Raw genomic sequence first — 57,433 nt, 5'->3', positions numbered from 1 at the left:
CGGGTCATCGAAGATTTCATCCACCGAGCCATATTCCACGATTCGTCCCGCATACATCACCGCGACGTAATCGGCCACTTCGGCCACCACGCCAAGGTCGTGCGTGATCAACACCATTGCCGTGCCGGTTTCGGCTTGCAGGCTGCGCACCAGCAATAAAACCTGCGCCTGGATGGTGACATCGAGCGCGGTCGTGGGTTCGTCGGCGATCACCAACTGCGGGCGATTGGCCAGCGCCATCGCGATCATCACGCGCTGGCGCATGCCGCCGGACAGCTCGTGCGGATACGCGTCGAGCCGTGTTGCCGGCGCGGGAATGCGCACGAGGCGCAGCATATCCAGCGCTTCCTTGCGCGCCGCCGCACTGCTCAAACCGCGATGCCGCTGCACGCATTCCGCAATCTGATGCCCGACGGTGAACGCGGGATTGAGCGAGGTCATCGGCTCCTGGAAGATCATCGACATCCGGTTGCCGCGGATATCGGCGAGTTCGCGTTCGCTCAGCGTGAAGAGATCGCGGCCGTCGAAGATCGCCTTCCCCGCGACGATATTGGCCGGCGGGCTGGGCAGCAAACCCATCAACGCCAGCGACGTCACGCTTTTGCCGCACCCCGATTCCCCGACGATGCACAGCGTTTCGCCCGCATTCACGGAGAACGAGACGTCCTCGACGAGATTTGGAACATGCGCGGCGCGCGAGAATTTCAGCGAGAAACCGCTGACTTCGAGGACGGGATGCCTGGCAGGCGGACTGGCCTGATCGGGGAGATCAGGTTTGTTCAGAGGCAGCTTGCTTAACGTCGACAAATTCAATACTCCGCTGCGGGGAAAAACAGGCGGCTAGCCGGTGCCTTTAAGTCTGTGTCGGCGTCGGTGTCTACCACCCGGCGGTCGCCCGTCGCCAAAACTTTCAATGAAGTAATTATGTCGGCCTAAATGCATCAGGAAATATTAAACTTTCTTTTTGATGCTTAACTTTTCCTTGAATGACTCATGTCACTAATTTATGCCGACAATTCGAATGCTGAAGACGTTCCGGGCAGTGGCGCGGACGGGATCGTTCGCGGCCGCGGCAGACAAAGTCGCGCTCACCCAGGCCGCAGTCAGCTTGCAGATGCGTGGGCTGGAGCAAGCGCTTGGCAGGCAGCTTTTTGACCGCAGTGCGAGGCAGATTACGCTGAGCCGACAGGGGCATGAGATCCGGCCGAAGGTTGAGCAGATACTGGATCTGCTCGACGAACTTGAGGCTACGCCGGCCGGATCGATGCAAGGGCCGGTGGCGATTGGCGCCGTGGTATCAGTCATTCAAGCGCTCTCACTGGGCGTCGCCCGCCTAAAGACGGCTCACCCCGGATTGGACGTCAGACTCCTGTCCGCCCGTTCGGACGAGCTGACAGTCATGGTGGAGCAGGGAGAGGTCGACATTGCGGCGGTCGTGGCGCGTCCCGACCAGACCCTGCCTGAGACGCTCAAATGGACGCCGCTCTACACGGAGCCGCTGATGCTGATCGTCAGTCACGAGATCACCGATACGGACCCGCGCCGGATTTTGGCGTCGCATGGATTTTTACGTTTCGACCGGCGCGTGCGCACGGGCGTGGTCGTCGATCAGGCGCTGACGACGCTTGGGCTGGAGGTGATCGAGTATCTGGAGCTGAACTCCATCGAGACGATCGTGGCGCTGGTGAGGAAGAACGTTGGGGTGACGGTGCTGCCGCAGTTGCATCGGGCGGGATGGCAGACGGACCCCTCCCTGCGCTTGATTTCGATTGCGCAGCCCGCAATTGTTCGCACGGTAGGGATGGTCGAGAGGGCTTCGTACGGGCGGACGGGAATCACGGCGGCGATTATCGAGACCTTGCACGATTAGATTCCTCAGGCCAGATGGCCCCCAAAACCTCTATCTCATTATTAGCAGATTCCGAAAAGTTAATTGCATGCTATCGATACAATACTTCGATAGTAAGGGTATACACTGCATTTCATCGACGCAGTGAGCAGAAAAAACAAGCCGCTGCGCCCCTTAACACTCATGCAAATCGGAGCACATCATGAACAAGAATCTTATCGCCGCAGTATTGGTCGCCGCTTCCGCAGCTTTGGCTGCCCCCGCATTCGCCAGCAGCGGTTACGGCCCGGCACCGTCGTACAACCCGACGGTCGGCGCACCGGCATCGCAACGCGGCCAAAGCGCACAAACCGTTGCAGCGGAACAAGCGCAAGCTAACGCAAACTCAACGTCGTACGGCGGCGTGCAAGACACGCAATCGCAATCGGGCAGCCGCGTGAATCTGAGCAACGAAAAGTCGCTTTACTCGCACAACTAATTCCAAGGCTCTACGACCCGGAGCGATCAGTCATTCGATCAACATCCGCTCCGTCGTAACGCCGAAGAGTGCAAAAGCCGAAGCCCGGAAGAACGCGAGTTCTTCCGGGCTTCGGCTTTTGTACGTCTGCCGTCGCATGCAGAATAAGCTTGGCTGATATCACTATCGATTTATTATCGATTTGGCCTATCTGGGATCTGCCTGTATTTTCCATTACATCGCCCTCCGGCCCAATCCCCTGATGCCGTTGCGCGCTTCAATCGTAAAAACAGCCCCCAAAACAAGCCATGAATTCTTCCGTCATTACCGTCTGCGTCGATGCTGTGCGCGACGAAGCCCCCGGCATTCGCTCCTATGCCATCTCGCGCGTCGACGGCGCGCCGCTCGACGCTTACGAGCCCGGCGCTCACATCGACGTAACCAGTCCGTCCGGCGTCACGCGGCAATATTCGTTGTGCGGTGACCCGGATCTAAGAGAGCAGCATGTTTTCGCGGTCAAGCGCGAAAACGCGTCGCGTGGAGGATCGCGTTCGTTGCACGACCACGTGGCAGCCGGCACACGGCTGACGATAGGGCCGCCGCGCAATCTGTTTCGGCTCGACGCAACGGCCACCGAACATATCCTGATCGCAGCCGGGATCGGCATTACGCCGCTACTCAGCATGGCGTATCGCCTGGTTCACCAGAATGCGTCGTTCAAGCTGCACTATTTTGTTCGCGACCGGGCCAGTGCGGCATTCATCCCGTTGCTCTCGCAGCCGCCATTCGCCGATCACGTGGCGCTTCATTGTGGCGTCGAGCCGGATCGAGTGGATGCAGAAGTCGCGGCGTGTCTCGTAGGCATCGAAAGCAATGCCCACGTCTACACATGCGGCCCTGGCGCGTTCATGGATTGCGTGGTGAACGTGGCAGAACAACATGTCCCCGCTGAATCAATCCATCTCGAACGGTTCGCCGCCGATCCCGCTACGACCACCGCCGCAGCGTCCACTCTCGATTTCTTCGACGTGGAAATCGCCAGCACGGGGTCCAGGGTGCGAGTGAACAAGGGCACGTCGATAGTGGCAGCGCTCGCGTCCATCGACATCCTTGTCGATACATCGTGTGGCGAAGGTGTCTGCGGCACCTGCATGGTCGATGTCGTCAGCGGCGAGCCGGAACATCGTGATCATTGCCTGAGCAAATCGGAACGCGCGAGCGGCGCGGTCATTTGCTGCTGCGTATCGCGCTCGCGGTCTCCCGTGCTGGTCCTCGACCTCTAGGCGTCCGCCTGCGGAAACTGATCGAAGGTCTGCACGCGCTCGGTCAGCAGTTCACGAAGCCAGACGTTGCCTTCGTCGTTGTCGAAGTTTTCGTGCCAATGCATCGTGACGGTCGCGCCGGGCAACTGCACCGGCAGTTCGTAGATCTGGAAGCGGCCATCGCGGTTAAAGATCTGGGCCAGCCGGCGCGGCAGAGTCGCGTAGTAATCCGTGACGCCGAGCACGCTGGGCAACGCGACGAAGTGCGGCAACTCCAGCAGCGTATTGCGCCCAACGCCTTGCGAGCGGAACGCATCTTCCAGTGCGTGATGGCTGTGCTCGACCGACAAGACCTGCACGTGCGGCGCTTGGGTGAACGCGGCCAGATCGATTTGCGCGCCGCGCGGCAAGCCGGGGCGCTTACGCGTCATGCAGACATAAGTCTCATCGAATAAAAGCCGATGGCGCGTTCGCGCCGTGAGTTCCGGCAAATTGCCGATCGCGAAATCGAGCCGGCTTACTCTCAGCGCTTCTTCAATCTCCTGCACGGGCGTCGGCTCGATCCGCAGCTTCACGCGCGGCGCAAGCCGCTGCAATGCCGCGCAGATCGGCGGCAGATACGCCAATTCCCCCGCATCCGATAACGACAATCTGAAGGTCCGCGTACTGATGGCCGGATCGAACCGTTCCGCATAACGCAGTGCTTCGCGCACCGTATCCAGCGCCCGCGCCACGATAGCGGCCAGTTCGAGCGCGATGGGCGTCGGCTGCATGCCGACACGCGTGCGGATAAAAAGCGGGTCATCGAAAAGCGTACGCAGGCGGCCGAGCGAATAGCTGACCGCCGGCTGCGACAACGCCAGCCGCTGCCCCGCCCGCGTCAAGCTGCGCTCTTCAATGATCGCGTTGAAGACGCGCAGCAGGTTCAGGTCGACATGATCGATGGAGGTCATGATATTTGCCAGATTGATGAACCTACCGATTTTAGATGAATTTGACCTATGGACACCGGCGGCCGACACTTCAATCCATAACTAGCGGCACTGCCCTCCCCACTTTACTCAGGTCATCGATGAGCGATTTCCCCCCAACGGCCTATCAGGCCATCGACACGAGCGCGCTCTACAAACGCGCGGAAGCTGACCGCGTTTCGCCGTCGCTTTACAACGATCCGGCGATCTTCGAAGCGGAACTCGAACGCATCTTCTACAAGACGTGGGTCTGGGTCGCACATGAAAGCGAACTGCCGAAACAGGGCGACTTTCGGACGACGACGATCGGGCGCCAACCGGTGATCGTGGTCCGTGACAAGACCGGCGAAATCAATGTGCTCGAGAACCGTTGCCGCCATCGCGGCGCGACTGTCTGCGAGCAGCACAAAGGCAACGCGCGCGGCTTCACCTGCCCGTATCACAGCTGGACGTACGGACTCGACGGCGCACTGCGCGCGCTGCCGTATGGCGATGGTTACGAGGGTATTGTCGATAAGACCGAGCTGCCGCTGAGGAGCCTGCGCGTCGGTATCTACCAGGGCCTGATTTTCGCGAGCTTCGATCAGTCGATTGAACCGCTGGAGGATTTTCTCGGCGGAGCGAAACCGTGGATCGACTTGTTCATGAAACAGGGCGCGGGATTTCCGGTCAAGGCGAACGGCGAACACAAGTTCAAGTTCAAGGGCAACTGGAAGATCCAGCTCGAAAACACGACCGACCTGTATCACTTCCCCGTTGTCCACAAGTCGTGGATGAAGACCATCGACGACGAAACCGCTGCCGCCATCACCAGCTTCATGACCAGCGACAAAGCGTTTTGCCGCTCGTTGGGCAACGGCCATAGCCTTGCCGTTCTGGTCCCTGAGATTGTTGACCTGGACGAAGACAACGGTGCCCCGATTCCGGCGCGTTACGAAGCCCTGGCAGAGTCTTTGGCCAAGGACTATCCGCCGGATCAGGTGAGGCGAATCGTTCGCTCGCTGATGGGCGTCGGCTTCAACCTGAACCTGTTCCCGAACCTGGCGTTGTCGATGGCATTTTTCCGCGTGCTGCGACCCATTTCCGTCGAGGAAACCGAGATCCGTCATGTGGCGCTCGGCATGGACGGCGGTCCCGAGGAAGCCAACCGCGCCCGCTTGCGCGTGCATGAACATTTCCAGGGTCCATTCGGTTTTGGCAGCCCCGACGACGCCGAAGCGTGGGAGCGTGTGCAGCGCGGCTCGCATGCGGGGCCCGACGTACCGATCCTCGTCAATCGCGGATTGAACCGCGAAACCACGGCGGCGAACGGCGAGAAAACGGCCCACGCCACCGACGAAACCGGCATGCGCGCCGCCTACGCGAAATGGCGCGAGATGATGGAGCAGCAATAACATGGACGATACCAACGCCCTTCTCACGCAGCCCGTGTTCGCGAAAGCCGTGCAATTCATCTGGCGTGAAGCCGAGATTCTGGACCGAAAGGATTATCGTGCGTGGCTTGAGCTCTGGTCACCCAAGGGGTTCTACGTGGTGCCCATCGATCCGCTTGCGACCGACTTTGCCGCAACGCTGAACTACGCCTACGACGATGACGCGATGCGCACGTTGCGCGTGCAGCGGCTGAGTTCTGGCTACTCACCGAGCGTCACAGATGCAGCACGCACGGTACGCACCGTATCGCGCTTCACGATGTCAAGTGACTCGGCCGACACGGTCGACGTACGCAGCGCGCAAGTGATCGTCGCGTACAAGCGCGGCGTCAGTACGCTGTTCGCGGCCGACGTGGAGCATCGCATCGATCTGTCCGACGGTGAGCCGCGCATCGTGCAGAAAGTCGTGAGGCTGATCGATTCCACCGACGCGCTCAACGCGATCGGTTTCCTGCTCTAACTCACCATGCCAACGCTCGAAGTATTTCTTCCCGAAGGTCACACGCCGGCCGTCAAGGCTGGGTTGATCGCTGCGCTGACGACCGCGACCGTCGACTCCATCGGCGCGCCGGCTGAATCGGTTCGCCTGCTGATCAACGAGTTGCCCAGCACGAACTTCGGCATAGGCGGCAAGACAGCGGCGGACGGTGCCTCACCGTCGCTGCCCGTGATCCTCGCCATTCTGATTGCGGGGCGCACGGAGCAGCAGAAGGTGGCATTGATCGCCGCGTTAAGCCGCACATGTGCCGAAACACTGGACGCGCCGCTGGCAGCGATCCGCGTGATGATCAAGGACATACCGAACACCGACTTCGGCATTGCGGGCACGACAGCGAAGGCACTCGGGCGCTGACCGCGCTCGCTACACTGGCGGTCCGATAAAAATTTCAGGAGAGATCCACCATGGTGGACACCGTATCGTTGCCTCTGCGCGTCCTGTTTTGCTGCGGCGTGACGCAGAATTTCTTCGACCTTCCGCGCGAGCAGATCGGCACGGTCTGGCAAGCGTATGGCGTGATGCTGAAGAGCATCGAGGCTATGGAAGGCGTCAAGGTCCTTGGCATCATGGACGACGACCGCGTGGTTGTGGGTCAGGCTGACGGTGCGCCGTGGACCTTCTACATCATGGCCGATGTCGACAGCTTCGACACTGCCGCCGCCGTCTGCAACCTGTACCGAACCACCCCCGTGGGCGAATACAACCTGTGGCGCTACGGCAAGATCGAAGCCCGCATAGGCCGGGCACTGACCGTGCCGAACCCGACATGAACGAACCGTCGAACGAGCTGATAAACGAGACGCTCGCCGCTCTAACAGCGCGGCTCGCCGTGCTCGAAGCCGAGCGGGCGGTACGCCGGACCATGATGCGATACATGGCGCTCTGCGACGTTCCATCGGGTGGCCAACCGTCCGAGACGCTCGCCGAGCTGTTCAGCGACGATGCCATATGGCAAGGCATCGGCCCGGAGTACGCAGCGAAGTTCGGCGCACTCACCGGCCGAAAAGCGATCGTCGCGATGCTTGCGCGCTATCTGCCGCCCACGCCGCATTTCACTGTGAACACGCACTTCATGACATCGGAGACGATCGATGTCGATGCCGCCGCGATGCATGCCACAGGGCGCTGGATCATGTTGCAGGCATCGGGCTATGTGGAAGGCGGGGCCGAGCTGGTATCGGCGAAACTTGAAGTGGATTTCGTGCCGGCCGCCGATGGCGAGCGCTGGCTCATCAGGCATTTCCGTACGCAGCGCCTGTTCAATGCGCCCTGGCAGGTTCATCCCTCTTCGGCGCCTTCAGGCAATCTTAGGTCATGAACGAATTCATCAGTGAATTTACGCTTGGCGACGCCGACGGCCCGAGCATTGCGCTCAAGGACACGATCGACGTTGCGGGTTATCCGACTACGGCGGCAAGCCGCGCGCTGCTGGACGCACCGCCCGCGCAAAGTCATGCTGAGGTGGTGGACCGTCTGCTCGCGCAAGGATGGCGCGTGGTCGGCAAGACCAACATGCACGAGCTGGCGTTCGGCATGACCGGGATCAACGACTACACCGGCACGCCCGAGAATCCGCAGGACGAAACGCGTATTCCTGGCGGCTCGTCGAGCGGGTCAGCGGCGGCGGTCGGGCTGCATCTGTCGAACGCGGCGCTCGGCACCGACACCGGCGGCTCGGTGCGCGGTCCTGCTGCTTGCTGCGGCGTGATCGGTATGAAGCCGACGTTCGGTCGCGTATCGCGACGCGGCGTTGCGCCGGCACGGAGCACGCTCGATTGCGTTGGACCGTTCGCACGCGACATGCAGACGCTGATCGATGTGATGGCTGCCATCACACCTGGCTTCGATGAAGGCGTGGCGAATACGTTGCCGTCTTCGCTCAGGATCGGCGTGGTGTCAGCCGATGCAAGCCGCGAGATCAGCGACGCCGTGACGAATGCGCCCTCGCTTGCGGGCTTCGCATCGCAGAGCATCGAGTTACTTAACTTGCGCGCCGCGTTCGACGCGGGCCTGACCGTGATCAACGCCGAGACGTGGGCCGCGTTCGGGCATCTGCTCGAGACGGGCAAGCTCGGTGCGGATCTGGATGCACGCCTGCGGGTGGCGTCGAAGACAACAGCGGCTGATCTTGCCGTCGCGGAATCGGTACGCGCACGCTTTACCGCCGAGGTCGATCATGCATTGCAAAGCGTCGATGTCATCGTGCTGCCGACACTGCCGGCGCTACCGATCACGCTTGAGGCGGCGAGGAACGGTACGTCGGTGATCGCGATGTCGTCGTTGATCCGGCCGTTTAATCTCAGCGGTCATCCGGCGCTTAGCCTGCCCTTGCCGATTGCAGGTTCGCCTCTGCGAGCCGGTTTGCAGATCGTCGGACGCAAGGGCGCGGACGAACTCGTTTGCGCTATCGCTACGTGCTTTGAAGCTTGTTTTGAAGGAGCGTTCGCTCAATCATCGGAGACGGCATGACGGACAGGGTAGTGCTAGTGACTGGTGCGGCGCGAGGTCTCGGCGCAGTGATTGCGCGGCGCTTTCACGCTGCGGGATATCGCGTGGCGATCGGTGACATTGCGCTCAACGCCGCGCAGGAACTGGCAAGCGAACTCAGCGCCGATCGCTCGACGGCGTTTGCATTGAATCTCGACGTGACATCGAAGGATGATTTCACCGCCGCGCGCGATGCGATCCTCAACAAGTGGCAACGCATCGATGTTTTGGTCAACAACGCGGGCGCGTCGAAGGTCGTGCCGGTGATGGAAATCACGGCGGAGCAATTCGATCAGGTCATCCATGTGAATCTGCGCAGCGTGTTGTTCGGCTGCCAGGTTTTCGGCCAGCATTTCGCCGATGCAGGCGCCGGGCGCATCGTTAATATTGCATCGCTCGCGGGGCAGAATGGCGGCTCGGCAACGGGTGCGCACTACGCGGCATCTAAGGGTGGCGTCATTACGCTCACCAAGGTGTTCGCGCGTGACCTCGCCTCGCGCGGCGTCACGGTCAACGCCATTTCTCCCGGCCCGATAGACTTGCCCATCGTTCACGAAAGCGTGCCCGCTGACAAGTTGAACGCGGTCATCGCGAGCATTCCAGGCGGACGTCTTGGCTCGGCCGATTACGTCGCCGATGTCGCCGTCATGCTCGCCGCGGAGAATGCTTACTTCGCGAACGGAGCATGCTGGGATGTGAACGGCGGCTTGTTCATGCGCTGAGGGTTGTGCTTTTAAAAGGCGACGGAACCGCGTGATCCCATCGCCTTTGCCACATTAAACCGGCTTGCCTTCACTCGATGCCCAGTTCGGCATCAACGTATTTGTCGGCAAGGTTTCATCGACCATTTTCTTGGCCGTCTGAATGCCCGCGACCGGCAAGCCTGTGGGATCGAGCGCGCCGATCTGCACCAGCACTGAAGCCTGGTCCCAATAGATATGCTCGTTGTACAGCTTGTCGCCGCGAAAACAGATGACCGCGAGCATGGGCACTTCGAAGTATTTTCCTGTCGGCTTGAGCCCCGGCAACAACCAGTCGATTTCCCGATCATGCGTCGCGCAGAACACGAACTCGTCGACCACGCGATCCGAGCCAATCGTGCGTGACACTGGAATCAGGCGCGTGTCGGCAGGATTCGAATCGACGAAATGGTACTTGTAGAAACGCTTGAGCTGGTCATGGCCGACACCGCCGGTCATCGTCGGAACATGGTTGACGTAGGGCTGCGCCACCATGGTCGGCATGACGGCGTTGACGTCACGCGTGCCGAATTCGTAGTAGCAATGCATCTCCCAAAGCTGGTTCAGGTCGTACACGGGACCGAGCACTTTACGCAGCAACGTCATGGTCCGCGAGTACGCCATCATGGCTGCGGGCTTGTCAAAGTGTTCGCGCTCGGGCGTGGCGAATGCGTGATCGCAACCCGGATACACGTAGGTTTCAATCGACGGTTTTTCCTTCAGCGCCGCGATGATCTTTTCACGCGATGCCGTCGGCGTCATCACGTCGTTCTCGGCGAAGTGGAAGATCATCGGACAGTGAATCGCCGGGATCTTGCTCAGGTAGGCATCGAGTCCCACGCCGTAGTAACTCACCGCGCAATCCACGTCGGTGCGTGCGGCTGCGAGCATCGCAAGACGGCCGCCCAGGCAATAGCCGATCGTGCCGACCTTGCCAGCCTGCTCGGGCAATGCACGAATCGCGGCGATGGTCGCGGCAATATCGTTGACCGCGTTCTCTTCGTCGAGCCTTTCGTTATAGCCGAGGGCTTCCTTGAAATCTGCTTCGCCGTAGCCGAGTTCCACACCCGGCTTCATGCGCCAGAATAAATCGGGAACGAGCACGACGTAGCCTTCCTCGGCATAGCGGTCGGCCATCGATTTCATGTACCCGTTGATGCCAAAAATCTCCTGCAGCAACACGAGCCCAGGACCCGACCCTTGCGCCGGCTTCGCGAGATACGCCGAGAACTTGCCGCCGTCGTACGCTGTCACCTGTATTGTCTGACCGCTCATCATCTCTCCTCCGTCGATGTTCAAAGATAACCCGCGAACTGCTTCTGGACCGCATCGCGATCGGCCGCGAGACCCGCGCTGACGCCTTGCGCCATCGCGCCAACATACACCTCGTCGGGACCATTCGCGAGCGCGGCGAACACGGCGTCGACCACTTCGGTGACCGACAGTTTGGGCGGCGGAAAGTCGCGGCTCATGTCGGTATCGATCGCGCCGGGCAGCACGCCGAGCACACGCACATGATGTTCCGCGAGTTCGGCACGCAGGCATTCCGTCATGCGCAACGCCGCCGCCTTCGACGCACACAACGAGCCCATCATCGGTAACCCGACGCGCGCGAGAATCGACAGCATGTTCACGACCGCGCCGCCATTGGCGATCAACGCGGGCGTGAACGCGCGGCACATGCCGAGCGTGCCGAAGTAGTTCACCTCCATTTCGGCGCGGGCAGCGGTGTCATCGCGGGGAAGAATGGCTCGCTCGAGCCGGTTGCTCCCGGCGTTGTTGATCAGCAGCGTGACATCGCCTGCGGTTGCCGCGGCTTGAGCCACCTGTGCGGGGTCCGTGATGTCGAGCGTGATCGGGACGATCCGCGAGTCGCCCTTTGAAACGGCGCTGCAATCGCGCGCGGCGGCGTACACCTTGCGCGCGCCGCCTTCGAGCAGGCTCGTGACAAAGCGCGCGCCCACGCCACGATTGGCGCCTGACACGAAGGCGACGGAATCTTCAATCTGCATCGCATGCTCCTTGTTTAAGGGGACTCAAATCGAGAGACCGCACATTACTTGCGCTTGTATTCCACCGGCAGGATATAGCCGCTATCGAAAGTCTTCACATCAATATTCGATCGATACGCAATCGTGGTCACCGCCTGCAGCAAGGGCACGACCCACGATTTCTCCGACGCCTCCTGACTCAGCGCGCGATACCCCGCCATGCGCTTTTCTTCATCGACCTCGGTCATTAGCGCTTCGACGCGTGGCGCCAGCGCGTCATCTTTCCACGCAGAAAACCGCAGGCGCGGATCGAGAATGCGGCCCGTGTAGTTCTCGGGGTCGCCGGTCGAATTGGCCCAGCTATAGAGCAGCACGCCGCTCATCTTGGTCGCCTGGATCTCGCCAATAACCTTCGCCATGGTGGTTTGCGTGAGGTCGGCCTGGATGCCCACGCGTTGCCACATACCGGCGATCGCGCGCGCCATGTCGTAGTCGCTCGGGAACGTGCCGTTGGTCGTGAGGAACGGCACCTTCACCGGTTTGTTCGGGCCGTACCCCGACTTCGCGAGCGCCGCGATTGCGCGTTGCGGATCAAAGCCGATCTTGAAACCGGGCACGTCCGCCGGCGAACCGGGCGTGGCCGTGACTGACAACGGCACGGCTGCGCCGCCGTAGAACGCTTTGGACAGCGCGGCGGTATCGATTGAGTAATGCATGGCTGCGCGCACGTTTTCGTCATCGAACGGCTTGACGTAGTTCGGCATGCGCAGCATGTAGATCTCGCTGTACGGATAGATCTTCGTCGTGATGCCCGGCGTCTTCGCCAGGCGCTGCGCCTCGCGCAATGGAATCTGCACAGCCACGCCCGCGCGGCCGGACTCGACTGCGGCTACCCGCGCCGACGGTTCCGTCGTGATCTGGAACGTGACGTTCTTGATGGCCGGAACACCGCCCCAGTATTTATCGAAGGCTTCGAGCACGATGCGCGAACCGCGCTGATAGTCGACCAGCTTGTAGGGTCCGGCGCCGATCGGCTTCGCCAGGAAGCCGTCGGTGCCGACTTTCTCCATGTACGCCTTCGGCACGATGTAACCCGCCAGGAACGCGAGATAGATCGGCGCGGCCGGCGTCGGTTTGGCATACACCAGCACAGCGCGCGTAGGCGAAATGATCTCGACGTCCTTCAGCGTCTGGAACATGCCGCCGACCGCCAGCTTCTTGTCAGCGGAGGGTCGATCGTGAAGACTGTATTTCAGGTCGACGGTCGTGAGTTTCGAGCCGTCGTGGAACAGGATGTCGTCACGCAAGGTGACTTCGAGCCGCTGGTCGGTCTTGTCCTGCCACTTCCACGCCGTGATCTGGCGCGCTTCCAGTTTCAGATTGGGCGAGTAGCGCAACGGGGAATCGAAGACGGTCTCATAGATGGATTGCGCCTGCGGCACCGTGATTGCCGTCGGGTCCCAGGTTGGCACATCGGAGATGTACGCAATGTTCAATACCTCATCGCTTGCCGAGCCCTGCGCGCGCGCGAAGTCCCACGGCACTATCAGGCCTGCCCCTGCGGCCAGCGAGCCCAACAACAATTGCCTGCGCTTCGCATCGATCTCGAAACTGTCCATCGGTACTCCTGTGTCCCGGCATCCCGCCGGATGAAGATGCACGAAAGCGTGCCGCGACCTGACCAACTTGATTCGCAGCACGCGTGAAGATGAATTATTGACGGTCAGAAACGATGGCGCAGCCCCAATCGCACTTCAATCTGGTTGGGCGTGCTCGACCGCTGCAAAACCGGCGCGAGATCGGCGTATTGGGCGTCACCCGCAGCGTGCATGTACGTGGCCTGCAAGTAGGTATCGGTACGTTTCGAGAGGAAGTAGTCCACGATGGCATCCACGTTGTGATACTTCGGCTTCTTCGACGTCGCCGAGACCTGACCTTCCGTATAGCTGTATCCGGTGCCGAGCTGCAGCGACGGCGTCACGTAGTAGCTCGCCACGACTTCAAAGATATTAAACGACACATGGCCGCTGATGTTGGCGCCGACTGTTGGGTCCAATCCGAGGAATTTCGTGTTCGTATAGTCGGCGCTGATTTTTGCGTTGCCGAACGAGTACTGTCCGCTGATACCGAACGACTGGTACTTCGACGCAGCCAGCCCATAGTTGCCATCGACCGCGTTGGTCGCCGTCCACACGCCTTCGGGCACGGCTTCGGCCGGATGATCGATCGATGTGTACGCCGCCGCCAATGCGACCGGGCCGCCCGCGTATTTCACGCCGACCGACTTGACCGCGTCGCGGTTGGTCGCGCCGGCCACGTTCCCGAATCCGTACAACGCCGAGGCCTGGATGCCCGAGATGACTGGCGAGGTGTATCGGACAGCATTGTTGATACGAAAGTCGATGCCGGTGTTGTCCAGATCGCCCGGGTGCGGGAACAGGATGCCCCAGTTGCCGTTGGCGGTGTACAGGCCCACGTAGTCGCCCATCATTTCGTTCTGACGGCCGAGCGTGACCGTTCCCAACGTCTTGCTCGACAAACCCACGTAAGCGGCACGGCCGAATTCGCGGCCCTGCTGCAGCAGCTTGCCTGAGTTGATGTCGAATCCGTTCTCAAGCCGGAAGATCGCCGACAAGCCGCCCCCCAGATCCTCAGCACCTTGAAGCCCCCAACGGCTGCCCTGCGAAATACCGCTTTGCATCTGATACGACTTGTTGCCAAGCTGATTGTTCGAGAAGGTCAAACCTTCGTCAATGATCCCGTACAGCGTCACGCTGCTTTGAGCGTACACAGAGCTGCTCGCGCACAACGCGGCGAGCGATGCAGCAATAAGAGGAGTTTTCACTTGGGTTCCGTTAAAGATCATGGGTGGATGACGAGATTTCTTGATGTCGCGATTTCGTTTGTTAGTGACGTCACACTTCGGACTTCGGGTAGAACTCGCCGCGCCACGCAGATCCCTGCGCGGATCCCACGGAAGGCAGCGTCAATGCGCGTGAATGTTTTGTGCTGTCATCAACATTCTGAATTCAGATTATTTCAGTAAAAATTGGACGTCAAGAACTTGCCAAAATTGTTTTTCGGGCGAAGGTTCGAGAAGGGCTGAGATGCTCAGTCGATAGAGCGAGGTTGTTCGCGCCTCGCGACATAATCCGTATGAAACGGAACATGAGGGACGCGGCATTTATTAGCGGCCGAGGCGACGCGATTGTGGCGTAGATTCGACGGAAGCACTGCGCTCAAGGCACTTTCGCGTTCAAACCGCGCTTGTTGAGACCACGCGTCCTTGCTACCCTGACTGACATGACCGGTTTTGATGCGAGGAAAGGACACCGACAAACATCGCTGCACCGCGGCGAACTTTTCTTGCAGCGTGCGTGCCCCACGACGATCGGTTTTCGCACAAGCACAACGCATTGCACGCGGTCCTTGACACGCGAATTTTCTGAATTCAGTATTCTTCAATAATCGTCTTCGATCTTAAGGAGCACGTCTTGACCGAACTCACCGCGAATCCAATGCGGCTCGCTCACGCGTTCAAGCTCGGCGTCTTTGCAGCCAACGCGGATCGTGGCCTCTCGTTCACCACCGTGCCCGAGCAATGGCGCGCGACGTGGGACGACGTGCAGCGCGCCGCCATCGCGGCCGATGAAGGCGGTATGGACTTCTTCCTGCCCATCGCGCGATGGCGTGGTTTCAACGGCACCACGCATGTTCGCGAGTGGTCGTTCGAGACCTTCACGTTCGCCGCGGCGCTTGCCGCAGTGACGCGTCGCATTGCGTTGTTTTCGACGGTTCACGTGCCGCTCGTGCACCCGCTTTATGCGGCAAAGGCGCTGGCAACCATCGACCACATCAGTCACGGCCGCGTGGGCCTGAACATCGTGTGTGGATGGAACCCGGATGAGTTCGACATGTTCGGCGTGAAGCTGAATCCGGAGGCCTACAAGCAGGCAGCGGAATGGTCCGAGATTCTGATGAAGCTCTACACGTCGGCCGAGCCCTTTGATTTCGAGGGCGAGTTCTATCACTTGAAGGGCGCTATTTCACGGCCCGTGCCGTTGCAGAAGCCTCGTCCGGTCACGATGAACGCTGCGTTCGGTGCGCCGGGCCGCGACTTCGCGGCACAGTATTGCGATTACCTCTTCACCACGTTTTCGGAACTCGACGCAGGCCGAGAACATGTCGCGGATATCCGTGGGCGTGGACAAGCAGCAGGACGCGATATAGGCGTGTACACGGTGGCGCATGTGGTATGCCGCGAGACTGCGCAAGAGGCGCAGGATTACTACCATCGCTATTCCGTGGAATATACCGACGAAGCCGCGCTCGACTATCACATGAAGCAGAAGAAGGGCTTCAGCAACAGTCACGACGACCGCGCGTTCACTGAGTATCGGCAGCGTTTTGCAGCCGGGACCGGGAGTTTCCCGTTGGTCGGCACCCCGGTTCATGTAGTCGATGAACTCATCAAGATTCACGAAAGCGGGTTCGCGGGCGCCGCGCTGACCTTCGTGAATTACGCCGATGAACTGCCCTTTTTCTGCGAGCAAGTCATGCCCCTGATGCGCGAAGCGGGTTTGCGCAACGACATCGACTGACTTGTTCGTGATTGAAGTGATTTGAGTTATCTGAAGCTATTTGGTTTATCCGAGTACAGCGCTTTTGCCTGAACGGGCGTCACTCGCTCGTTCGGGAAGCGCTCGTCCGAACGCGTTACCTCACTCTCGCCTTATGACATCGACCTCGCCTTATCTCGCGTTCAAGCAAACCGCGCTTCAGTATCCTGACAACGATTTTCTGCATATTCCCGCCTCCGCTCGCAAGCATTACGCAACACCCGAACCGCTCACGTTGAAATACGGCGAAACGCTGGTGCGAATCGATGAGCAGATCGAGCGCTACCGAGATGCGGGTTATCGCGCGAGCATGCGCGTGGCGTTACTGCTTGAGAACCGGCCAGAATTTTTCTTTCATTTCTTCGCGCTCAATGCACTCGGCATCAGCGTGGTTCCGCTCAACGCGGATTCGCGCCCGCATGAAATAGCGTATGTGGCTGAACACAGCGAGATCGTGCTGGCGGTTGGGATCGATACAACGCAGCCGCTTCTGCATGCCGCACTCCAGGACAAAGTGCCCGTAGCCGATGCGAACGCCTCCACGCTGCCGAGGATCGGAAGCGCTGGCGGCACGTCGGCCATACCGTCCATAGACGATGAATGCGCGATTCTTTACACGTCAGGAACCACGGGAAAACCCAAAGGCTGCATCCTCGACAACCGCTATTTCTTGTCCATTGCCGAGATTTACATCACGGAGGGCGGCTTGTGCGAAGTCCGTCCGGGTGTCGAACGGCTGATCACTCCGCTGCCGCTATTCCACATGAATGCGCTCGCCTGCTCCACCATGGCCATGGTGTTGTCCGCCGGCTGCGTGGTCCAGCTCGACCGGTTTCATCCGCGAAGCTGGTGGGCGGATGTGGCAGAAAGCGGCGCGACCATCGTCCATTATCTCGGCGTCATGCCTGCGATTTTGCTAGGCATGGACATCGATAAACCCGTCGGGCATTCGGTTCGATTCGGCTATGGTGCGAACGTCGATCCGAAACATCAACGGGTGTTCGAACAGCGTTTCGGTTTTCCGCTTATTGAAGGATGGGCCATGACCGAGACGGGCGGCGCCGTGGTGATTGCGTCGAGTCGCGAACCGCGTCACGCAGGCGCGCGATGTTTCGGCCAGCCGCGTTCGGGCATGGAAGTGAAGCTCGTGGATGCCGAATACAACGAGGTCGCGAGCGGTGTGCCGGGCCACATGCTGGTGCGACGTGAGGGACCCGATCCGCGTCTCGGGTTTTTCCGCGGTTATCTGAAAGACGATGCCGCAACGGAAGCTGCATGGCAACACGACTGGTTCCATACCGGCGATATCGTGCGTCGCGGCGACGACGGCAGTCTTCATTTCGTCGACAGGCAGAAGAACATCATCCGTCGATCGGGGGAAAATATTGCGGCGCTGGAGGTTGAAGCGTGCCTGCTCGATCATCCCGATGTGCGTCAGACAGCAGTGATTGCAGCGCCCGATTCCCTGCGCGATGAAGAAGTGATGGCCTGCGTGATCGTGTCGCCGGGAACGGTGCGTAGTGAAGCCACCGCACGTGCGTTGCAGGCGTGGTGCCTGGAGCGGCTCGCCTATTACAAGGCGCCAGGATACGTTGCGTTCGTGGACGCATTGCCGGTGACATCGACGAACAAGGTGCAGAAGACGCAGCTTGCCGCGTTCGGCGCGGACCCGTTGAACGCGCCGGAATGCTTTGACTTGCGGGCGTTCAAGAAGCGGGTGAGTTAGCCGCTGAAACCAGCAATGGCGCCGTCGCTTTCGAGGCGAAGCGAGACGACGGCGCCCGGTGCAAGCAAGCGCTCAAGTCGCGCAATCACGCGCGGCCCGGCTTGAGTCAGCACCGTCGCAATGTAAGCAATATCGCCGCCCGCCTTCCCCGCCCGATGATGCAACGTAGTGACGTCTTCAACGCACCCTTTGCACGCATCCACCTCAACAAATTCATCGCGCCCGCACGACGGACAGAGCAAGCGCCGGGGAAAATCGACCTGCGCGCACGCTACGCAAGCAAAGACTTTCATTGCCCAACTCCCCGTTCGAGCACGACGGCATTCGCGCACATGCCGTATCGATACTGCACCATGCCGTATCCGCTCACCGCCGCGAAACGCGCGTCGTCCACCTGGCGCGCACCGGCCTCATGACGCAACTGAGTGATCGCTTCGACAAGTCCATGCATGCCCGCCGCCGCACCCGCTTGTCCCGCCGACAATTGCCCGCCCGACGTATTCACAGGCAAGCGGCGTGACGCAATGCGGTCGTGGATAAACGCGTGCAAGTTGGGCTGGTTATCCGCGAACCCGAGGTCGCTGAGTTGCGCGAGAATCATCGAAGGATAGTCGTCATAGACCGAGACGAGGTTCATGTCGGCAGGCTGAAGGTTCGCGTCGCGCCAGAGGGAATCGCGAATGCCCGCAAGCCCCGTGACAAGCCCGTCGCCATGCTGATGATCGACGTTATACGATGCACGCAGCGCCCGTATGCGAACCGGCGAACGCTCAGCACAACGATGCGTCGATGAAGTCAACACAATCGCATTTGCCCCCGACACCACCGGCACGCAATCGAAGCGGCATAGCGGTTCAGCTACAAGCGGCGCGGCCAGATACGCATCGAGCGTCAATGGCTCACGATAGACGGCTAGCGGATTCATCGACGCCCACTCGCGTTGCGCGATGCACAGCGCCGCGTAATCCTCGCGCGTCAATTGCGCGGCGCGCATCTGGCGTTGCGTGAGCATCGCGAACAGGGGATTCGGGCCGCCCGTGTTCAATGGCCGAAGATGCGTTCGCGTAGTCACGTTGTAATTCTCGACCAGCGACGTGAAATCCGCCGCCTCGAAATGGTCCCCGCTGACCAGGACGATCACGCTTGCGTCACCAGCCTGAATGGCACGCGCGGCATGCTGCAGCAGGTTGATCCCGCTCGCGCCGCCGTGACAGTCGTCCATGCACCAGCCCACACGCAAACCGGCGCGCCACGCGAAGTCAATCGCGTGATCCGGCGGCAAGGTGAACGACGCAACGCCGAGACCATCGACTTCATTCGTCGACAATTCAGCCTGCGACAGCGCGGCCTTCAAGGCCTGAGCGAGCAAACCCGCTGTAGTCGTGCCGGCCGGCGCATGACGCGTGTACGGCACTTCGACCGCGGCCACGATCGACACGCCCCCGAAGTCGTTCATCGCGTGGACGCGTCAGACTGCATCGTCACTGTTGAGAAAATACTGCTGCTCGGCGTCATCGATAAAACCCTGGGTCGCCGAGCGCACCGTCATGGCATCGCGATCCACGAAGCCTTTCAGCAGCACCTGCATGCCGTCGACAATCAGCTTCATCGTGCCCGGCTTCGTCATGGTTCCATGACGCACCTGGCGCGTGTGATCGGCGAAACGCAGGATCGTGCCTTTCAGCCGCGTGTTCAACACGCCTTCCAACCAGATCGCGCGGAACTCGACATTGGCCTCGGTCATCAAGCGGATGTCCTTGCGCTCGAACGCGCGGCGGCATTTGCGATAAGCCGCGCCCATGCCGGCGAGTTGTTCATCGGTGAGGACCGCTGCGGCCGCTGCCGCCGCGCCCGGTTCGAGCATGCGGCGCACTTCGAAGATCTCGCGCACATCTTCAGCGGTCAGCGCAGGCGTGATGAAACCGCGCGTGGTGCCGACCAGATAGCCCTCATTCACAAGGCGTAGCAACGCCTGCCGAACCGGCATGCGCGTGCACTCGAATTCTTCCGCGATCTCGTAATCGAGCACGCGGTCATCGGGGCCAATCTGGCCGCGCTGAAGGCGGCCCAGCACTTCCTGATACACCGACTCCATCAATGTGGCCGGGCGCAGCGCGGTACGTCGCGGCTGCTTGATAACCGTCGGGTCGGCGGTTGCCATGGTGTTCTCCGTTGTCTTGTTCCGCGTTTTCGTATGCCACCGCGATGGCGGCCGTGTCACGCTCTCAATAATTGTACTGGCTAGCTTCCGGCCAGCCTCTCAAAGCCCGCCACGCATGATGCCCATGCCGTTCATGCCGCCTCCTCCAGCTCCGCGGGCGGCCACGGCGTTCCCGCGTGATCGCTCGGCACCGCGTCGATCAATGCGCGCGTGTACGGATGGCGCGGCGCCGCAAACACTTCCTCGGTCGGCCCCTGCTCCACCACTTCACCGCGACGCATCACGAGCACGCGGCTGCACAAGTAGCGAACCACGGACAAATCATGCGAGATAAGCAGCAGCGCAATCTGGCGCTCGCGACGCAATTCCAGCAGCAGATTCAGGATCTGCGCCTGGACGGATACGTCGAGCCCCGACACGATTTCATCGGCGACAATCAATTGCGGCGATGCACATAGCGCACGCCCAATATTCACGCGCTGCTTCTGACCGCCTGACAACTGCGTGGGAAAGCGCGTGAGGGTATCGGCGGGAAGCCCCACGTCGCGTTGAACCGACTGCGCCCGAGCCAACCGTTGCTTTGCGTCGAGCGACGCCACGCCGGCCGCTTCCAGCGCTTGCGTCAACAGTCGCTCGACTGAGCGGCGCGGATTCAGCGCCGACTGTGGATCCTGAAAGATTATCTGAACCTGCTCCCGAGCACGCCGCACGCGCTCCGCGCTGCCATGCGTCAAATCTTCGCCGCCGATCATCACCCGGCCGTCGGTCGGTTGTTCGATACCCATCAACAACCGCGCCACCGAGGTCTTGCCACTGCCGCTTTCCCCCACGATCCCCACGAACTCCCCGGGGAAAATCTGCAGCGACAGCGGCTTCACCGCATGGAACGAAGTCTTGCGCTGCCCGAACACTCCGCTGCGACTCGTGTACGTCAACGATGCCTCGCGCAATTCCGCCACCGGTTGCGCGCCCATGACGGGCGCAGGCGGCAACAGGGGCGCCTGCGAATTGTCGACCAGGGGCGCATGTTCGCACGCCTCACTGCACGCGACCCGATGCCCGTTAGGCGCCACGCGATTCTGCAACACAGCCGCGCACGCAGCGCCTGCGCTCGGACAACGCGGTGCGAAACGACACCCGGCAATACCAGCGAGCGCGGACAAGCCCGGCATTTGCTGAGCGAGTACCGGCAAGCGGCGCCGTGGTCCGGTGAGATCAGGCGTCGCGTATTTCAACGCGCGCGTGTACGGGTGACGCGGTTCATCGAGGACATCGCGGGCCGGACCGTACTCCACCAGATCGCCGGCGTACATCACGGCGACGTCATCGCAGACATGCGCCGCCAGCCGCAGATCGTGCGTGATGAGCAATACGGCAGTCGAATGCACGCGCTGCTGTTCCGCGAGCATGCGCATCACGCGGGTTTGCGTGACGACATCGAGCGCGGTCGTAGGCTCGTCGGCAATCAGCAGCGCCGGATTGCTCGCGAAGGCCATCGCGATCAGCACGCGCTGACATTGCCCGCCCGAAAGCTGGTGCGGATAGCGCTTGAGCATGTCAGCGGGCACCGGCAGTTGCACCGATTCAAGCGCCTTGCGCGCCGTTTCCCAGCGTTCGTTTGACGGCACGCCCACGCGCGCGAGATGTTCATTGAAGGTATCGGCGATGGTCCACAGCGGGTTCAACGCGGTCAGCGGTTCCTGCGGGATGAACGCGATTTTTCGGCCGAGAAGCGCGCGGCGTTTGCTCGCCGACATGGCAAGCATGTCCTGTCCTGCGAAGTACATGCTGCCGCTTGTCACCGTGAAACCACCGGGCAACAAGCCCGAGATCAAGCGCGCCAGCATGCTTTTGCCCGCACCCGATTCACCGACCACGCCAAGCACGCGACCCCGCCCTATCGATAAGGTCAAATCCCGCAGCGCCGCGACCGGCACGCCGCCCAGCTTCGCGGTCAGCGTCACGCCATCCAGTTGCAGTACGGCTTCGATGATTTGCGTTGCCATGATCATTCTCCCTTGCTGCGCATGCGCGGATCGAGCGCGACGCGCAGGCCGTCGCCAAGAAGGTTGCAGCCAAGCACCGTGATGACGATCGCAAGCACCGGGAACAATAATCCGGATAACGAATCATGCATGGTCACGCGTGCGTCCGCGATCATCACGCCCCACGCGGTCACATTGGCCGGCACGCTCAGGCCGATGAAACTCAGCAACGCCTCCACCGTGATCGCAACCCCCATTTCGAGCGAGAACAGCGTGATCATCAACGGCAGCGCGGCAGGCAATATTTCGCGCAGCATGATCCGCAGATGCGTGAAGTTAAGCAGTTGCGCCGCGAGCACATAGTCGCGTTGGCGCACGACCATTACCTCGGAGCGGACAACGCGGCAAAAGCGCGTCCAGTCCACCAGCACGATCGACAGGATCACGTTCTCTATACCGACGCCGAGACTCACCATCAGCACCAGCGACAACACGACCGGCGGAAACGACATCCACAGGTCCACCAGATAACTGATGCTGCGATCGACCCAGCCTCCGAAATAGCCCGCGAGAATCGCCAGCACGCTGCCGACAATACCCGCGCCAAACGCGGCAATCACCGCGACCGTCAGCGCGATACGGCTGCCATATAACAAGCGCGATAACACGTCACGGCCGAGGCTGTCCGTGCCGAGCGGAAACGCTGCGTCACCGCCGGCCATCCATGCGGGCGGCGACAACATGTGCAGCAGATCCTGATCGAGCGGGTTATGCGGCGCGAGCCACGGTGCGAACACGGCGCAGAAAAGCACGCCCAGCACGATCGCGCCGCCAAGCCAGAGGTTGACAGCTGGCTTTCGGCGCGCACGAGGCGATTTGCCCACAACCGGCACAAGCGGCGTAGCGGCTTCGGGCGATGGCTCGACTGAAGTGGATTCATCCAGCATGTCAGCCTTCATATCGTGCTTCGAACTCAACGGGGTCGTGGACATGTCGTGACTCTTCGTACGATTCAAGCTGTTTTGCGCAAGCGCGGATTCATGATCACGTACAGCGTGTCGACAATCGCGTTGATCACCAGCATCAGCGCGCAGAACACGATCGCGATGCCCTGGATCAACACCAGGTCGTTGTTGCGCACCGCCTGCACCATCAGATTGCCGACGCCGGGAAACGAGAAAATCATCTCGACGAGCAACGCGCCGCCGAACAGGAAACCAAACTGCACACCGATCATGGTCAACGCGGGCAATGCCGCGTTCTTCAACATGTGACGCCACAAGATCCGGCTCTCCGATACCCCGCGCAACCGCGCCACGCCCACATATGATTCATTGCGCTGATCGAGCAGGCTGGAGCGCAGCACGCGGATCACGAGCGGCGCGAAGCCGAACGCCAGCGCGAGCGATGGCAGCACGAGATGACTCGCCGCACTCAGCCAATCGCTGAATTCGCCCTTGATCAGGAAGTCGATCAGCAGGAAACCGGTGAGATGCGGCATCGGAATGCCATCGCCTACGCGCCCGGAAAACGGCAGCACGGGCAAGTACACACCCAGCAGCGCGATCAGCAACAAGGCCCACAAGAACGACGGCACGGACTGCATCAGCACGACGGCAAAGCTGACCGGCAACTCGCTGCGGCGATCGGTGACGGCGTATGCAAACACGCCGCCCGGCACGCTGATGATCAGCGAGATGACGAGTGCCGAGAGACAGAGTTCAAGCGTGGCGGGCAAGGTCGAGCCGATCAGCATGGCGACCGGCTGCTGGAACGATATCGATGCCCCCAGGTTGCCGTGCAGCGCATTCACGAGCCAGATCAGGAACTGGCTCGGGATCGGTTTATCGAGGCCGAGTTGATGGCGCAATAGAGCGGCATCGGCGGGCGTGGCGTTGGGCGGGAGCATCATCGCGAGCGGGTCGGCGGGGATGAGGCGCAGCACAGCGAACACGATCAGCGAGAGCATCAGCAACGTGGGGATCGCGGCAATGAGCCGGCGCGAGAGAACAGTAGAGATCAGCCGCAGCATCACAGCGCTCCAAGGGGGCTCGACTGGCCCGGCGCTGTGTCAACGAACACCTTGCCGGGGTTGAGCAGGTTTAAGGGGTCGAGGGCGCGCTTGATGGCGCGCATTGCGCCGATCGCACCAGCGTCGCGGGTGTAGCCCAGATACGCGCGCTTCTTGCCGCCGATCCCATGTTCCGCGGAGACTGCGCCATGCCATTCGCGCGTGATTTCATAGACGGCGGCATCGACATGTTCTTCGAGATCGGGCGGCGCATTCTCCAGATGCGCGATGACGTGCAGGTTGCCATCGCCGAGATGGCCGTACACCAGCGTGCGTATATCGGGCCAGCGCGCATGCAGCATGGCTTCGCATTGCGCGGCAACCTGGCCGATATCGGCAATCGCAAAGCTGATGTCGAAGCCGATAAGACCCGGCAGAAGGATAGGAAATTCAGCTGGCGCGTCGCGAACGGCCCAGAAGCGGGTGGCATCGGCGGCGGAACTGGCCAGCGATGCATTCTCGATCACGCCGGCATCGAGCATCTCGCCGAGCATGGTCTCGAACTCTTCGGCTTGTCTTTCGGCATCGGAACCCATGCTCTCCAGCAGCACGTAGAAAGCATGCGTGGTGTCGAGCGGCGCGCGCACGGTCTTCACGTTGGCGAGCACGTAGTCGTAATAACTCGGCCACATCACTTCGAACGCCGAGACGCCGCCCGACATCCGCGCGCGGGCATGCTGCAGCAAACGCGTAACGGCCGCGAAGTCAGGGAGCCCGCACCACGCCGTCGATACCCCCAACGGCTTCGGCGCAAGCCGCATGACCGCGCGCGTGATAACTCCTAGCGTGCCTTCGCTGCCGATCAACAGGTTCTTCAGGTCATAGCCGCTATTGTTCTTGATCATCTTGTGGAGATCGCTGACCACGGTGCCGTCTGCGAGCACGGCTTCCAGACCCAGCACATGATCACGCGCCATGCCGTATTTGATGACGCGATTTCCGCCGGCGTTGGTCGCCAGGTTGCCGCCGATCGTGCAACTGCCGCGCGCGCCGAGATCGAGAGGAAACATCATCCCGGCGGCATCGGCGGCTTCCTGTACGCGTTGCAGCACCGCGCCCGCCTGCACGGTGATCGTGCCCGAGACGGTATCGACTTCTTCGATTGCACTCATCCGTTCAAGACTCAACGCCACCTCGCCACCGAACAGGTTGGCGCCGCCCGCGAGACCGGTCAACCCGCCCTGCGTGACGACCGCCTGCTGATTGGCATGGCAAAACGCGAGCGCTTGCGATACCTCTTGCGTCGAGCGCGGCCGGATCAACGCGATGGGCTCGGCGCCCGGCGTTCCGCTCCAGTCCCGCACCCGCCGGGTACCGAGATCGACGCCGGGTGTCACCACATCAGCGCCCAACTCGGCCACCAATCGTTCGACGAAACTGCGCGAAGATGACGTCATGATCGGCTCAGTCTTTGAGCGCGAAAACGGCTTGATCAAACCCGGCACGCACTACTTCAATGTCGCTCGCGGCCACGACGAAATCGAAGCCCAGCGCGCGAGCGGCAAGCGCGTCCTGCGTCGACCCGGTGTAGATACCGCACGGAAGATGGTTCGCGCGCGCGGCTTTCAAAATGCGCGCGCAGTCCTGCTCGATTACGTCCGGTGCGGCATCGCCCCGCGACAAGGACAAGTCGCCGGTGCCGATAAACAGATAGCCCAGCCCTTCCACGGCGGCGATCGCTTCGACTTGCTCCACGCCCGCAACCGTTTCGATCATCACGCCAATCGATATCCGCTCGCCATCGTTTTTCATGGCTGCCATGCCGGCAATCAGCGGCCTGACGCCGCCTGCCGAGCGCTGTCCGAAGGGCGGATAGCGGCCGAAGGAGACGGCGCGGCGCGCTTCATCGGCGGTTTCGACTAGCGGAACCAATGCCGACGCCGCGCCGGCATCCAGCGCTTCGGCAATCGCCTGAGCGGAGTTTTCGCCCACGCGAACGATCACCGGAACCTGATACCGCACCTGGCCGATCACCGCTTCAAGCGCCGTGCGTTCCCACAAGCCATGCTGCCGGTCAATCACGATCAGGTCCGGCTCGGCGGTCATGCCAATCTCTACGAGCGGCGTACTGCCCATTGCGAACCACACGCACGACAAAGCGCGTTTTTCCGCGAACACTTTTTGCATCGACTGGGGCGCGGGGCGGACATCGGGAATTTTTTGCATCGTATAGTTGCCAGGACTTCTTCAGAAACCGGGTTGGATCGCGCGGGTCGAAACTCGATCATTCAACTGACCTAAAACCGCGTTTACGACATTCTGAATTCAGATTATTGGGTTAAAAATTGGGCGTCAAGCGTTTTCAACTTCGGTCATCCATGTTCAACACGATTCGGCCGCGCGTGATCTGACCCGCTTCAAACTGGCGCTGTGCGTCGGCTGCGGCGGCGAGCGGGAGCGTGGCCATCACGCCGGGTATGAGCACGCCGTCGGCGGCGAGTTGCGCGACGGCATGGAGCGCTTCCGGCGCGTCGGAGATCATTGCGCGCGTGACGGTGACGCCGTATTTCTCAGCCTGGTTTTCGAACGGCATCGCGGTTAGGTAGACAAGCTGGCCGCCCGCTTTCAGCACCTGATACGACCGTGCATGCGTCTCGCCGCCAATCAGGTCGAACACAGCGTCGAAATCACGCAGCACGCTGAAGTCATCGCGATCGTAGGCCACCGCCCGATGCGCGCCGAGCCCCAGCACATAGTCGATATTCCGCGCGCGGCAGGTTGTTGTCACGTTGAGTCCGAGATGACGCGCGAGCTGGATCATCTGGCCACCAACCGCCCCCGCGCCGCCATGAATCAGCAGGCTCATGCCTTCTGAAAGCATCGCGGTCCGGCACATCGAGATCCATGCGCTGACGCCGGGCTGAAGCAGCGCGGCGGCTTGTGAGGTCGAGAGGTTGGGCGGCTTTTTCACCACGCGTGATGACGCACAAACAATTGCCTCGGCGTAGGTTCCGCTGCCGGTCGGATCGGCCGCGACGCAGACTTCATCGCCAAGGGAAAGCCCTGTTACGCCCTCACCGATTTGATCGATAACACCCACGCCGTCACGGCCCGGAATCTTCGGGAATGTCAGCGAGAAATGCGCTTGCAAGGCGCCGGAGCGGAGCTTCGCATCGATCGGCGATACCCCCGCGGCCTTCAGGCGAACACGAACTTCGTTCGGTCCCGCGATGGGATCATCGAGCGTGACAAGTTCGAGGACATCGGGCGCGCCGTACCGCGAATACTGGATCGCTTTCATGTCGGCGCTGCGTCGCTGTCACGACCCGATTCAAGCAGCGCCCGGATCAGGAACATCTCGGTTTCGTGCGTCGAGCAGATTTGCGCCCATGCGTCGTCGGATTGCGTTGCCAGCCGCCACGTGAGAAGCGTGATGACTGCCGTGCCTTCGGGATGCCCCAATGTCGGGCCATCGAATACGCGCGCGGCATTGCGAAATCGCAGACCTTCTTCATTGCCGCCGACCTCGTAATCGATCGTCAATGCAACCGGATCGGCATGAATCCGCACCCAGGTTTCAGCGCCCGTGAACACCGATTCCCCAACGAACGTCTGCGCCCCAACCGTTCTGCGCTTCCAGCTTCCCAGCGCCCATCGGCCTTGCCGCTCGCCGTCGGCCATTAGTAAGAACGCGCGATGGGCGTCGGCCTGAACGCGAATGCTGCTGCTATGACAATGTGCGTCGATCACCTTGAGTTTCCGGATAGATTTTCAAAAAGGGCGTGGGCGCGAAAAATCGCCCTCAAAGCTTTTTGCAACATTCTGAATTCAGATTATTATTGGAAACACAGTTCGTCAAGCGACGTTTCCAAATCGTTTTCAGCCTGTCCAACCGGAAGCAAAACTCATGGATGTCTGCCTCTTTCTGATTGCGACCGAGCGCGCCGCGACCGACCTCACTCAAACGGTCGATCCGCAGGCGATTCACTCCATTGCCGCGACCATGCCGGGCATCAAACGCGCCGTGGTCCACGTGCCCGTGGAAGGCGGCGCGAACGACCCGTATCTGCACGCCGAGGCACCGCCGCGTTGCACGCTGCAGCTGTATTTCGAGAGTATCGATGCGCTGGAAAACGTCTTGTGCGAAGGCGGCAGCGCGCATGCGCTAGTGACGCTGACAGGATTGAAAGAGTGCGATCTGACGCAGCAGGTCATGGCTGTGCGGCGCTTTCCGGTACCCGACCTCGGCTCGCAACCGGCCGATGCCCCTCGCTGCACCTATATGGTCAGCTACGAGGGCCCTGCTGAAGATTTGAACGCGTGGCTGGGCCATTACATCGATAGTCACCCGCCGATCATGGCGCGTTTCCCCGGCATTCGGGAGATCGAGATTTACACGCGGATGGACTATCGCGGCGCGCTGCCGGTGGGACGATCAAACGCCATGCAGCGCAACAAGGTGGTCTTCGATTCGCCCGACGCGTTGAACGCCGCGCTGGCGTCGCCAGTTCGCCACGAGATGCGCGCCGACTTCAAGAACTTCCCGCCATTCAGCGGTGCGAACCTGCATTTCCCGATGATCAGCGTCGCGCGTGACTTCACGAACAACTGACCGGCGCGCGAAACGTGCGCTACGCCTTCAGCAAGCAGCCGGCGCCCTCTCCACCCGCGCCAGCCGATGAAAATCGCGATCGAAATAGATCAGGCCGTCGCCATCGTGGCGCACCACCATGTCGGCGATTTCCACGAACATGACCGAGTGCGACCCGACCGTCTTCCGCTCGACAATCCGCCCTTCGAGGCTCGCGAGGGCATCGGTCAGAACGGGCGTGCCAAGAAGTCCTGATGTCCAGGTCTGCTGCTCGAAGCGGGCGTTCATCGGCAGCTTGGTCATGCCGGCGAAGTGCCGCGCAAGCTCTTGCTGATTCCCGGGCAGCACATTGATGCAGACCTTGCCATTCCCCGCGAACACCGCATGCGCGGCGCTCGACTGGTTCACGCAGACGAGCATGGTCGGCGGGCTATCCGTTACCGAACAGACCGCGCTTGCCGTGATGCCGCAGCGGCCATGCGGGCCATCGGTCGTAATGATGTTCACGGCCGCCGACAGATGCGCCATGGCTTCGCGGAACAGCTTACGATTATCGACTTCATTCATGCTGCCTCCCGGCTTACGGATACGGCGTGATCGTGGGCGCGATGCCCGCGAAAATGGCGCCGGCGCCATCGTAGGTCGCTTCGCCCAAAAAGGCGTGCTGCGTGACGACCATGGAGTCGCGAACGAGGCGCTGCATCCGGTTGTTCCGATAGATCGCCGCGACACCGGCCAGGCGGTAAGCCTGCTGGACCACGTCCGCACACACATGGGCGGCGTGCGTGGCGCTCAGGCGCAACAGGCTCGCCTGCTCGGGCGTCACCGGGCGGCCGGCTATGATCGAGTTCCAGGCATCATCGGACGCTTGATAGAAGAACGCGCGGGCGCTGCGCCACTGCGCTTCGGCACGACCCAGCTCGATGCGAAAGTACGCACGATCTGCCAGACGTGGCGCGCCGGTCGTGGTTTTCGTACCGCCGGAAATCTCCGCAGCCAAGTCAAGCGCCGCCCGCGCCAGCCCGACGTTGACCGCCGCGTGAACTTCGGCCTGATACGACACGGCGGGATATTTGTACAACGGTTCATCGATCACCGCGCCGCCGCCGCGCACGAAGGTCCACGGATCGGCGACGAATTTGTCTTTCAGGCGCAGGTCGTGGCTGCCCGTGCCCTGCATGCCGACCACGTTCCAGTTATCGACGATCTCGACTTCTTCCGCGCGAAACACCGCCGTCAGCGGCTTGCCGGCGTTCGGACTGTCGCTGCCTGCTGGCAGCCCGCCGATGCCCACGCCGATCCAGTCCGCGCCCTTGCAGCCGCTCGCGAAGTGCCATTGGCCGCTCACGATCCAGCCACCCGCTGCGGCAGCGGCAGGTTGTACGGGGTACAAACCGCCCGCGAACACCTGGTCTGGGCCGCTCGCATAGATTTCACGCTGGGTTTCAACGGGCAGCGCGGCGAGATAAACATTGGCCGAGCCGAACGCAGCCACCCACGCGGTCGACCCGTCCGCCACCGCGATGCGTTCCAGCACGCGCAGGAAATCAGCGGGCGCGAGCGCGTCGCCGCCGAAGCATTTCGGCGTGCTTGCGCGGAAAATGCGGGCGCGCTTCATGGTCGCGATCATGTCGCGGGGAACGTGCGAGAGTTGATCGAATTCATCGCGGCGCTCAGCGATTTCCGCGATCACATCGTCCAGCGCGAGCGGATTAGCGATAGCGCTCGATGCGCGGGTGAGGGTCGCCAGTTTGGGATCGTCTGCGAGATTCATCGGGGCTCCGGCGTGATTTTGTATCGGTTGAATGGCTTGCCCTCAAGATAGAATCGACCCACATATGCGTCAAATTCGCACCAATAATGGATGCCATGAACCAGACGAATAGCGGTCTCACCGACCTCAACCTGTTGCGCGTATTCCTCGCAATCTGGGACTTGCGCAGCCTCACCGCGGCGGGCGAACGGCTCGGTCTGACGCAACCCGCCGTGAGCCATTCGCTGCGGCGCCTGCGCACCTTGTTCGACGATCCGCTGTTCGTTCGCACGCCGCAAACCATGGTGCCGACCGAGGCCGCGATCCGCCTTCACGGTCCGCTCGATGAAGCGTTCGGCATCATCAGCCTTGCCATGCAGGCGCATGGTCACTTCGATCCCGCGACCGCATCGCGCGTGTTCAAGATATCGATGTCGGATATGTCGGAGTTCTACTTCCTGCCGCCCTTACTCGCCGCGCTGGAAAGCACGGCGCCGAAGGTGCGCTTCGAGGTCGTGCAACTCGCGTCCGAGTCGGCGGGCGCGGCCATGCGTGCAGGCGAGATCGATCTCGCGCTCGGCTATGTGCCGGGGCTGGAGGAAGGTTGCATAGGCGACACCCTGTTTTCGGACGAACACGTGTGCCTGGTTCGCACGGGACATCCGCTGAAGGGAAAGAAGGCGTCGAAGCAGGATCTGGCCGGTTTGCGATACGTCTATGCAAGCACGAACGCCACCGGGCATCGGATGATCGAGCAGTGGCTTGCCGAACTCGGCATGGAGCGCGATATCGTGCTGCGGCTGCCGCATTTCATCGTGGCGCCGGAGATTGTCCGGACCACGGATCTCGCGGTGATCTTTCCGCGCAGCATTGCCGAGCGCTTCAATCGCGGACACGCGTTCCGGTTGCTGGCGCTACCGTTCGACTTGCCGGCCATCGAAGTGAAAATCCACACGCATGTGCGCTTCTCAAGCGATGCCGGCATCCAGTGGCTGCGCGATGTCCTGATGGACATGTTCGCCGTGCAGCCGTGAGGCGGTTTTGGCGGTGTTACTGCCTGTAGCTGGTATCGGTGCGGTCCAGGCGGCGAATCAGTGCGTCCAGGACCTGATCTCCGCCGCCGAAGCGCGGATCGTATTGAAGCGCGTCGCGGGTCGAGCGCTCACTGATTTTTGGATCAACAAGCAGCGTTTTGCCGCGCATGGAATGCGTTGCGAGCTGGATTTCGCAGGCTCGGTTCAGCGTCCAGATCAGCACGAACGCGTGGCCGAGCGTGGCACCATGCGCGAGCAAGCCGTGATTGCGCAGGATCATCAGCCGCTTGTTATTCAAGGACGCCACCATGCGCGATTTCTCTTCATCGTGGACGGTCGTGCCTTCGAACGTGTGATACGCGACCATGTCGTGCAGTTGCGACGAATAGATATTGTTGTCCTCCAGCCCCTCCTCCATGCAGGCGACCGCGACGCTCGCCGTGGTGTGGATATGCATGACGCAATGGGCATCGGGAACGTTCGCGTGCACGGCGCTGTGGATGGTCAGGCCGGCCGGATTGACGGGGTACTGGCTGTCGCTGAGGATCTTGCCGGTCAGGTCGATCTTCACCAGATTCGACGCGGTGACTTCGTCGTAAGCGAGTCCGAACGGGTTGATGAGGAGTTGATCGTCGGTTCCGGGTACGCGCAGCGTGATGTGGTTGAAGATCAGTTCGTGCCAGCCCAGCATGAAGAACACGCGATACGTCGCGGCTAGTTTGAGGCGCGCGGCCCATTCGGCATCGGTGCAAATAATCGGACGAGTTGCGGCGGTTTCCACGACGGTCATATTCAGCTCCAAGCCAGCTTTGTATAGTTTCAAGCGAATCGGAAGGGGATAAGGAATTCTGAATTCACTTTATCAGAACGAATTTTTTGAGTCTATTATTCGTTGCATGGCTGGGCGAGCAGCGAATGTGCCGCCTGGAAAGCTGGGGTCAGTTTGCTTACACGGGTAAGAGAGACGGGGTGCGCTGAGGGGGTGATTTGCGCGGCTTAATGTTCTCTTAAGTCTCGCGTCTTACGATGCGTTTCATTGATCCCCCTGTAGTACCCCTCTTCAGGCCGCTTTTGCGGCCTTCTTTTTTAGGTACGACGGATGAAGACCCTTTGGCGTTTGTGCGCGGTAGCCGTATGCCTGGTCGGCGGCGTCGGCATTGCGGTATGGCTGTTTTCCGTGATCGTGCGGATTGTCTGATCTGTAACGCTTGACCGACTCTTACGCTCCTTTCATCTGCGCCTGCATATTGAACGCGAGTTTCATCGGCTGCCATTCAGCGCTCGTCGCACCCGGCAGCGGACGTTGAAAGCTTGCCATTAACGCATTCCACTCGGTCACGCGCGGATGAACATCCGCGCTTGCCACGAGTTTGTCGAAGCTGAAGTCGGGATCGGTCTCAAGCAACATCACCAAGCGCGTATCGCGGCGCCAGATCGTCATATCGATGATGCCTGACGCTCGCAGCGCATCCAGCACTTCGGGCCAGACTGCCTCGTGATACCGGTCGTATTGCGCGATGACCTCGGGGTCATCGCGGAGATCGAGTGACAGGCAATGGCGCATGACATTCGTGCTCATGGCTTTAAGCCGCCGCGCGGGCATCGACGCAAACATGCGTGCGCTGCATCGCGTGAATGGCATCCCAATCCCAGTCGATACCAATCCCCGGCTCCATCGGTGCGACCGCATAACCCTGTTCGATCTGTACCTGCTTGCCGGTCAACGCGTCGAGTTGCGGGATGTATTCGAGCCACGTCGCGTTCGGCACGGCCGCGCACAAACTCACATGCAGCTCCATCAGGAAGTGCGGGCAGATGGACACGTTCATGGTCTCGGCCAAATGCGCCACTTTCAGCCACGGCGTGATTCCGCCTATGCGGGCGACATCGGCCTGAACGATCGAGCATGCATCCGCCTTCAGATACTCGGCGAATTGTGCGGGGTGATACATCGATTCCCCCACTGCAATGGGCACCGAACTCGCGGCGCAGAGGCGCTGGTGTGCCGCGATATTTTCAGCGGGCATTGGCTCTTCTAGCCATGCAAGGCGCAACGGTTCGAACGCATGCGCGCGGCGGATGGCTTCGGATAGCGTGAAGCCCTGATTCGCGTCGACCATGATCTCGAAGTCATCGCCCATTGCGTTGCGCACGGCCGTGAGCCGCCGTGTGTCTTCGGCTAGGTGCGGCCGGCCGACCTTTATTTTCGCGCCATGAAAACCGGCATCGCGCGCTTGCATGGTTTGATCGACGAGCTCTGTTTCCGATAGATGCAGCCAACCGCCTTCGGTGGAATATGTCCGCGTGCGCGGCTTCGATCCGCCTGCTGCGATCCACAGCGGCAAGTTCGCCACGCGCGTGTTGCGGTCCCATAGCGCGGTATCGATTGCAGCGAGCGCGAGGCTCGTGATCGCGCCGACAGCGGTTGCGTGCGTATGGAAAAAGAGGTCGCGCCAGATGGCTTCGTATTGGGCGGGGTCGCGGCCGATTAGCAGCGGCGCCAGGTGATCGTGCAGCAACGCGACGATGGACGAACCGCCCGTGCCGATGGTGTAGGTGTAGCCGGTGCCTATGCTGCCGTCGCTGCAGTGGAGCGTGACCAGCACGGTCTCCTGTACTACGAAGGATTGGATCGCATCCGTGCGTTTGACTTTGGGTTGAAGGTCGATTTGGCGGATGTCGACGGTGTCGATGGATGTCATTAGGGGGTTCCTTTAAGTGCTGTTGCGGAATTTTTCTTTTAGGGTTTTGGTGGTTGTGGTTTGGGGCGGGCGGTTTTGGGGGTGGGGGTAGGGGTCGGGGTCAGTGCTGGGTTGGTGCTTTCGGCGTTAGCGGTCCGCGAGAGTCGGATTTTCTCTTTATCACTATTAGCCACTGTGCGTGGCGGCACGTCATTTCTTTGTCCAAAGCGACAAAGAAACGAAGCAAAGAAAACGCTTTAACCGCTCTACCCTAAGTGTCCACAGCGTGCAGTTCCCATTCATAGGTGCCCCAAAAGCACGGTGCTCGCCAGAGCCTCGGATGTGTGAAACCCTCCTTCTCCGAACACGGGTTCTGACACGCTTCGCCACCAGTAACTGAACCTGCCCAAGGTTCACCCCGCGCTATCCGCGGACAACCTTCCTCCGAATTCGTACGCATGCCGAACCACGTCGACAACCTACCTCGAAACGAGGCCGCCGGATGCGTTAGGCCATACCGGACGAAATGTCCATGCAACTCACCAATCGGCTCACCAACGATTGAAGCAGTAAATACATCAGGTTGTGATGGGCGAGGTTGGCCTCGCGGCTCCCTGTGCGGAGCACTCGGAGCGCTCAACCAAGCTACCAAGAAACGAGGCCTCGAAAGCGTGTGGAACGGTGCGGGTCCCTTGAAAAATAGTGCTTGCCCGAGAGCACTGGTGGCGAAGCGTGTCTATGTCGGGATTCGCGAGAAGGAGGGCTTCACACATCCGTGGTTCTGGCGAGCACCGTGCTTTTGGGGCACCTATGAATCAAAACTGCACGCTGTGGACACTTAGGGTAGTGCGGTTAAAGCGTTTTCTTTGCTTCGTTTCTTTGTCGCTTTGGACAAAGAAATGACGTGCCGCCACGCACAGTGGCTAATAGTGATAGAGAGAAAATCCGACTCTGGCAGACCACTAACACTGAAAGCAGCAACCCGGCATAAACTCAGACCGCTAACCCCAAAACCTCGCACACCAACCCCTCCCCCCACCCAAGTGCGAACGAAAATCTCCTTTCAACCTTTCACCCCACCAAGCGTCAACCCCGCTATCAAATGCTTCTGCACAATAAACGTGAGCACGATTGCGGGAATAATAATAATCACGGCCATCGCGCACATACCCGCCCAATCGACAGAAAACTGCGCGGTAAAGTCCATCAGCCCCACGGGCAGTGTCTTCGTATCCGGGCTTCGGCACAATTGCGTCGCCAGAGCAAATTCATTCCAGCTAGTGAGAAACGCAAAGATCCCCGCCGATGCAATCCCGCTTTTCGCCAATGGCAGCTCAATGCGCCAAAACGCCTGCCAGCGGTTACATCCATCGATCTGCGCCGCCTGCGACAACTCGATCGGCACCTCGCGAAAGAAGCCATCGATCAGCCATACCGTGAACGGTACATTCATCGCGAGATAAACCAAAATCACGCCAATGCGCGTATCGAGCAGACCAGTCCATGCCCAAAGCATAAAGATAGGCAACGACAACGCAATGCCCGGAATCGCGCGTGTGAGCATCAACGCCACGAACATGACCTTCTTGTGCCTGAACTCAAAACGCGCGAACGCATAACCACCAAGCACACCAACAGCAAGCGCAGCGACCGTACTCACACACGAAATGATCAGCGAATTGACGAAGTACTGGCTGATAGGCAGCGACGCCATTTGCCCATAGCCGAACATGCTTTTAAAGTTATCGAGCGTGTAACTCGCACCAACCAGCGGCGATTGATTCGATAAAATCGCCACGTTCGATCGGAACGCATTAAGCACGACCCACAGCCCCGGCAAACAGATGATCGCCATCACGATAAACACGCCGAACCAGATCGCTGACTTGCGCATGAACGCGCCCTTGATTGCCATATCGCTCATGATGTCAGGCAGGCCCCATGTGTTTGCGCGCGCCGCTTAACTTGCGGAAGAAGTACAGCGTGAAAAGGATGGACACCAGCACCGAGACATAGGCAATTGCGTTGGCGTAACCCATGCGCGAGTCGTCGTAGGCAATGCGCCCGACCATCGTCCAGAGCAATTCCGTCCGTCCACCCGGGCCGCCGTTCGTCATGATCCTCACGATGTCATAGGCTCGGCCTACATCGAGAGAACGGATCGTCATGGAGATATAGATAAACGGCATCAGATACGGCAACGTTACATAGCGGAACGTCTGCCAGGAGGTACAGCCATCCACCTTCGACGCTTCTATCGGATCTTTCGGCAACGCCATCAAACCGGCGAGCAGGATCACCGCGAAGATCGGTGTCGAGTTCCATACCTCGGCCGCGATCAGCGACGCGAGCGCAGAGTTGGCATTGACGAGAAACGGGAACGCCGACTTTGCGCCGAACAACGTCTGCATCAGGTTGTTCACAATGCCCGTGCTGTCATTGAGCATGAACTTGAACTGGAAGCCGACGAGCACGGGCGAGAACATCATGGGGAACATCATCACCGTACGCAACGCGCGCTGACCTCTCGTCACTTGATTGAGCAGCAACGCCACGCCGAGGCCCAGCAAAAGTTCAAGATTCAGCGCAATGGTGAGGAACAAGATCGTGCGGCCAAACGCAGCCCAGAAATCGCCATTCGCAAACGCACGTTCGTAGTTACGCCAGCCGATCCAGTGCGAAAGGGTGTCGGGATCGGTCAAGCGATACGCCGTAAAGCTCGTATAAAACGAGAACAATAGCGGCAGGATCACCACGATCCCCACCGCCAGGAACGCGGGCATTAACAACTTGATCGGCAGCGGTATCCGCTTGGGCGGCGTCGCTAAGGCGGGCTCGCCGCCGATCGAATAAGGCGTGTTGGATTGCATAGTGATCGTCGGTTACTGGTTGTCGGCCGCGTCCTGCATGATGTCCGCGACCTTCTTCGCCGCGTTGTCGAGCGCTTGCTGCGAGGTTTCGTCGCCGATGATCGCCTTCTGCAATTCCGGCCACAGCGCATTGGAAATCTCATTCCATTGCGCAATGCGCGGCGGGGTGAACGAGTCTTCCTTCGCGGCCTGACTGAAGGTCGCTAGCGCGTCCGCCATGAAGTGGTCGTCCTTCGCCTTGAACTCCTGCACGATGGCCTGCTGTGCATCGATACGCGAAGGAATCGAGCCGAGACGCGCTTCGACCATTTGCGAATCCTTGCTCGTCAGGAACTGAATGAAGCTCGCCGCCACTTCCGGCCGTGCACACACTTTCGTGATCGAGAAGCTATGCGAACCCGACCAGCCCGGCCGCTTGTTGGCCGCGCCCAGCGGTGCACGAACCACACCTACGTTGCCGGCCAGCTTCGATGTTTTCGGGTCGTTATAGAACGATGCAAAACCCGGCCAGTCGAGATCGAGCGCGACCTTGCCCGACGCGAAATTGTTGCCAAGATCATCCCAGACGTAGCTCGGCACGCCCTTCGGTACCACGCCCGCCTTATACAGATTGACGAACCAGTCGAGCGTCTTCACCCCCACCGGCGAATTGAACGTAGGCTGCATCTTGGCATCGAGCAACTGGCCACCGTTTGCTACCAGCAGCGAGTAGAACGTGCCCGTCAACGCCTCGTCCTTGCCCGGGAATTGCGTCCCGTAGAAATTCGGCGCCTTCGTAAAGAACGTTGCCTGCTGCGTGTACTCGGCGAAGGTCTTCGGCGGCGTCAGGTCCGTCCCGAACTTCTTCTTGTAGGCATCGCGATTCGCCGGATCGGCGTAAGCGGTCTTGTTGTAATAGAGCGCTTCGATATCCGTTGAGCGCGGGATCTGGACAAGTGTCCCCTTCACCTCGGACTGCTTCAACAATGCAGGCGCAAACGCGGCGAGATAGCTCGCCGGAAACAAGCCCTTGAGGTCGCGGAAGATGGGGTATTGAGCCGAAAAATTCGTATGATTCGACGACACGCAATAGTCGATATGCTGTGACGCAATGTCCTGCTTCAACTCGCGATCCAGCTCGAAGTGACTCTTGCGCGAGACAATCTCAACCTTCGCGCCGGTCTCCTTTTCCCACAGCGGAATGCGCGTGTACAGCGCTTCATATTGCACGCCGCCAATCAGCTTGACGCGCAGCGTATAGCCTTTGTATTCGTTGTCGGCGCGTGCTGCAGTCGTGGCGACCAGACCCGCTAAAGCCAATACGGACACCGCGATCTTGAGGCCGGTTTTCATCGAATCCCTAACCATGATTCATCTCCTTTGTTATGTGCCGTGACGTCGGGCGAGACGGCTTGCGTGTGGTGGTTTCTAGCTTTCTAGCGCAGCCGGCGGCTGGTGCTGGTATCGAAGACAAGCGTGTTCTCAAGCTCGGCATCAAGGCGGATACCCTGCTCCGGGCGCAGCAACAAACGGCCGTTCACAATGACGCAACAGCGCTGTCCCGCGACCGTGCCAAACAACTCGGTCGAGGCACCCGTCGGTTCGACTACGTCGACGTTGAATGGAATGCCACCCGTCTGCGCCACCACAAGATGCTCGGGTCGCACGCCGACCGTGACCTCTTGACCGTCTTTAGCGTTGACCACGGGCACTTGTATCGAGAAATCGCCAATGCGCACGCGCGCGCCATCGTTTTGCAACTCGTAGCGGCCGCTAAAGAGATTCATGGAAGGCGAGCCGATAAAACTCGCGACAAACAGGTTGTCGGGGTCATCGTAGAGTTCAAGCGGCGCGCCAATCTGCTCGATCGCGCCCGCATTCAGCACGACGATACGGTCCGCCATCGTCATGGCTTCAATCTGATCGTGCGTCACGTAGACCGTCGTTGCACGCAAGCGCTGATGCAGTGCCTTGATTTCCGCACGCATTTGAACGCGGAGCTTCGCGTCGAGGTTCGACAAGGGTTCGTCGAAGAGGAAAACCTTTGGATCACGCACGATCGCGCGCCCCATTGCCACACGTTGACGCTGGCCGCCGGACAAGTGGCGCGGATATCGGCCGAGCAGGTCCTGAAGCCCAAGAATGGTCGCGGCCTGATTCGCGCGCGCCGCGATTTCATCGGGCTTCAGGTCGCGCAACTTCAGCGCAAACGTGAGGTTCTCGAGCACGCTCATATGCGGATACAGCGCGTAGTTCTGGAACACCATCGCAATGTCGCGGTCCTTTGGCGGCAAGTCGTTGACCACGCGGCCATCGATCAGAATCCGTCCATGCGTCACGCCTTCCAGTCCCGCCAGCGCACGCAGCAATGTCGACTTTCCGCACCCGCTCGGCCCCACGAGCACGAGGAACTCACCGTCCGCTACGGTCAGGTCGATCTGCTTCAACACCTGTACGGCGCCGAACGACTTCTGCACCTGTTTGAATGCCACTTCAGCCATCAGCGCTCCCTTATATGTCGACCAGAGTTGGCGCGTCGACTGTCTCGCATGTCTTGCGGGCCATTTTTTCACCCATGCAAATCATTTTAAAGATAAAACGATATTTCATACATGAATTTTCATCGGTGTTTTCCCGATGCTTATTCGCGTTCGTTTTCCCTCAACAATGGCGTCAAGCGCAACGGTTCCACGATCTACAATCACGCCATGCGGTTACCGGGCCTCGTCACGTTGAGACCGGTGTTGAGACCGGCGAAGACGGACATCTGGCTTGAGAGCAAGGAGAGATTTTGGACAACACGCGATACTCAGCGCCGGCGCTCGAAAAGGGGCTGGACATCATCGAACTGCTGGCGAGTCATCCCGAGGGCCTGTCACTGGCTGACTTGGGGAAGACGCTCGGGCGCACGACCGCAGAGATTTTTCGCATGGTCGTCACGTTGGAGACGCGCGGATATCTGCTCGCGATAGGTGACCGGTACGTGTTGTCGTTGTTGCTGTTCCAGCTTGCGCATCGTCATCAGCCGGTGCGCTCGCTGGTGACTACTGCGCTGCCATTGATGACGCAACTGGCCAACGACGTGAAGCAGTCGTTCCACCTCTGCGTGTATCAGGACGGGCGCGTGTTGATTGTCGCGGGAGTGGAGAGCCCGGAACGCTGGGGCTTTTCGTTGAAGGTGGGCACGCTGATCGGTATGACCGATACGGCTTCGGGACAAGTGCTAATGGCGTTTCAGGAAGAACTGGAACGCAAGCGGATGCTCAAGCTGCACGTCCCCGTCGATGGCGAACTCCCAGTCGATGCAAAGCAGCTTGCAGCAGATCTGGCGCGGATCAAGGAACGTGGACATGCACGCATGCCGAGCCGTCAGGTCAAGGGCGTCAAGAATCTGGCTTACCCCGTGTTTGGGCGAAACGGGCATGCAATTGCTTCGTTGACCACGCCGTTCATCGAACGCATTGATCAAGCGCCCGTGCCTGCCATGAACGAGGTGGGGGAAAGGATGAAAACGGCAGCGCAAACGCTGACCGAGTTAATGGGGTTAAATGTGTATTGGGAGCCGGGCGTGGGCAGGAGTTGAATCATGTCCCGCTGCTTCGCACGTTGCCGCTTCGAAATTAATTGAGTGGAGAGATGAATATGAACCAAGGTTCGGGGCGAACTCGTCTGACGCTTGCACAGCAACTGGCCTGAATAACTGCGCCTGAATAAATAGCCTTAAATAAGCGGTTCTATACTTTGCACCTCGACCTCCCCAAGTGAGAACATTGCAGCGAGTCCGGCAACCAGGCGTCTCGCCACGCCCAGCCGCCGGCACGCCACCTCTCCCCTCGTTAACTATTTAATTCGCTTCGTTTCACTGACTGCTTCGTTTAACTTACCGGCTGAGCGCCCCCGTTATTCCATCCTCGTCGCGTTTTCACCGGTTACCCCTGCTGAACTTAGTGTCAGCTTGTCCCCGTCTGATCCTTTGGACTTCCGATATTGGCCGCGCAAACGTTTGTATGCGGCACGGCGTTGCTTTATTGCTTCGGGTAGCTTAGGACTTTTTTGTTTGAATCGTTAGGCTCATTTAGCCACGAGATTTCGCGAAGCGCATCCCTACTAAAGCAGGCATACATATGTGCGTATGCGCGCTTGCGGAAGCGCGTGGGCAGCCCAGGCGAGCCGGTCCAGACAAGCCGATTCAGGCGAACGATGCACTAAAACCGCGCCATCGATGCCGAGAAGATATTCAACTCCGGTGGCAGCGCTTCAACCGCATACCCACGGCGTACCCACTCATCCAGGCCGCCGGATAAAACGCGAACGTTCACGACCTTTTTCCCGAGCAACTGCTTGCGAATTTTCCTGACGGTCGCGTCGTTCGAATACATGCCGTACACAACAATGTTGCTTGCCGACAGATTCGCATCCATGGTCTGCAGCGATTCAACATCAAGCAGTAACGCCCCCGCGATTCGATACGACTTGTCGCGCCGGACCGAAACGGGACGTGCATCGAGAACTAAAGGCGGCGTGCTTGAGCGCATCATCCGGTCGAGCCGCTCGGGCGAGACAATCCTGCGGCTCAGCCATTTCCGGAAACGCCAACGCAGCAGGTATCGATACGTCAGGTAAAGAACGGTGGCGATAAACAGCACGTCGAGGATCGATCCTCCGTGGGGCCGGAGCACGCTTAGCAACATCCCGAGTTGCCGCTCGAACAATGCGCCGCCGAGCAACCAGAAAGACGCCCACGCCACCGTGCCCACCGCGTCCCACGCAACAAAAACAACCGGCGCGATTGGCGTGGTGCCCATCAGCGGCGGCGTAATAAGTGCAAGGCCCGGAACAAACTTCGACACCGCCACAATGACCACGCCAAAACGTTCGAACAAGGAACGCGTGGTACGCACGCTTGCATCGAGCGATAGCGACATCCGCGCGAGAAAGTCAGTCAAACGGCGGCCGTAAACACGCCCCGCAGAAAACCACGCACCGTCGCCGAGCAACGCAGCAACGACCGCAGCACACAGCACGTGGGAGAAAACCAGATTCCCGCCCGCGATCGCGGAGCCGGCAAAGATCAGTACAGGGATAGCCGGCAGCGGTACGCCCAGCCGCGTGGCCAGCACGTTCGCGAAGACTGCAGCGCTTCCCCAGTTCTCGATTGCCGAGGGTGGAATTTGTATCAAGTACTCGCCTCCTGAAGCATTCGGCATCGCGACCGCCGCCACTTGCGTTTCTTGGTACCTGCAAAGCTCATCGCTTCATGAGTGCAGGATCGACATCGTTTTCTTGCTCGTTTCTTTACTTCGTAACTCATTGCCCCTCCGATGCCACCAGCGTCACCGGAATACCGCCGCAGCCCGCGCTTCTCGCCACCTCCAGACCCCGCCACGGCGATGTCTCCCCGTGAGCTGCGATCATCGGCTCGATTCGCTTGTCCGGACGCAGCACGTTGAACGGCCATGACGGCCGCAGCAAGCGCTCGTGGACAAGCGAGCCGAGCCAGATCGGCGTGGGCGGCTGCCCGCCCCGATACGCCACCGCATATTGCGTCGGCCAGAATCGCAAGACATCGCGCTCGTCCGCGCTCAGGTGAGCGCGCGTAAATACCAGCACCGATGGTTCGCCATTGTTCAACCTCGGCAGCACGGGAAGCGCCGTAGCCGCCACGTCCGGGGAAACGAGAGACAAGATGCTATGCGCCGATAAACGCGACCCTTCGGTCCACCCGCGGCGCTCCAATTGAGTCCTGATCTCCCCCGCCGTTGCCGACCATTGAATGGTGATGGGCTCGAGCCGGTCACCATCCATGCTTGACCGATAGCAAGAAAAGGTCCGCCACACGGTATCCGTCCATTGCAACGACGTCACCACGATAGCCGGCGGCGTCGGTTCGACCGCCATCGCGTCAAGGCTTGTCTTGAGCTGCAGCGCGACGCTCCCGCATACGACCATCAGGACGATGACCGGCATCATGACGCGAGGCGCCGGTTTCGCGGGGTATCGCCACACGGCGGTAAGTGCAACGAGGAACACCCAGGTGGCGGCAAGTGCGGCGCCGCCGACTGCATCGGAGAAAGTGAAGTGGCCGAAATACAGTCCCGAGAAAGCGACCGCAACCAGCACGGCGATGGTCGCCATCGCGACGAACACCCTCGCCACCGCACCCACCCGCCGCGCCAGCAAGAATGAAAGAAAGCCATAGATCACCACACTGGCCGCGACGTGATTGCTCGGAAACGCGCGCAAGCTTGACGCGACCGCGCCTGGAAGCGGGCGCTGGATCGTGATCTGGATTGCCAGAATCAACAGCTGGGAAAACGCAACGGCAGTCAGCCAGTAAGCGACCGTGCGCCAGCGGCGTTCAACCGCCATCCATACGACGACCAGCACCGTCAGCGCCGTGAGTGTCGGCACGCTGCCCAGCGTGGCGAGGACGGCCAGGACCGCGTCACCCCATGACGACCGGAACGATTGCAGGAAGCGATAAACCGAGACATCGACTTGAACCAGCGGGTCGCCGTGAGAGACGTCGTGCAGCGTGGAAAAGAACACGGTGGCTGAAGCGAGCAACAGCACGGAGATCACGGCGATAAGCGCAGCCGCCTGGTGCTTCGGGTCAAGGATACCGAGTACTGCGCGGCCAATTGCGCCAGGATGATGACGCGCCCAAAGCAGCAGGTTTCGGCGCGAGGAGTCGGTCCACGCCCGTGCGTGCGACACGACAAGGCTCGTCAGCCTGAACGTCAGCCAGGTCCCGGCAACCAGGATGGCAAGCACCGCGACGAGCCGGAACGACACGGCGCCCGCCAGTTCGATCGATGCTCCGAAGACAACGCCCGGAAGAATATGCACGGGCGCCCAGACGAGCGCCGAGACGATGTTGATGACCAGGAATCGCACCGGCCGCATTCCCATCATGCCGGCCACGACGGGCACGACCGCGCGCAGCGGTGCAATAAAGCGCGCGAAGATCACGCTTTTGGCGCCATGCGCCTCGAAGTAGCGCTGCCCCGCCGTCAGCATGCCGGGGTGCGTGCGGAACGGCCACAACTTCGCGATGGTTTCCTTGTGGCTGCAGCCGAACCAGTAGCTTGCGGCATCGCCTGCCACGGCCCCTGCGAGCGCGCAGGCGAATACCCAGCCGAGGTTCAGCGAACCGGTGCCGACCAGCGCGCCTGCAACAAACATGGCGGTGCTGCCCGGAACAAACGTGCCGATAAACGCAATGGATTCAAAAAATGCTGCGAGCAATACGACCGTGAGAGCCCATGCAGGATGCCCCGAAAGCAGATGCAGCAATTTGAAGTAGGCATGCTCCATCGGCGTCTCCGGACCGTTCTTTCCTTTCAGCAGATTTTAAGTCTGTTCTCGCGAGGCCAGAAGCGGTGTTGAATCTCGCTGTATTGCTGCGCGGTGCTGGTTTGAATGGTGAGTATGTTCCTGCGCCGCTTTTATTGCGTGGATCCGGTTAGCCAGGCTATTTTGGCAGGAGCGCATGACATAAGGAAAATCGTGCATAGAGTCAGCGTTTTGCTGCGTGTGATCGCACGAAGGAAGCCACGGCCATGCCCGACGCACGCCAACGCAACGTCGCTTAAGCTTGAGGTGAAATTCAATAGCCCCGACGGCTCTCATTTAAAGTCGATAGCAAGACTGCGACCTGCTAGCGCAAGCGGTCACGAGCGCAGCACGTTCCAGAACGGCATCCAGATATCGGAAAAAGAACGCACGCGATCCGCAGGCGCCGGGTCCTCTTCTTGCTGCGAGGTATGCGTATCTTGAGAAGCGGGAGCATCGGGCGCGGCCGCTTCGGGTTTCGTCGACGCAGCCTCGGCCTGTCTGGACGCGTGCAGCGCGAGAGCGCTATCGGCAATACGACACGCAAGGTCGTCGGTGCAATCGTGGGCCAGCAACACGCCGCGGACGACGTCGCGATTATAGCCCTGCGTCGCGAAGCGCATTGCCAGCGCAACGCGGCTGGCGTATTCCGCTTCCTGCGCAGCGCGCACCGCGGCTTCGCATTCAGCCCGCTCCTGTTCTTCACGCAGCCGCTCCGCTTCTTGCTGGTTCATTTCCTCAGCAAAAACGGAGTCGTAGACTTGCCTTTGCGCGGGATCGGACAGAATGGCGTAAGCATGTCGAACGTCGAGAAACGCAGCGCGTGCGGCCTGCTCCTGACCGACATTGCGATCCGGATGCCACCGCATGACTGCCTTACGGTAAGCCCGTTTTATCTCTTCGGCCGTCGCATTTTCAGGGACGGACAAGGTGTCGTACAAGGTTGTCATCGCGAGGCCTCAAACTTATCCGCGAGACATCCTAGCACGGGAAAAAAGACATTTTTATAGCGTGGCAAGATCTAACCACACGCAGTGCCCAGATGCGTCCCAAACGCAACTAGCACGCTCAATGCGCCCGCCGCCCGTTCACAAGCAGAGCGACGCTCCTGTAACATAAACGCTCGAATACGCGAAATGGTTAATGGAATGCACAACCCATCTTTGGAAGAAAAACTTCGTTTGCACGCATACCATCTATGGGAAGCGGACGGTCGTCCTGAAGGACGGTCAACGGAGTATTGGGAGAAAGCACGCGCCTTGCTAGAACAGGAGCCCGCTCGCGCCATACCGCCCAATGAATCAAACGAAGCGGATAGGGTCGCCGCGAAGCCCGCGAAGAAGACGGTCAAGGCGAAGTCAAAAGCGACGTCGGCTAGCGAGGACGGCGCCAAAGTACCAAAGGCCAAGTCCAAAGCTGACGCAAAAACTGTTGCCAAGGCTCCTCGCAAGACGGCCGCCAAACCCAAGACGGCCGACACCGACATAGCGCCGAAAAAACCAAAGACCGCCGCTAAAAAGACCGCCACTAAGTCTGCGGCCAAGCCGAAAGCAATCGCTGAAGTCGAAGAGAAACCTGCTAAGAAAACGGCGGTCAAAGCCGCGGCGAAGGTTTCGAAGACTCCGAAGAAGTAGCAAGGGCGCCGTGTTTTTGCTTGGGACGTTGGTCTCGGGCGACATCACTTTGCTCGTTTTATCGCCGGATAGTGCATCGGCGAGCCATGGTTCTGTTTGTATTTTTGTGGAGCACTTATGCGAAGATTTCTCGCGGTCGTCTTGTTGACCGCTGCAGCGAGTGCCGCCATTCCCACGGTGGCTGACGCTCGGCCCCGGCAGGAATGCCGGCGCGTCTGGGTCCATGGTCACTACGTGCGGCGCTGCCGACCGTTGCCGCCGAGACACCATCATCATCGCCCGCCGCCACGCCATCGGCCGCCGCCTCATCGGTATTAGAGATCGCCATCGAGCGCGCGCTGGATCCGCGTGCGCGGCACAGTACTAGCGGCTTGCCGGTCGTACAGATCCAGACCGCTAAACCGAATGTCTCCGATGCAACACACCTCTTTTACTTCTGCGGTTCGTCCTTCGCGCAATCATGGCAGCTGGACGTTCGTTCCCTCGATAACCGCGTTCGACAGGTCACTGGTCCGGCGTTTCGCAAACTTGCATCGATATCCTGTGCATTTCCATTCGAGCCGAATCGATGCCGGAATCGTGCGACCGAATAACGCAGCACAGTCTGCAAAAGACCTGCACTTCTTCCGTGCTTCTTCCATTTTTAATGCGCTGCAAGCCGGGTGAATCTGAGCCTGAGCATTCAGCGGGTGAGGCCTAAAAGCCTCGTCTTTTTGTCATGGATTGAAACAAACTGTATTAAGAGATGCGTACCTTTAATACCAAGCCCTATTGCCCGCTTCCGAAATCGGAGAACGCATGGCATAGTGCGGGCAATCACTCTTAAGGAAACCATAATGCCTACTCTGGAACAGATTCAAGCCAAGCTTAAAAAGCTGCAGGCGCAAGCAGAAGCGATGATCGCAAAGCGTGCGCAATCCGTACTCGACGACATCCGCAAGCTGATGGAAAAACATGGATTGACCACCGCTGATATCGACGCACATTCTTCCACGAAGAAGCGGCGCGGCCGACCTGCGGGCAAAACATCCAAGGCTGGCGCAAAGGTAAAAGCGGCGGCAAAACCGAAGCTGCCCGCCAAGTATCGCAATCCCAAGACGGGTGAAACATGGAGCGGTTGGGCTCGCCCGCCGCTTTGGATCAAGGACGTCAAGGACCGCACGAAATTCCTGATCGATGGCCACAGCGACAACCATGCCGCTGTAGCAAGCGCGACAAAACCCGCAAGCAAGAAGGCCGCAAAGAAAGCGACGGTTAAGACGCTAAGCGCAAAAGCACCAAAGAAAGTTGCCGCCAAGAAAGCGTCAGCCAAGAAGGCGACTGTCGCGAATACCCCCGCGAAAAAAGCAGCCGCCAAGAAAGCGCCCGTGAAACGCGTGTTAGCCAAGAAGGCTTCCGCTGCGAAGAAATCTGCAACCGCCGCTAGCAAGACGACACCTGCGGTTAGCCAGGATTCCGCATCAGCCGTAGCGGTTACGCCTGCGGTTTAACGAAAAGCCAAAGCACGAAAAGCCAGAGCGGCCCCTCATTGGTAATTGAGGGACCGCTCTGGCTTGAGCATTTTGATTTCAGTTTTGATTGCAGCTGGTTTAGTTCAGCCACATCGGGTCTGGAAAATTTGACCGGGCTTGTGAGAATAGAAGAGAAGCTTTACCGGCATATGCAAAATGGGGCAACGCGTGGCGCTCACGCCTCTTGCTGTGTTTCGGGATGAGTGCGTGGCGCAGCCAAGTCCCTCTCGGGACGTCTGACTACCGCCAAACTATCCGACGAGCAGGACGCAACAGAAGTTGGCCTACGGCTACCGCCGCGTCGGCCGTCTCCGCCCTAGCCGCGGCCGCCGCCGTGTCCACCACCGCTGTGCCCGCCGCCGCCCTGCCACTGTCCGCCACCGCCACCGTGCCCGTAGCCGCCACCGTGGCCCCAACCGCCACCGTGATAGCCGCCGCCGTAACCGTGGTTCCAGCCATGCCAGTTCACGCCATGGTTGTAATAGCGGCCGCCGTACCCGCCGCCGCCGCCAACGTAAATACCGCCGCCGTAGACAGCCGGATAACCGGAGTAGTACGGCCCCCCATAACCCGTTGCGTAGGGGTCGCCATATCCGTCGTATCCATAGCCGTAACCCGGTGCAACGGCACAGCCGCCCAGACACGCGACGAGTGAAAATAATGCAATTGGTTTAAGCATGTGAGGTCTCCCGCGCTTCCTAAGTAGGAGCCGAAGAACCTCGCTTAGTTCAAGCGCAATTGTGTCTCTCGATTACAGACCAAAGCGCGTGGTGGAGGACCTATTCGTCGGCTAAATCCCCGCACGGGTAATGCTGGTATTGCGGGTGATGCTTAGCGTCTTTCTGTCACGCGCAATATCCGAGCCTTATATTCGGCCGGAAACACTCGCGGCTTACTGCACCAAGTCGATGCCCTCGATACAAACGAAAGCCAGCTCCTGAATCGTGATGCCCTTGCGGCAAGCCTCGCAGCGACAACACCACGCCGAGGACAACCGGGGACTATTCCCGGCGTCCGGCATCCGGCGCTCGCTGGCATGACACTGCCCTACTGCACGTTCGATGCAACAGTCTTGGCACTGTTCGACGGCATTGCGCTCATGTCGGCACTGTTTTGCATCGCCGAGTTTTGCATATTGCCGGGCATGGAACTGGTCGGCGTGGCGACCGGATCACCCCAGTGCGTCATTCCTGCCGTTGCTGCGCCGTGTGCATTACCGCCGCCCGAACCGCCGTTCCCGTTGCCGCCGCCCTGCGCGAATACTGTCGCTGAACCGCACAAGAACGCCACCGACACGCCCGCCACCATCGCTTTCCGCATTGCCTTGTTCATGGTGTTTCTCCGTTAGCCGCGAGTGCTGGATTGCGTCGCGTCAAGGCTATATACGGGGCTGACGCCAACATGGATGCACAATGGATGCAACGCATGCCTAAATGAAGAAATGGGAGAAATCGAAGAAAACCGCCGCTCAATGAATGTGACGATGATGAATATCCGGGAAATGTCCATGGGTGTGCGTCACCGGCACGTGTCGATGAGGATGGGTGTGCGGCTCCTCTCCATCCCACTTGAAATCGTGCGAATGTTGATGATGCTCGTCATGACGATGCCGGTGATTGTGGTCCATCAACACGTGCGTATGCGCGTGCTCGTGGCGCTCACGAATATGCAGCCACACGCCGAGCACCATCAACGCGGCGGCCACCCAGAACAGCGGGCCCGGCAGATCGGGCCACAGGATCAGCGAAAGCGTCACGCCGAAGATGGGCGCAACTGAAAAGTATGCGCCGGTGCGCGCAGTGCCAAGGTTGCGCAACGCGACAACAAACAAGACCAGACTGACGCCGTATCCACCCAGGCCGGTGAACATGGCTGCCGCCGTCCTGACCAAACCGGGAAGATGCGCGCCGAGCACAAGCGCAATGCCAAGATTCACCGATCCTGCGATCAGCCCCTTCAAGCAGGCAATGACCATGGCGTCATTTGTCGATACCTTGCGCGTCAGGTTGTTATCGATCGCCCAGCACACACACGCGGCGGCAACAAGCAGCGCGCCGGCGGATACACCGGCCGCGCCCGGCTGCCACGAGAGCGCCACGCCGCCCGCGACAATTGCGACCATGCCGATAAAAATCTGCGCATCGACATTCTCACGAAACACGACCCACGCGATCACGGCCGTGAATACGCCTTCAAGATTCAGCAATAGCGAACTCGTCGCGGCGGGCGTGGTGCTCAGGCCAAACATCAGCAATACAGGCCCTGCGATACCGCCAGCGGCAATTGCGCCGAGTAACCAGGGCACTTCGGCCAACTGAATCCGGCTTTCGTTAGCGCGTTCCTTTTGGGACCGCCTGATGCGCTGGAAGCCGATAGCAACGGCTAGTCCTACACCGCTGCCTAAATAGAACAAGCCTGCGACCATGAACGGCGACATTGTGCCAAGAAGGGTCTTGGCAAGCGGGGTCGTCGCACCGAAGAGCGCGGCTGCGAGAAGCGCCGTGAACGCAGCGTTGTAGCGTAGAGACATGGATGTTCCTGACTCTGGATTTAACTACGATTCTAAAGAAAATTGCGGCGCTCTGTCCGCGCGGTCCTCGCGCATTAATGTCCTGGCACCAAGACCTTGCGCGCGTGCAGAACCATCAGAATCTTATGTCACTTTGCCCGTTGTATTCGACAGGCCGCGCTAACCAGCGCGGCCTGTCGACATAAAGTCCCGCCACCCCGCGCTTGCGGTCAGCCAGAACCGTTTGTGCGCAGCAACGTATCCATCCCGCAGCTTATTGCTTTTGCATGGTCACAATAGTCATCGTGCCGCCCACGTTCTCAACGCGCACTTTCACTTTATCCCCTTCGTGAGCCTGCTTAAGCATCGCGGCGTCCCGGGCTTTGAACGCCATGGTCATCGGCGGCATACCGACATTTTCAAGCGCACCGTGTTTGAGCGTCACCATGCCGGATGCCGGATCGACCTTCCTGATTTCCGCATCGGTCAAAGCGGATTTCGACGGCGATGAACTCATTGCACCGGTACTCATTGCGCCGGAACTCATTTTCATTCCGGCCATATCGTCGGCGACTGCGGACTGCTGAACAGCAAGTACAGTGAACGCAACACCCATTGCAAACGCGACGTAAGTCAGCTTGGTCATTTCATTTCTCCAGTGTGAATAGAAGGTACATGCGAAGGCACATGCGTGCCGGGAGGACCATCGAATTCGCTACGCGCTTGCGCCGCGCGCCGCACGTGGCGACGCTTAAGCAACAACCACGCAGCGGGGATAACGAACATGGACAACAGCGGCGCGGTGACCATGCCGCCGACCATTGGCGCCGCGATGCGCTGCATCACTTCCGACCCGGCTCCATGGCCGAGCATGATCGGGATAAGACCCGCGAGGACCACGGCAACGGTCATTGCTTTCGGCCGCACGCGCAGCACGGCGCCTTCACGGATGGCATCGAAGAGAAGCGCTTCTGTCAGTACCGCGCCGGCGTCGAGGCGTTGCTCAAGCGCACGTTTCAGGTACAGCAGCATCACCACGCCGAACTCCGCGGCCACACCGGACAGCGCGATAAAGCCAACCGCGGTTGCGACGGACACCGCGTGACCCAGCGCCCATATCAGCCAGAACCCGCCGACCAGCGCGAACGGAACCGTCGACATCAGCAGCAACGCGTCAGCAGCCGAATTGAAGGTCAGGAACAGCAGCACGAAGATGATCACGAGCGTGACCGGGATCACGGTACGAAGCGTCGCCGATGCGCGTTCCAGGTACTCGAACTGACCCGACCATGCAATGGAATAACCCGCAGGGAGAACCACTTTCTCCGCGACCGCGCGTTGCATCGCGGTCACTGCTGACTGCAGATCCGTGTCGCGGATATCGACGTACACATAGCCCGCAAGCCGGGCGTTCTCGCTGCGAATCATGGGAGGTCCATCGGCGATACTTAGGGTGGCGACATCGCCGAGCATGATCTGCGCGCCTCGCTCCGTCACAACCGGCAGGCGCCTTAGATTTTCGAGCGAGTCGCGAACGGCGCGTGGGTATCGGACGTTGATGGGAAAGCGCTGGCGCCCATCGATGACTTCACCCACGTTCTCCCCGCCCACCGCCGATGAAACAACCGACTGAATATCCGCAATGGCCAGTCCGTACCTTGCAGCTTTCAAGCGATCGATATCGACATCGATATAACGCCCGCCATTCAAGCGCTCCGCGAGCGCGGAGGAGACGCCCGGGACCGTCTTTACCACGGCTTCCACTTGCGTTGCGATGGAGTCAATCACGCTCAGATCCGCGCCCGATATCTTCACGCCCACCGGTGTCTTGATACCTGTCGACAACATGTCAAGGCGGTTGCGTATCGGTGGCACCCACACGTTCGATAACCCCGGCACCTTCACCGTGCGGTCCAGTTCATCGACCAGCTCTTCCGGCGTCATGCCCGGTCTCCACTGATCGCGCGGCTTGAACTGGATCGTGGTCTCGAACATCTCCAGCGGCGCGGGATCGGTCGCGGTATCAGCTCTACCGGATTTGCCGAATACAGTCGCAACTTCTGGCACGGTCTTGATGAGGCGATCCGTCTGCTGCAACAATTCGGATGCCTTCTCCGCCGAAATGCCGGGCAACGCAGTCGGCATATACAGAAGATCGCCTTCATCGAGCGGCGGCAGAAATTCGCCGCCTAGCCGCGACAACGGAATCAGCGTGAGAACAAGCGCAATGACAGCGATGCCGATCGCAGCCCACGGCCGGCGCAACGTCGCTTCAAGCAATGGCCGATACAAACGGATCAGCACGCGGTTGATCGGATTCGCGTTCTCGTGCGGAATACGGCCCCTGACGAAATAGCCCATCAGCACCGGCACCAGCGTGACCGATAGCAAGGCAGCCGCAGCGATCGTGTAGCTCTTGGTGAACGCCAGCGGCGAGAACAATTTCCCCTCCTGCCCCTCAAGCGAGAACACCGGAATGAACGACATCGTGATGATGAGCAGCGAGAAGAACAACGCAGGGCCAACCTCTGCCGCCGATGTCGCTATGAGCTCCCATCGCTGAGATGCTGTGATCGGTTGATCGGGATGTGCGTGATCAAAAGCTTCCAGATGCTTGTGCGCGTTTTCGATCATCACGATAGCGGCGTCGATCATCGCGCCGATCGCAATCGCAATGCCGCCGAGCGACATCAGGTTCGCGTTTACGCCCTGATAGCGCATCACGATAAATGCTGCGAGCACACCCAGCGGCAACGACAAGATGGCGACAAAAGCACTTCGCAAATGGAACAAAAACAGCGCACAGACCAGGCCGACGATCACAAACTCCTCAATCAGCTTGTCTCGCAGATTGCTGACGGCGCGTTCGATCAGCTTGGATCTATCGTAGGTCGTGACGACTTCAACGCCGGGCGGCAGCGACTTCTTCAGCGTATCGAGTTTCGCCTTCACGGCCTCGATCGTCGTGAGCGCATTCTTGCCAGAGCGCATCACGATCACGCCACCCGCGACCTCGCCTTCGCCGTTCAGCTCAGCAATGCCACGCCGCATCTCGGGTCCGATCTGAATACGCGCAACATCGCCTAGCAACACGGGTGTCCCCGTGTCGGTAGTGCGCAAGACGACGTTGCGGAAGTCATCGAGTGAATGCAGATAACCCGACGAACGCACCATGTAGTCGGACTCCGCCAGCTCGACAACGGAACCACCTGATTCCTGGTTCGCTTTCTTGAGCGCATCCGTGACTGTGGCTTGCGTAATGCCATATGCGCGAAGCTTGTCCGGATCGAGTACGACCTGATACTGCCGCACCATTCCGCCGATAGACGCAACCTCCGACACATCGGGAACGGCCTTCAGTTCGAACTTGAGAAACCAGTCGTTCAGCGCGCGAAGCTGACCAAGATCGTGCTTGCCGGTGCGATCGACGAGCGCGTATTCATAGACCCAGCCGACGCCGGTTGCATCGGGGCCAAGGGAAACACTCGCGCCCTGGGGGAGCCGGCTCTGCACTTGGTTCAGGTATTCAAGTACACGTGAACGCGCCCAGTATTGGTCGGTCTTGTCGTCGAAGAGGACGTAGACGAATGCATCGCCGAAGGAGGAGTAGGCGCGAATCGTCTTGGCGCCCGGCACGCCGAGAAGCGTTGTAGTCAGCGGATACGTCACCTGATCTTCAACAACCTGTGGCGCCTTGCCAGGATACGAAGCCTTGATGATGACCTGGGTATCGGAGAGATCGGGAAGTGCATCGAGCGGTGTTTGAGTCAGCGAATAAACACCCCAGCCCGTGATCAGGACAGTCGCTAGCAAGACCAGGAAACGGTTGCGGATAGACCAGCGGATGAGTTGCGCGATCATTTGGCGCCTCCCATTGGTTCGACCTTCGTCAGTTCGTATCCATCGTCGGATTGCTTGAACGCGAAGTGCACGGTTTCGCCGGCTTTCACGTCGGGGAATGCGGTTGCGGAGGGCTTGCTGAACGCCATCGTCATCGCACCCCAGCCTAGTGCCGATACAGGCTGATGCGAAAGCGTGATGTCGTGGTTGGTGACGGCTTCGACCTTGCCCGTCGTCTCGTAGGTTGGAGGTGCAGCGCTGGCAACCGCAGCGCTCGCCGGCCCACCCTCAAGTCTCGGAAGAACAGACTTTAGGCTCGCTTCAGAGTCGATCAGGAACTGCCCCGACGCAACCACCTGCTCCCCTTCGCTCAAGCCGCTCAGCACTTCGGTATCGCTTCCGGAATCGTTGCCGGTCGTCACGGTGACAGGCTGAAGCCGGCCATCTGCTTGCTTCACGATCACGATCGAGCGCTTGCCGGTCGTGATCACCGCCTCGGACGGTACGACCAGACGCGACACGGTCGTCGCCCCGCCAATGCGTGCACGCATGAGCATGCCGGGCGTCAGCGACAGATCCTTGTTATCGACGGAAAGGCGCACTTGCAAGGTACGGCTGCCGGTACTGATGCCCGGCAGGACTTCGCGAATGTGTCCGGTGAAATGCTGCGCGGTGTCGCCCGCAAACACAGCGTCCACGCTCATGCCCGCCTTGACTTGCAACGCGCGCGCCTCAGCCACGTCGATCACGAGCCATAACGTGCTCAAGCCCGCGACCTTGGCGAGCGTCTGGCCGGGCGCAACCATCGCGCCATCGCGGACATTCAGTTCGGTGATCACGCCAGACGACGGCGCTGATAACGTGACGTGTGTCTGGACGCGCCCAGTGCGATCGAGGTTGGCCACGACCGCATCCGGTATCGATAAAGCGCGCATGCGTTCACGCGACGCCGCGAGCATGGTGCTGTCCATGCCGCTGCGTCTGAGCGCCAGATATTCCTCCTGAGGCGCCAGCCAGTCCGGTACAAACAGCGACGCAATGGGAGCGCCTTTCACCACGCGCTGCATCGGCGCATTCGCATACAAGCGGTCGATATAACCCGTCACGCGCGACTGGATCACATCGGCCAGTGACTCATCGAACTGCGTTGTACCAACGGCCTCGAAGCTTGCGGCTACATCGACGCGACGTGCAGTGGCGTATCTAATGCCAAGGTTTTGCTGGAGACCCGGGTCGATCTTCACACCACTCGACGCGCCTTCGTCCGCGAATACAGGCTCCAGTTGCATGTTCATGAAGGGCGACTTGCCGGGTTTATCGAAGTGCTGGTTCGGCATCATGGGATCGTGCCAATAGAGCACCTTGCGGGCCTCCTCCTTTTCACTGCCCATCGATGCAGTCGTCATTGCCGCCGTTGTATTGGCGTGCCAGGTTCCGGCCACATACCCCGAAGCAAGCAACGCCATCGCCGCAATGACAGCGAGCGTCATCAGTTTCTTGTTCATCGTGTTCTCACTGTCAGTAGGTCATGGAAGGCGGCACGACCTGGTACTCGAGTTGAGCCCAGGTGAGCGATACGTCGCGTTGGAGATCGAGCACTTGCAAACGTGCGTCGAGCACGGCGCGCCGGGCGGCGAAGGTATCGGCCAGCGATCCGGCGCCGCTTCTATAAGCCGCTGTCGATAGCTGCAAGCGCTGGTCCGCTGCAGGCAGCAGCGATGCGTTCAGGTTGGCGATACGCTCGCGCCCGCTAGCCAGCGTGGCGGAGAGGTTGCGGATATCGGCATCGACTTGACGCTGCGCGTCTTCGTACATCAAACGCGCCTTCGTGCCCAACTCGGCTTTCTCGGCGGTATCGCGGTCTTGCCTATCCCTTCTGTTCAACGGGATAGGAATGCTGACGCCGACCGACACCATGTTCGAGTACTGACCACCTCGCTGCTGGTACGCGACTTCCCAAGTCCAGTTCGGGTTGCGATTGCTATGGGCGACGGCGGTGTCGGCATCGGCGACCGCGATCTCCGACGACGCATTGATCAGCGCAGGCTCGACACGCTGAAGCTCCTCAGGCGGCAGCGACGCCACCACCGACTGCGGCGCAGGCGGCTCGCCGGAGATATCGGCAACAGGTGCCGCCGTCCATCGCGACAAGCCGATGAGCGCCGTCTGAAGTGTCTGCTGCGCCTTGAGCAACTGGTCCCGCGTCTGCGCGAGCATGAGCTGCGCCTGGGTCACATCGGCGGCACTGGCTTTAGCGCCGCGATAAGACGCCTGCGTCGCCGATAACTCGTGCGCCATGTGATCCGTCAGCTCCTGCTGCAGCGAGCGCGCCTTCTTCGCGTAGGCCGCGTTGAGCCACGCGGTCGCAGTCTGCTCGCGCACGTTGACTAGCTGAGCGAGATAACCCGCGCGTTCGCGGTCGACTTCCTGATTAGCCAGTTCAGTGCGCAGTCGCCGCTTTTCCGGCGACACCCACTCCTGTTCGATGCCGATGCGCCGCATCGTCATGAAATCCTGCCCAATGGTAAATGCCTGCGAACCATTAACGGGCAGGTTATCCACGCCCGCCTTGAGCGTGGGATCGGGTAACTGGCCGGCTCTGACAACCGCCTGTGAGCTTGCGCGAACGGACGCTTGCGCCGCCTGCATGGAGGCGGATCGATCAGTCGCGGATTGCAGCGCGGCGTCCAGCGTCAACGCGCTTTCTTGCGCCTTGACCGCTGCGCCGCCACTAAGAAGAAATATAAATAACGCTAGCGCGGGCGCACGCGCGCATCCACGCCGGAATACCGGCGCGGTAATAGATGAATGCATTTCTCAACCCCAAACGGTCGAATCCCATAGGGAATCACGTCCTGGATGCAGGACGACCTCACCGCTAAAGCGGCAAACTGGTGACGGAGGGAGTTAGAGCGCGCGAGGAGGTTTCCACAAGCCGTCGGGCTCGCGGACAAACAGCGACTGGGTATAGTGAAAGAACATCGGCCGATAAGCGCCTGCACTTCGGGCGATGCCGGGAGCCGACACCGGAATGCTCATGCAGCCCATCTGGCACTGCATGGTCATCTTGCACGGCGAGTCTTTCGACTTGCTGTCCTGACCAGCAGGCATTGCCATCGATTCGCAATCCGGCATGGCCGCGGACATCGTGCTGCCCGAGTCGGACGTCATGGACTGCATCGGACATTGTCCGGCCGAGCCGCTAGCCGCCAGCCCCGTTAAGGGCAGCAACGCGCAAAGCCACAAGACGAACAAGGTACGCAGGATTTTCACGACGGCAAGTATATATCAGCGCTTGATTTCAGATAAAGCCCTAAGTTAAGGGGGATTCTTAGCGTTGGGGCGTCAAGCGCGCTAAGCCTTTAATAGCGATTGAGCGGCGGAAGCGGCGACTGCTCATTACTTTTTTTACGAGCGCGCTTGGTCGCCTTGCGCAGCGCGCCCTCTGCTTTGCTCCAGTCAAGCTTAGCGTCGGGGCTATCCGAGTAATGTGTCGCGACTGTGT

At 60.1% G+C, this 57,433-nt stretch carries 53 protein-coding genes (1 of these 53 running past the window's edge); 17 read left to right on the top strand and 36 right to left on the bottom strand.

Going from position 1 to position 57,433, the window contains the following annotated elements; all coding sequences use genetic code 11:
- Window positions 1-708, bottom strand: partial view of an ABC transporter ATP-binding protein gene (locus GSQ93_RS21465; RefSeq protein WP_254073984.1) — the 5' portion only. The gene continues 255 nt to the left of window position 1, outside the view; only the first 708 of its 963 coding nucleotides appear in the window; the start codon lies at window positions 706-708; its stop codon lies beyond the left edge, outside the window.
- 298 nt (window positions 709-1,006) lie between these two features.
- Here GSQ93_RS21465 and GSQ93_RS21460 point away from each other — a divergent pair, with 298 nt between their 5' ends.
- The 3 genes from GSQ93_RS21460 to GSQ93_RS21450 all read left to right on the top strand — a co-directional run bounded on the left by GSQ93_RS21460 (window position 1,007) and on the right by GSQ93_RS21450 (window position 3,589).
- The gene (locus GSQ93_RS21460; RefSeq protein ID WP_158937651.1) at window positions 1,007-1,870 is read left to right on the top strand and encodes a LysR substrate-binding domain-containing protein; all 864 of its coding nucleotides are present in this window, start codon (window positions 1,007-1,009) and stop codon (window positions 1,868-1,870) included.
- Window positions 1,871-2,051: 181 nt separating this feature from the next.
- Entirely contained in the window at window positions 2,052-2,327 is a 276-nt protein-coding gene (locus tag GSQ93_RS21455) for a hypothetical protein (protein ID WP_158937650.1), read from the top strand.
- Window positions 2,328-2,614: 287 nt separating this feature from the next.
- Window positions 2,615-3,589 carry a PDR/VanB family oxidoreductase gene (locus GSQ93_RS21450; RefSeq protein WP_158937649.1) on the top strand — a complete coding sequence of 325 codons (975 nt, stop codon included), beginning with the start codon at window positions 2,615-2,617 and terminating at the stop codon, window positions 3,587-3,589.
- Here the strand turns inward: GSQ93_RS21450 and GSQ93_RS21445 are convergent.
- Window positions 3,586-4,521 carry a LysR family transcriptional regulator gene (locus GSQ93_RS21445; RefSeq protein ID WP_158937648.1) on the bottom strand — a complete coding sequence of 312 codons (936 nt, stop codon included), beginning with the start codon at window positions 4,519-4,521 and terminating at the stop codon, window positions 3,586-3,588. The two genes, GSQ93_RS21450 and GSQ93_RS21445, sit on opposite strands and share 4 nt — an antisense overlap.
- Before the next feature lie 119 nt (window positions 4,522-4,640).
- Between GSQ93_RS21445 and GSQ93_RS21440 the strand changes: the two genes are divergently transcribed.
- Genes GSQ93_RS21440 through GSQ93_RS21410 form a run of 7 tightly spaced genes read left to right on the top strand, consistent with a single transcriptional unit; the run spans window position 4,641 to window position 9,680 of the window.
- Window positions 4,641-5,933, top strand: a complete 1,293-nt coding sequence (locus GSQ93_RS21440) for an aromatic ring-hydroxylating dioxygenase subunit alpha (RefSeq protein WP_158937647.1) — start codon at window positions 4,641-4,643, stop codon at window positions 5,931-5,933.
- 1 nt (window position 5,934) lies between these two features.
- Window positions 5,935-6,432, top strand: a complete 498-nt coding sequence (locus GSQ93_RS21435) for an aromatic-ring-hydroxylating dioxygenase subunit beta (RefSeq protein WP_158937646.1) — start codon at window positions 5,935-5,937, stop codon at window positions 6,430-6,432.
- Window positions 6,433-6,438: 6 nt separating this feature from the next.
- Entirely contained in the window at window positions 6,439-6,825 is a 387-nt protein-coding gene (locus tag GSQ93_RS21430) for a tautomerase family protein (RefSeq protein WP_158937645.1), read from the top strand.
- Window positions 6,826-6,875: 50 nt separating this feature from the next.
- Complete coding sequence (locus GSQ93_RS21425) at window positions 6,876-7,241, top strand: hypothetical protein (RefSeq protein ID WP_158937644.1); 366 nt, start codon at window positions 6,876-6,878, stop codon at window positions 7,239-7,241.
- Window positions 7,238-7,789 carry a nuclear transport factor 2 family protein gene (locus GSQ93_RS21420; RefSeq protein ID WP_158937643.1) on the top strand — a complete coding sequence of 184 codons (552 nt, stop codon included), beginning with the start codon at window positions 7,238-7,240 and terminating at the stop codon, window positions 7,787-7,789. The genes GSQ93_RS21425 and GSQ93_RS21420 overlap by 4 nt, the downstream gene beginning before the upstream one ends.
- Window positions 7,786-8,940 carry an amidase gene (locus GSQ93_RS21415; protein WP_158937642.1) on the top strand — a complete coding sequence of 385 codons (1,155 nt, stop codon included), beginning with the start codon at window positions 7,786-7,788 and terminating at the stop codon, window positions 8,938-8,940. The genes GSQ93_RS21420 and GSQ93_RS21415 overlap by 4 nt, the downstream gene beginning before the upstream one ends.
- A complete protein-coding gene (locus tag GSQ93_RS21410) occupies window positions 8,937-9,680 on the top strand; it encodes an SDR family NAD(P)-dependent oxidoreductase (RefSeq protein WP_158937641.1) in 744 nt (247 codons plus the stop codon). Before GSQ93_RS21415 ends, GSQ93_RS21410 begins: the two co-directional genes overlap by 4 nt.
- A gap of 54 nt (window positions 9,681-9,734) precedes the next feature.
- Here GSQ93_RS21410 and GSQ93_RS21405 read toward each other — a convergent pair whose 3' ends face one another.
- The 4 genes from GSQ93_RS21405 to GSQ93_RS21390 all read right to left on the bottom strand — a co-directional run bounded on the left by GSQ93_RS21405 (window position 9,735) and on the right by GSQ93_RS21390 (window position 14,534).
- Window positions 9,735-10,973 (bottom strand): dienelactone hydrolase family protein, encoded by a 1,239-nt coding sequence (locus GSQ93_RS21405; RefSeq protein WP_158937714.1) that lies wholly within the window; start codon window positions 10,971-10,973, stop codon window positions 9,735-9,737.
- 20 nt (window positions 10,974-10,993) lie between these two features.
- Entirely contained in the window at window positions 10,994-11,710 is a 717-nt protein-coding gene (locus GSQ93_RS21400; protein WP_158937640.1) for an SDR family oxidoreductase, read from the bottom strand.
- A 44-nt stretch (window positions 11,711-11,754) separates the two neighbouring features.
- Window positions 11,755-13,308 carry an ABC transporter substrate-binding protein gene (locus GSQ93_RS21395; RefSeq protein WP_158937639.1) on the bottom strand — a complete coding sequence of 518 codons (1,554 nt, stop codon included), beginning with the start codon at window positions 13,306-13,308 and terminating at the stop codon, window positions 11,755-11,757.
- A 104-nt stretch (window positions 13,309-13,412) separates the two neighbouring features.
- On the bottom strand, window positions 13,413-14,534 hold the full coding sequence (locus GSQ93_RS21390) for a porin (protein ID WP_254073979.1): 1,122 nt from the start codon (window positions 14,532-14,534) through the stop codon (window positions 13,413-13,415).
- A 649-nt stretch (window positions 14,535-15,183) separates the two neighbouring features.
- Here GSQ93_RS21390 and GSQ93_RS21385 point away from each other — a divergent pair.
- Both GSQ93_RS21385 and GSQ93_RS21380 read left to right on the top strand, forming a co-directional pair.
- Entirely contained in the window at window positions 15,184-16,290 is a 1,107-nt protein-coding gene (locus GSQ93_RS21385; protein ID WP_216857651.1) for an LLM class flavin-dependent oxidoreductase, read from the top strand.
- 133 nt (window positions 16,291-16,423) lie between these two features.
- Entirely contained in the window at window positions 16,424-18,034 is a 1,611-nt protein-coding gene (locus GSQ93_RS21380; RefSeq protein WP_158937637.1) for an AMP-binding protein, read from the top strand.
- Here the strand turns inward: GSQ93_RS21380 and GSQ93_RS21375 are convergent.
- From GSQ93_RS21375 to GSQ93_RS21330, 10 genes are all read right to left on the bottom strand, one after another.
- Window positions 18,031-18,327 carry a zinc ribbon domain-containing protein gene (locus GSQ93_RS21375; protein WP_158937636.1) on the bottom strand — a complete coding sequence of 99 codons (297 nt, stop codon included), beginning with the start codon at window positions 18,325-18,327 and terminating at the stop codon, window positions 18,031-18,033. The two genes, GSQ93_RS21380 and GSQ93_RS21375, sit on opposite strands and share 4 nt — an antisense overlap.
- Window positions 18,324-19,490, bottom strand: coding sequence for a thiolase family protein (locus GSQ93_RS21370; RefSeq protein WP_158937635.1), 1,167 nt, complete (start codon window positions 19,488-19,490; stop codon window positions 18,324-18,326). Before GSQ93_RS21370 ends, GSQ93_RS21375 begins: the two co-directional genes overlap by 4 nt.
- Window positions 19,491-19,502: 12 nt before the next feature.
- A complete protein-coding gene (locus GSQ93_RS21365; RefSeq protein WP_158937634.1) occupies window positions 19,503-20,195 on the bottom strand; it encodes a GntR family transcriptional regulator in 693 nt (230 codons plus the stop codon).
- Window positions 20,196-20,326: 131 nt separating this feature from the next.
- Window positions 20,327-22,201, bottom strand: a complete 1,875-nt coding sequence (locus GSQ93_RS21360; RefSeq protein ID WP_158937633.1) for an ABC transporter ATP-binding protein — start codon at window positions 22,199-22,201, stop codon at window positions 20,327-20,329.
- Window positions 22,202-22,203: 2 nt separating this feature from the next.
- Entirely contained in the window at window positions 22,204-23,172 is a 969-nt protein-coding gene (locus GSQ93_RS21355; protein ID WP_254073978.1) for an ABC transporter permease, read from the bottom strand.
- Window positions 23,173-23,192: 20 nt separating this feature from the next.
- Window positions 23,193-24,212, bottom strand: a complete 1,020-nt coding sequence (locus GSQ93_RS21350; RefSeq protein WP_158937632.1) for an ABC transporter permease — start codon at window positions 24,210-24,212, stop codon at window positions 23,193-23,195.
- Complete coding sequence (locus tag GSQ93_RS21345) at window positions 24,212-25,648, bottom strand: FAD-binding oxidoreductase (RefSeq protein ID WP_158937631.1); 1,437 nt, start codon at window positions 25,646-25,648, stop codon at window positions 24,212-24,214. The genes GSQ93_RS21350 and GSQ93_RS21345 overlap by 1 nt, the downstream gene beginning before the upstream one ends.
- A gap of 7 nt (window positions 25,649-25,655) precedes the next feature.
- Window positions 25,656-26,417 (bottom strand): HpcH/HpaI aldolase/citrate lyase family protein, encoded by a 762-nt coding sequence (locus GSQ93_RS21340; protein ID WP_158937630.1) that lies wholly within the window; start codon window positions 26,415-26,417, stop codon window positions 25,656-25,658.
- Between the two features lie 136 nt (window positions 26,418-26,553).
- Window positions 26,554-27,492, bottom strand: coding sequence for an NADP-dependent oxidoreductase (locus GSQ93_RS21335; protein ID WP_158937629.1), 939 nt, complete (start codon window positions 27,490-27,492; stop codon window positions 26,554-26,556).
- Window positions 27,489-27,941: a hypothetical protein gene (locus tag GSQ93_RS21330; RefSeq protein ID WP_158937628.1), complete on the bottom strand. Its 453-nt coding sequence runs from the start codon at window positions 27,939-27,941 to the stop codon at window positions 27,489-27,491. Before GSQ93_RS21330 ends, GSQ93_RS21335 begins: the two co-directional genes overlap by 4 nt.
- Window positions 27,942-28,098: 157 nt before the next feature.
- Here GSQ93_RS21330 and GSQ93_RS21325 point away from each other — a divergent pair, with 157 nt between their 5' ends.
- Window positions 28,099-28,803, top strand: a complete 705-nt coding sequence (locus tag GSQ93_RS21325; protein WP_158937627.1) for an EthD family reductase — start codon at window positions 28,099-28,101, stop codon at window positions 28,801-28,803.
- A gap of 27 nt (window positions 28,804-28,830) precedes the next feature.
- Here the strand turns inward: GSQ93_RS21325 and hpaC are convergent, their stop codons facing one another.
- Both hpaC and GSQ93_RS21315 read right to left on the bottom strand, forming a co-directional pair.
- Window positions 28,831-29,349, bottom strand: a complete 519-nt coding sequence (hpaC, locus tag GSQ93_RS21320) for a 4-hydroxyphenylacetate 3-monooxygenase, reductase component (RefSeq protein ID WP_174254658.1) — start codon at window positions 29,347-29,349, stop codon at window positions 28,831-28,833.
- Between the two features lie 13 nt (window positions 29,350-29,362).
- Window positions 29,363-30,556 (bottom strand): acyl-CoA dehydrogenase family protein, encoded by a 1,194-nt coding sequence (locus GSQ93_RS21315; protein WP_158937625.1) that lies wholly within the window; start codon window positions 30,554-30,556, stop codon window positions 29,363-29,365.
- A gap of 95 nt (window positions 30,557-30,651) precedes the next feature.
- Here GSQ93_RS21315 and GSQ93_RS21310 point away from each other — a divergent pair, with 95 nt between their 5' ends.
- Window positions 30,652-31,569, top strand: coding sequence for a LysR family transcriptional regulator (locus GSQ93_RS21310; protein WP_158937624.1), 918 nt, complete (start codon window positions 30,652-30,654; stop codon window positions 31,567-31,569).
- A gap of 16 nt (window positions 31,570-31,585) precedes the next feature.
- On the opposite strand, the gene GSQ93_RS21305 is transcribed toward GSQ93_RS21310, so the two are convergent.
- From GSQ93_RS21305 to GSQ93_RS21275, 7 genes are all read right to left on the bottom strand, one after another.
- On the bottom strand, window positions 31,586-32,359 hold the full coding sequence (locus GSQ93_RS21305; protein WP_158937623.1) for a class II aldolase/adducin family protein: 774 nt from the start codon (window positions 32,357-32,359) through the stop codon (window positions 31,586-31,588).
- 429 nt (window positions 32,360-32,788) lie between these two features.
- Entirely contained in the window at window positions 32,789-33,148 is a 360-nt protein-coding gene (locus GSQ93_RS21300; RefSeq protein WP_254073977.1) for an L-rhamnose mutarotase, read from the bottom strand.
- Window positions 33,149-33,152: 4 nt separating this feature from the next.
- Complete coding sequence (locus GSQ93_RS21295) at window positions 33,153-34,271, bottom strand: mandelate racemase/muconate lactonizing enzyme family protein (protein WP_158937622.1); 1,119 nt, start codon at window positions 34,269-34,271, stop codon at window positions 33,153-33,155.
- A 1,042-nt stretch (window positions 34,272-35,313) separates the two neighbouring features.
- Window positions 35,314-36,144: a carbohydrate ABC transporter permease gene (locus GSQ93_RS21290; RefSeq protein ID WP_158937710.1), complete on the bottom strand. Its 831-nt coding sequence runs from the start codon at window positions 36,142-36,144 to the stop codon at window positions 35,314-35,316.
- Window positions 36,145-36,178: 34 nt separating this feature from the next.
- A complete protein-coding gene (locus GSQ93_RS21285; protein WP_346730647.1) occupies window positions 36,179-37,033 on the bottom strand; it encodes a sugar ABC transporter permease in 855 nt (284 codons plus the stop codon).
- 99 nt (window positions 37,034-37,132) lie between these two features.
- Window positions 37,133-38,467, bottom strand: coding sequence for a sugar ABC transporter substrate-binding protein (locus tag GSQ93_RS21280; protein ID WP_216857650.1), 1,335 nt, complete (start codon window positions 38,465-38,467; stop codon window positions 37,133-37,135).
- A gap of 68 nt (window positions 38,468-38,535) precedes the next feature.
- Window positions 38,536-39,672, bottom strand: a complete 1,137-nt coding sequence (locus tag GSQ93_RS21275) for an ABC transporter ATP-binding protein (RefSeq protein ID WP_301952076.1) — start codon at window positions 39,670-39,672, stop codon at window positions 38,536-38,538.
- Between the two features lie 218 nt (window positions 39,673-39,890).
- Here GSQ93_RS21275 and GSQ93_RS21270 point away from each other — a divergent pair, with 218 nt between their 5' ends.
- Window positions 39,891-40,682 (top strand): IclR family transcriptional regulator, encoded by a 792-nt coding sequence (locus GSQ93_RS21270; RefSeq protein WP_158937619.1) that lies wholly within the window; start codon window positions 39,891-39,893, stop codon window positions 40,680-40,682.
- 622 nt (window positions 40,683-41,304) lie between these two features.
- Here GSQ93_RS21270 and GSQ93_RS21265 read toward each other — a convergent pair.
- The 3 genes from GSQ93_RS21265 to GSQ93_RS21255 form a co-directional block, all read right to left on the bottom strand.
- The gene (locus tag GSQ93_RS21265) at window positions 41,305-42,279 is read right to left on the bottom strand and encodes a VTT domain-containing protein (RefSeq protein WP_158937618.1); all 975 of its coding nucleotides are present in this window, start codon (window positions 42,277-42,279) and stop codon (window positions 41,305-41,307) included.
- Between the two features lie 127 nt (window positions 42,280-42,406).
- On the bottom strand, window positions 42,407-44,416 hold the full coding sequence (locus GSQ93_RS21260; RefSeq protein ID WP_158937617.1) for a bifunctional DedA family/phosphatase PAP2 family protein: 2,010 nt from the start codon (window positions 44,414-44,416) through the stop codon (window positions 42,407-42,409).
- 356 nt (window positions 44,417-44,772) lie between these two features.
- Window positions 44,773-45,384 (bottom strand): J domain-containing protein, encoded by a 612-nt coding sequence (locus GSQ93_RS21255; RefSeq protein ID WP_158937616.1) that lies wholly within the window; start codon window positions 45,382-45,384, stop codon window positions 44,773-44,775.
- A 186-nt stretch (window positions 45,385-45,570) separates the two neighbouring features.
- Between GSQ93_RS21255 and GSQ93_RS38210 the strand changes: the two genes are divergently transcribed.
- Both GSQ93_RS38210 and GSQ93_RS21245 read left to right on the top strand, forming a co-directional pair.
- Window positions 45,571-46,068, top strand: a complete 498-nt coding sequence (locus GSQ93_RS38210) for a DUF2934 domain-containing protein (protein ID WP_158937615.1) — start codon at window positions 45,571-45,573, stop codon at window positions 46,066-46,068.
- A 662-nt stretch (window positions 46,069-46,730) separates the two neighbouring features.
- Window positions 46,731-47,558 carry an H-NS histone family protein gene (locus tag GSQ93_RS21245; RefSeq protein WP_254073975.1) on the top strand — a complete coding sequence of 276 codons (828 nt, stop codon included), beginning with the start codon at window positions 46,731-46,733 and terminating at the stop codon, window positions 47,556-47,558.
- A gap of 337 nt (window positions 47,559-47,895) precedes the next feature.
- On the opposite strand, the gene GSQ93_RS38205 is transcribed toward GSQ93_RS21245, so the two are convergent.
- From GSQ93_RS38205 to GSQ93_RS21205, 8 genes are all read right to left on the bottom strand, one after another.
- Entirely contained in the window at window positions 47,896-48,258 is a 363-nt protein-coding gene (locus GSQ93_RS38205; RefSeq protein WP_158937614.1) for a hypothetical protein, read from the bottom strand.
- Window positions 48,259-48,626: 368 nt separating this feature from the next.
- Window positions 48,627-48,911 (bottom strand): hypothetical protein, encoded by a 285-nt coding sequence (locus GSQ93_RS21235; RefSeq protein WP_158937613.1) that lies wholly within the window; start codon window positions 48,909-48,911, stop codon window positions 48,627-48,629.
- Between the two features lie 136 nt (window positions 48,912-49,047).
- Window positions 49,048-50,109, bottom strand: coding sequence for a DMT family transporter (locus tag GSQ93_RS21230; RefSeq protein ID WP_158937612.1), 1,062 nt, complete (start codon window positions 50,107-50,109; stop codon window positions 49,048-49,050).
- A 253-nt stretch (window positions 50,110-50,362) separates the two neighbouring features.
- Window positions 50,363-50,734: a copper-binding protein gene (locus tag GSQ93_RS21225; protein ID WP_158937611.1), complete on the bottom strand. Its 372-nt coding sequence runs from the start codon at window positions 50,732-50,734 to the stop codon at window positions 50,363-50,365.
- The gene (locus GSQ93_RS21220) at window positions 50,731-53,949 is read right to left on the bottom strand and encodes an efflux RND transporter permease subunit (RefSeq protein ID WP_158937610.1); all 3,219 of its coding nucleotides are present in this window, start codon (window positions 53,947-53,949) and stop codon (window positions 50,731-50,733) included. Before GSQ93_RS21220 ends, GSQ93_RS21225 begins: the two co-directional genes overlap by 4 nt.
- On the bottom strand, window positions 53,946-55,433 hold the full coding sequence (locus GSQ93_RS21215) for an efflux RND transporter periplasmic adaptor subunit (protein ID WP_158937609.1): 1,488 nt from the start codon (window positions 55,431-55,433) through the stop codon (window positions 53,946-53,948). Before GSQ93_RS21215 ends, GSQ93_RS21220 begins: the two co-directional genes overlap by 4 nt.
- Window positions 55,434-55,446: 13 nt before the next feature.
- The gene (locus tag GSQ93_RS21210) at window positions 55,447-56,742 is read right to left on the bottom strand and encodes a TolC family protein (protein WP_158937608.1); all 1,296 of its coding nucleotides are present in this window, start codon (window positions 56,740-56,742) and stop codon (window positions 55,447-55,449) included.
- A gap of 93 nt (window positions 56,743-56,835) precedes the next feature.
- Window positions 56,836-57,108: a hypothetical protein gene (locus GSQ93_RS21205; protein WP_254073974.1), complete on the bottom strand. Its 273-nt coding sequence runs from the start codon at window positions 57,106-57,108 to the stop codon at window positions 56,836-56,838.
- Window positions 57,109-57,433: the final 325 nt, after the last annotated feature.

It is taken from the genome of Burkholderia sp. S171 (assembly GCF_009766085.1).
In the GTDB taxonomy this organism is placed as follows: Bacteria; Pseudomonadota; Gammaproteobacteria; order Burkholderiales; family Burkholderiaceae; genus Caballeronia.
This window is presented reverse-complemented; position numbering and strand designations above follow the sequence as displayed.

What these genes read in the sequence shown, in the direction of transcription:
- GSQ93_RS21460 (WP_158937651.1), top strand. Translation starts at nt 1,007, where the DNA reads ATGCCGACAATTCGAATGCTGAAGACGTTCCGGGCAGTGGCGCGGACG.
- GSQ93_RS21455 (WP_158937650.1), top strand. Translation starts at nt 2,052, where the DNA reads ATGAACAAGAATCTTATCGCCGCAGTATTGGTCGCCGCTTCCGCAGCT.
- GSQ93_RS21450 (WP_158937649.1), top strand. Translation starts at nt 2,615, where the DNA reads ATGAATTCTTCCGTCATTACCGTCTGCGTCGATGCTGTGCGCGACGAA.
- GSQ93_RS21445 (WP_158937648.1), bottom strand. Translation starts at nt 4,521, where the DNA reads ATGACCTCCATCGATCATGTCGACCTGAACCTGCTGCGCGTCTTCAAC.
- GSQ93_RS21440 (WP_158937647.1), top strand. Translation starts at nt 4,641, where the DNA reads ATGAGCGATTTCCCCCCAACGGCCTATCAGGCCATCGACACGAGCGCG.
- GSQ93_RS21435 (WP_158937646.1), top strand. Translation starts at nt 5,935, where the DNA reads ATGGACGATACCAACGCCCTTCTCACGCAGCCCGTGTTCGCGAAAGCC.
- GSQ93_RS21430 (WP_158937645.1), top strand. Translation starts at nt 6,439, where the DNA reads ATGCCAACGCTCGAAGTATTTCTTCCCGAAGGTCACACGCCGGCCGTC.
- GSQ93_RS21425 (WP_158937644.1), top strand. Translation starts at nt 6,876, where the DNA reads ATGGTGGACACCGTATCGTTGCCTCTGCGCGTCCTGTTTTGCTGCGGC.
- GSQ93_RS21420 (WP_158937643.1), top strand. Translation starts at nt 7,238, where the DNA reads ATGAACGAACCGTCGAACGAGCTGATAAACGAGACGCTCGCCGCTCTA.
- GSQ93_RS21415 (WP_158937642.1), top strand. Translation starts at nt 7,786, where the DNA reads ATGAACGAATTCATCAGTGAATTTACGCTTGGCGACGCCGACGGCCCG.
- GSQ93_RS21410 (WP_158937641.1), top strand. Translation starts at nt 8,937, where the DNA reads ATGACGGACAGGGTAGTGCTAGTGACTGGTGCGGCGCGAGGTCTCGGC.
- GSQ93_RS21405 (WP_158937714.1), bottom strand. Translation starts at nt 10,973, where the DNA reads ATGAGCGGTCAGACAATACAGGTGACAGCGTACGACGGCGGCAAGTTC.
- GSQ93_RS21400 (WP_158937640.1), bottom strand. Translation starts at nt 11,710, where the DNA reads ATGCAGATTGAAGATTCCGTCGCCTTCGTGTCAGGCGCCAATCGTGGC.
- GSQ93_RS21395 (WP_158937639.1), bottom strand. Translation starts at nt 13,308, where the DNA reads ATGGACAGTTTCGAGATCGATGCGAAGCGCAGGCAATTGTTGTTGGGC.
- GSQ93_RS21380 (WP_158937637.1), top strand. Translation starts at nt 16,424, where the DNA reads ATGACATCGACCTCGCCTTATCTCGCGTTCAAGCAAACCGCGCTTCAG.
- GSQ93_RS21375 (WP_158937636.1), bottom strand. Translation starts at nt 18,327, where the DNA reads ATGAAAGTCTTTGCTTGCGTAGCGTGCGCGCAGGTCGATTTTCCCCGG.
- GSQ93_RS21370 (WP_158937635.1), bottom strand. Translation starts at nt 19,490, where the DNA reads ATGAACGACTTCGGGGGCGTGTCGATCGTGGCCGCGGTCGAAGTGCCG.
- GSQ93_RS21365 (WP_158937634.1), bottom strand. Translation starts at nt 20,195, where the DNA reads ATGGCAACCGCCGACCCGACGGTTATCAAGCAGCCGCGACGTACCGCG.
- GSQ93_RS21360 (WP_158937633.1), bottom strand. Translation starts at nt 22,201, where the DNA reads ATGGCAACGCAAATCATCGAAGCCGTACTGCAACTGGATGGCGTGACG.
- GSQ93_RS21355 (WP_254073978.1), bottom strand. Translation starts at nt 23,172, where the DNA reads ATGTCCACGACCCCGTTGAGTTCGAAGCACGATATGAAGGCTGACATG.
- GSQ93_RS21350 (WP_158937632.1), bottom strand. Translation starts at nt 24,212, where the DNA reads ATGCTGCGGCTGATCTCTACTGTTCTCTCGCGCCGGCTCATTGCCGCG.
- GSQ93_RS21345 (WP_158937631.1), bottom strand. Translation starts at nt 25,648, where the DNA reads ATGACGTCATCTTCGCGCAGTTTCGTCGAACGATTGGTGGCCGAGTTG.
- GSQ93_RS21340 (WP_158937630.1), bottom strand. Translation starts at nt 26,417, where the DNA reads ATGCAAAAAATTCCCGATGTCCGCCCCGCGCCCCAGTCGATGCAAAAA.
- GSQ93_RS21335 (WP_158937629.1), bottom strand. Translation starts at nt 27,492, where the DNA reads ATGAAAGCGATCCAGTATTCGCGGTACGGCGCGCCCGATGTCCTCGAA.
- GSQ93_RS21325 (WP_158937627.1), top strand. Translation starts at nt 28,099, where the DNA reads ATGGATGTCTGCCTCTTTCTGATTGCGACCGAGCGCGCCGCGACCGAC.
- hpaC (WP_174254658.1), bottom strand. Translation starts at nt 29,349, where the DNA reads ATGAATGAAGTCGATAATCGTAAGCTGTTCCGCGAAGCCATGGCGCAT.
- GSQ93_RS21315 (WP_158937625.1), bottom strand. Translation starts at nt 30,556, where the DNA reads ATGAATCTCGCAGACGATCCCAAACTGGCGACCCTCACCCGCGCATCG.
- GSQ93_RS21310 (WP_158937624.1), top strand. Translation starts at nt 30,652, where the DNA reads ATGAACCAGACGAATAGCGGTCTCACCGACCTCAACCTGTTGCGCGTA.
- GSQ93_RS21305 (WP_158937623.1), bottom strand. Translation starts at nt 32,359, where the DNA reads ATGACCGTCGTGGAAACCGCCGCAACTCGTCCGATTATTTGCACCGAT.
- GSQ93_RS21300 (WP_254073977.1), bottom strand. Translation starts at nt 33,148, where the DNA reads ATGAGCACGAATGTCATGCGCCATTGCCTGTCACTCGATCTCCGCGAT.
- GSQ93_RS21295 (WP_158937622.1), bottom strand. Translation starts at nt 34,271, where the DNA reads ATGACATCCATCGACACCGTCGACATCCGCCAAATCGACCTTCAACCC.
- GSQ93_RS21290 (WP_158937710.1), bottom strand. Translation starts at nt 36,144, where the DNA reads ATGCGCAAGTCAGCGATCTGGTTCGGCGTGTTTATCGTGATGGCGATC.
- GSQ93_RS21285 (WP_346730647.1), bottom strand. Translation starts at nt 37,033, where the DNA reads ATGCCCGCGTTCCTGGCGGTGGGGATCGTGGTGATCCTGCCGCTATTG.
- GSQ93_RS21280 (WP_216857650.1), bottom strand. Translation starts at nt 38,467, where the DNA reads ATGGTTAGGGATTCGATGAAAACCGGCCTCAAGATCGCGGTGTCCGTA.
- GSQ93_RS21260 (WP_158937617.1), bottom strand. Translation starts at nt 44,416, where the DNA reads ATGGAGCATGCCTACTTCAAATTGCTGCATCTGCTTTCGGGGCATCCT.
- GSQ93_RS21255 (WP_158937616.1), bottom strand. Translation starts at nt 45,384, where the DNA reads ATGACAACCTTGTACGACACCTTGTCCGTCCCTGAAAATGCGACGGCC.
- GSQ93_RS38210 (WP_158937615.1), top strand. Translation starts at nt 45,571, where the DNA reads ATGGTTAATGGAATGCACAACCCATCTTTGGAAGAAAAACTTCGTTTG.
- GSQ93_RS38205 (WP_158937614.1), bottom strand. Translation starts at nt 48,258, where the DNA reads ATGCTTAAACCAATTGCATTATTTTCACTCGTCGCGTGTCTGGGCGGC.
- GSQ93_RS21235 (WP_158937613.1), bottom strand. Translation starts at nt 48,911, where the DNA reads ATGAACAAGGCAATGCGGAAAGCGATGGTGGCGGGCGTGTCGGTGGCG.
- GSQ93_RS21230 (WP_158937612.1), bottom strand. Translation starts at nt 50,109, where the DNA reads ATGTCTCTACGCTACAACGCTGCGTTCACGGCGCTTCTCGCAGCCGCG.
- GSQ93_RS21225 (WP_158937611.1), bottom strand. Translation starts at nt 50,734, where the DNA reads ATGACCAAGCTGACTTACGTCGCGTTTGCAATGGGTGTTGCGTTCACT.
- GSQ93_RS21220 (WP_158937610.1), bottom strand. Translation starts at nt 53,949, where the DNA reads ATGATCGCGCAACTCATCCGCTGGTCTATCCGCAACCGTTTCCTGGTC.
- GSQ93_RS21215 (WP_158937609.1), bottom strand. Translation starts at nt 55,433, where the DNA reads ATGAACAAGAAACTGATGACGCTCGCTGTCATTGCGGCGATGGCGTTG.
- GSQ93_RS21210 (WP_158937608.1), bottom strand. Translation starts at nt 56,742, where the DNA reads ATGCATTCATCTATTACCGCGCCGGTATTCCGGCGTGGATGCGCGCGT.
- GSQ93_RS21205 (WP_254073974.1), bottom strand. Translation starts at nt 57,108, where the DNA reads ATGCAGTCCATGACGTCCGACTCGGGCAGCACGATGTCCGCGGCCATG.